Source organism: Microbacterium sp. CR_7, assembly GCF_041954755.1.
GTDB lineage: Bacteria > Actinomycetota > Actinomycetes > Actinomycetales > Microbacteriaceae > Microbacterium.
On record NZ_JAVAYF010000007.1, the window covers coordinates 55,726 to 110,704 of the forward strand.

At 69.6% G+C, this 54,979-nt stretch carries 61 protein-coding genes and 1 tRNA gene (2 of these 62 running past the window's edge); 23 read left to right on the forward strand and 39 right to left on the reverse strand.

Annotation, left to right across the window (positions count from 1 at the left end; genetic code table 11):
• Together RAC81_RS15090 and RAC81_RS15095 are read right to left on the reverse strand one after the other, a co-directional pair.
• Window positions 1–387 carry the start of a motility protein A gene (locus RAC81_RS15090; RefSeq protein WP_375083116.1) on the reverse strand. The gene continues 411 nt to the left of window position 1, outside the view, so only the first 387 of its 798 coding nucleotides appear in the window; the start codon lies at window positions 385–387; its stop codon lies beyond the left edge, outside the window.
• Window positions 388–389: 2 nt separating this feature from the next.
• Window positions 390–620 carry a flagellar FlbD family protein gene (locus RAC81_RS15095; RefSeq protein ID WP_375083117.1) on the reverse strand — a complete coding sequence of 77 codons (231 nt, stop codon included), beginning with the start codon at window positions 618–620 and terminating at the stop codon, window positions 390–392.
• Between the two features lie 297 nt (window positions 621–917).
• Here RAC81_RS15095 and RAC81_RS15100 point away from each other — a divergent pair, with 297 nt between their 5' ends.
• A complete protein-coding gene (locus RAC81_RS15100) occupies window positions 918–1,910 on the forward strand; it encodes a hypothetical protein (RefSeq protein WP_375083118.1) in 993 nt (330 codons plus the stop codon).
• A 160-nt stretch (window positions 1,911–2,070) separates the two neighbouring features.
• On the opposite strand, the gene RAC81_RS15105 is transcribed toward RAC81_RS15100, so the two are convergent.
• The 18 genes from RAC81_RS15105 to RAC81_RS15190 all read right to left on the reverse strand — a co-directional run bounded on the left by RAC81_RS15105 (window position 2,071) and on the right by RAC81_RS15190 (window position 16,807).
• Window positions 2,071–3,237 (reverse strand): flagellar hook protein FlgE, encoded by a 1,167-nt coding sequence (locus RAC81_RS15105; protein WP_375083119.1) that lies wholly within the window; start codon window positions 3,235–3,237, stop codon window positions 2,071–2,073.
• A gap of 30 nt (window positions 3,238–3,267) precedes the next feature.
• Entirely contained in the window at window positions 3,268–3,723 is a 456-nt protein-coding gene (locus RAC81_RS15110) for a flagellar hook capping FlgD N-terminal domain-containing protein (protein ID WP_375083120.1), read from the reverse strand.
• 9 nt (window positions 3,724–3,732) lie between these two features.
• Window positions 3,733–5,034 carry a hypothetical protein gene (locus RAC81_RS15115; RefSeq protein WP_375083121.1) on the reverse strand — a complete coding sequence of 434 codons (1,302 nt, stop codon included), beginning with the start codon at window positions 5,032–5,034 and terminating at the stop codon, window positions 3,733–3,735.
• Complete coding sequence (locus RAC81_RS15120; protein ID WP_375083122.1) at window positions 5,031–5,456, reverse strand: hypothetical protein; 426 nt, start codon at window positions 5,454–5,456, stop codon at window positions 5,031–5,033. The genes RAC81_RS15115 and RAC81_RS15120 overlap by 4 nt, the downstream gene beginning before the upstream one ends.
• Window positions 5,453–6,781: a FliI/YscN family ATPase gene (locus tag RAC81_RS15125; protein WP_375083123.1), complete on the reverse strand. Its 1,329-nt coding sequence runs from the start codon at window positions 6,779–6,781 to the stop codon at window positions 5,453–5,455. The genes RAC81_RS15120 and RAC81_RS15125 overlap by 4 nt, the downstream gene beginning before the upstream one ends.
• Window positions 6,778–7,416 carry a FliH/SctL family protein gene (locus RAC81_RS15130; RefSeq protein WP_375083124.1) on the reverse strand — a complete coding sequence of 213 codons (639 nt, stop codon included), beginning with the start codon at window positions 7,414–7,416 and terminating at the stop codon, window positions 6,778–6,780. Before RAC81_RS15130 ends, RAC81_RS15125 begins: the two co-directional genes overlap by 4 nt.
• A 112-nt stretch (window positions 7,417–7,528) precedes the next feature.
• Window positions 7,529–8,608 carry a flagellar motor switch protein FliG gene (gene fliG / locus RAC81_RS15135; protein ID WP_375083125.1) on the reverse strand — a complete coding sequence of 360 codons (1,080 nt, stop codon included), beginning with the start codon at window positions 8,606–8,608 and terminating at the stop codon, window positions 7,529–7,531.
• Window positions 8,605–10,248 (reverse strand): flagellar basal-body MS-ring/collar protein FliF, encoded by a 1,644-nt coding sequence (gene fliF, locus RAC81_RS15140; RefSeq protein WP_375083126.1) that lies wholly within the window; start codon window positions 10,246–10,248, stop codon window positions 8,605–8,607. The genes fliG and fliF overlap by 4 nt, the downstream gene beginning before the upstream one ends.
• A gap of 1 nt (window position 10,249) precedes the next feature.
• Entirely contained in the window at window positions 10,250–10,570 is a 321-nt protein-coding gene (gene fliE / locus RAC81_RS15145; RefSeq protein ID WP_375083127.1) for a flagellar hook-basal body complex protein FliE, read from the reverse strand.
• Complete coding sequence (gene flgC / locus RAC81_RS15150) at window positions 10,570–10,962, reverse strand: flagellar basal body rod protein FlgC (RefSeq protein ID WP_375083128.1); 393 nt, start codon at window positions 10,960–10,962, stop codon at window positions 10,570–10,572. The genes fliE and flgC overlap by 1 nt, the downstream gene beginning before the upstream one ends.
• Window positions 10,959–11,306 carry a flagellar basal body rod protein FlgB gene (gene flgB / locus RAC81_RS15155; RefSeq protein WP_375083129.1) on the reverse strand — a complete coding sequence of 116 codons (348 nt, stop codon included), beginning with the start codon at window positions 11,304–11,306 and terminating at the stop codon, window positions 10,959–10,961. Before flgB ends, flgC begins: the two co-directional genes overlap by 4 nt.
• A 106-nt stretch (window positions 11,307–11,412) precedes the next feature.
• The gene (locus RAC81_RS15160; RefSeq protein ID WP_375083130.1) at window positions 11,413–11,691 is read right to left on the reverse strand and encodes a hypothetical protein; all 279 of its coding nucleotides are present in this window, start codon (window positions 11,689–11,691) and stop codon (window positions 11,413–11,415) included.
• A 5-nt stretch (window positions 11,692–11,696) separates the two neighbouring features.
• Window positions 11,697–12,110 (reverse strand): flagellar export chaperone FliS, encoded by a 414-nt coding sequence (gene fliS, locus RAC81_RS15165; protein WP_375083131.1) that lies wholly within the window; start codon window positions 12,108–12,110, stop codon window positions 11,697–11,699.
• 35 nt (window positions 12,111–12,145) lie between these two features.
• Window positions 12,146–13,510: a flagellar filament capping protein FliD gene (fliD, locus tag RAC81_RS15170; RefSeq protein WP_375083132.1), complete on the reverse strand. Its 1,365-nt coding sequence runs from the start codon at window positions 13,508–13,510 to the stop codon at window positions 12,146–12,148.
• Between the two features lie 141 nt (window positions 13,511–13,651).
• Window positions 13,652–14,476, reverse strand: a complete 825-nt coding sequence (locus RAC81_RS15175) for a flagellin (RefSeq protein WP_375083133.1) — start codon at window positions 14,474–14,476, stop codon at window positions 13,652–13,654.
• Between the two features lie 117 nt (window positions 14,477–14,593).
• On the reverse strand, window positions 14,594–15,445 hold the full coding sequence (locus RAC81_RS15180; RefSeq protein WP_375083134.1) for a sigma-70 family RNA polymerase sigma factor: 852 nt from the start codon (window positions 15,443–15,445) through the stop codon (window positions 14,594–14,596).
• Window positions 15,446–15,568: 123 nt separating this feature from the next.
• Window positions 15,569–16,690 (reverse strand): VanZ family protein, encoded by a 1,122-nt coding sequence (locus RAC81_RS15185; RefSeq protein ID WP_375083135.1) that lies wholly within the window; start codon window positions 16,688–16,690, stop codon window positions 15,569–15,571.
• A 44-nt stretch (window positions 16,691–16,734) separates the two neighbouring features.
• Window positions 16,735–16,807, reverse strand: a tRNA-Val gene (locus RAC81_RS15190).
• Window positions 16,808–16,959: 152 nt separating this feature from the next.
• Here RAC81_RS15190 and aceE point away from each other — a divergent pair.
• The 6 genes from aceE (at window position 16,960) to RAC81_RS15220 (ending at window position 24,580) form a co-directional block, all read left to right on the forward strand.
• Window positions 16,960–19,686 (forward strand): pyruvate dehydrogenase (acetyl-transferring), homodimeric type, encoded by a 2,727-nt coding sequence (gene aceE / locus RAC81_RS15195; RefSeq protein WP_375083136.1) that lies wholly within the window; start codon window positions 16,960–16,962, stop codon window positions 19,684–19,686.
• Between the two features lie 31 nt (window positions 19,687–19,717).
• Window positions 19,718–20,914 (forward strand): CdaR family transcriptional regulator, encoded by a 1,197-nt coding sequence (locus RAC81_RS15200; protein WP_096715479.1) that lies wholly within the window; start codon window positions 19,718–19,720, stop codon window positions 20,912–20,914.
• Between the two features lie 100 nt (window positions 20,915–21,014).
• Window positions 21,015–21,935, forward strand: coding sequence for an ACP S-malonyltransferase (locus RAC81_RS15205; protein WP_375083137.1), 921 nt, complete (start codon window positions 21,015–21,017; stop codon window positions 21,933–21,935).
• A complete protein-coding gene (locus tag RAC81_RS15210; RefSeq protein WP_375083138.1) occupies window positions 21,932–22,933 on the forward strand; it encodes a beta-ketoacyl-ACP synthase III in 1,002 nt (333 codons plus the stop codon). The genes RAC81_RS15205 and RAC81_RS15210 overlap by 4 nt, the downstream gene beginning before the upstream one ends.
• A gap of 69 nt (window positions 22,934–23,002) precedes the next feature.
• Window positions 23,003–23,251: an acyl carrier protein gene (locus RAC81_RS15215; RefSeq protein ID WP_017202249.1), complete on the forward strand. Its 249-nt coding sequence runs from the start codon at window positions 23,003–23,005 to the stop codon at window positions 23,249–23,251.
• A 90-nt stretch (window positions 23,252–23,341) separates the two neighbouring features.
• Window positions 23,342–24,580, forward strand: coding sequence for a beta-ketoacyl-[acyl-carrier-protein] synthase family protein (locus tag RAC81_RS15220; protein WP_375083139.1), 1,239 nt, complete (start codon window positions 23,342–23,344; stop codon window positions 24,578–24,580).
• A gap of 63 nt (window positions 24,581–24,643) precedes the next feature.
• Here the strand turns inward: RAC81_RS15220 and RAC81_RS15225 are convergent, their stop codons facing one another.
• Window positions 24,644–25,300, reverse strand: coding sequence for a YitT family protein (locus RAC81_RS15225; RefSeq protein WP_375083140.1), 657 nt, complete (start codon window positions 25,298–25,300; stop codon window positions 24,644–24,646).
• Between the two features lie 95 nt (window positions 25,301–25,395).
• Between RAC81_RS15225 and RAC81_RS15230 the strand changes: the two genes are divergently transcribed.
• Window positions 25,396–26,799, forward strand: coding sequence for a PLP-dependent aminotransferase family protein (locus RAC81_RS15230; protein WP_375083141.1), 1,404 nt, complete (start codon window positions 25,396–25,398; stop codon window positions 26,797–26,799).
• 141 nt (window positions 26,800–26,940) lie between these two features.
• On the opposite strand, the gene RAC81_RS15235 is transcribed toward RAC81_RS15230, so the two are convergent.
• Together RAC81_RS15235 and RAC81_RS15240 are read right to left on the reverse strand one after the other, a co-directional pair.
• Window positions 26,941–27,444: a DUF3145 domain-containing protein gene (locus tag RAC81_RS15235; RefSeq protein WP_251588046.1), complete on the reverse strand. Its 504-nt coding sequence runs from the start codon at window positions 27,442–27,444 to the stop codon at window positions 26,941–26,943.
• 187 nt (window positions 27,445–27,631) lie between these two features.
• The gene (locus tag RAC81_RS15240) at window positions 27,632–28,405 is read right to left on the reverse strand and encodes a hypothetical protein (RefSeq protein ID WP_096715745.1); all 774 of its coding nucleotides are present in this window, start codon (window positions 28,403–28,405) and stop codon (window positions 27,632–27,634) included.
• A 176-nt stretch (window positions 28,406–28,581) separates the two neighbouring features.
• Here RAC81_RS15240 and RAC81_RS15245 point away from each other — a divergent pair, with 176 nt between their 5' ends.
• The 3 genes from RAC81_RS15245 to RAC81_RS15255 are packed head-to-tail and all read left to right on the forward strand — an operon-like array spanning window position 28,582 to window position 32,175.
• Window positions 28,582–30,585 carry a DUF262 domain-containing protein gene (locus RAC81_RS15245; RefSeq protein WP_375083142.1) on the forward strand — a complete coding sequence of 668 codons (2,004 nt, stop codon included), beginning with the start codon at window positions 28,582–28,584 and terminating at the stop codon, window positions 30,583–30,585.
• A 1-nt stretch (window position 30,586) separates the two neighbouring features.
• Entirely contained in the window at window positions 30,587–31,840 is a 1,254-nt protein-coding gene (locus RAC81_RS15250) for an alpha/beta fold hydrolase (protein WP_375083143.1), read from the forward strand.
• Window positions 31,841–31,893: 53 nt separating this feature from the next.
• A complete protein-coding gene (locus tag RAC81_RS15255; RefSeq protein WP_341934265.1) occupies window positions 31,894–32,175 on the forward strand; it encodes a hypothetical protein in 282 nt (93 codons plus the stop codon).
• Between the two features lie 86 nt (window positions 32,176–32,261).
• On the opposite strand, the gene RAC81_RS15260 is transcribed toward RAC81_RS15255, so the two are convergent.
• From RAC81_RS15260 to glgA, 3 genes are all read right to left on the reverse strand, one after another.
• Window positions 32,262–32,519: a type B 50S ribosomal protein L31 gene (locus RAC81_RS15260; protein WP_096715489.1), complete on the reverse strand. Its 258-nt coding sequence runs from the start codon at window positions 32,517–32,519 to the stop codon at window positions 32,262–32,264.
• 112 nt (window positions 32,520–32,631) lie between these two features.
• Entirely contained in the window at window positions 32,632–33,417 is a 786-nt protein-coding gene (locus tag RAC81_RS15265) for an ABC transporter ATP-binding protein (protein ID WP_251588051.1), read from the reverse strand.
• 18 nt (window positions 33,418–33,435) lie between these two features.
• Window positions 33,436–34,620 (reverse strand): glycogen synthase, encoded by a 1,185-nt coding sequence (gene glgA / locus RAC81_RS15270; RefSeq protein ID WP_375083144.1) that lies wholly within the window; start codon window positions 34,618–34,620, stop codon window positions 33,436–33,438.
• 69 nt (window positions 34,621–34,689) lie between these two features.
• On the opposite strand from glgA, the gene RAC81_RS15275 reads away from it, so the two are divergent.
• Genes RAC81_RS15275 through RAC81_RS15285 form a run of 3 tightly spaced genes read left to right on the forward strand, consistent with a single transcriptional unit; the run spans window position 34,690 to window position 37,351 of the window.
• On the forward strand, window positions 34,690–35,931 hold the full coding sequence (locus RAC81_RS15275) for a glucose-1-phosphate adenylyltransferase (RefSeq protein WP_375083145.1): 1,242 nt from the start codon (window positions 34,690–34,692) through the stop codon (window positions 35,929–35,931).
• A gap of 53 nt (window positions 35,932–35,984) precedes the next feature.
• Entirely contained in the window at window positions 35,985–36,620 is a 636-nt protein-coding gene (gene serB / locus RAC81_RS15280) for a phosphoserine phosphatase SerB (protein WP_375083146.1), read from the forward strand.
• Between the two features lie 32 nt (window positions 36,621–36,652).
• Window positions 36,653–37,351 carry an alpha/beta fold hydrolase gene (locus RAC81_RS15285; protein ID WP_375083147.1) on the forward strand — a complete coding sequence of 233 codons (699 nt, stop codon included), beginning with the start codon at window positions 36,653–36,655 and terminating at the stop codon, window positions 37,349–37,351.
• A gap of 12 nt (window positions 37,352–37,363) precedes the next feature.
• Here the strand turns inward: RAC81_RS15285 and RAC81_RS15290 are convergent, their stop codons facing one another.
• Window positions 37,364–38,074 carry a beta-ketoacyl-ACP reductase gene (locus RAC81_RS15290; RefSeq protein WP_375083148.1) on the reverse strand — a complete coding sequence of 237 codons (711 nt, stop codon included), beginning with the start codon at window positions 38,072–38,074 and terminating at the stop codon, window positions 37,364–37,366.
• A 139-nt stretch (window positions 38,075–38,213) separates the two neighbouring features.
• Between RAC81_RS15290 and RAC81_RS15295 the strand changes: the two genes are divergently transcribed.
• From RAC81_RS15295 to RAC81_RS15310, 4 genes are all read left to right on the forward strand, one after another.
• Entirely contained in the window at window positions 38,214–38,786 is a 573-nt protein-coding gene (locus RAC81_RS15295) for a DUF4190 domain-containing protein (protein WP_375083149.1), read from the forward strand.
• Between the two features lie 76 nt (window positions 38,787–38,862).
• Window positions 38,863–39,219, forward strand: coding sequence for a DUF3099 domain-containing protein (locus tag RAC81_RS15300; RefSeq protein WP_375083150.1), 357 nt, complete (start codon window positions 38,863–38,865; stop codon window positions 39,217–39,219).
• Window positions 39,216–39,410, forward strand: coding sequence for a hypothetical protein (locus RAC81_RS15305; protein ID WP_341934258.1), 195 nt, complete (start codon window positions 39,216–39,218; stop codon window positions 39,408–39,410). The genes RAC81_RS15300 and RAC81_RS15305 overlap by 4 nt, the downstream gene beginning before the upstream one ends.
• Window positions 39,407–40,225, forward strand: coding sequence for an SURF1 family protein (locus tag RAC81_RS15310; protein ID WP_375083151.1), 819 nt, complete (start codon window positions 39,407–39,409; stop codon window positions 40,223–40,225). Before RAC81_RS15305 ends, RAC81_RS15310 begins: the two co-directional genes overlap by 4 nt.
• A 17-nt stretch (window positions 40,226–40,242) precedes the next feature.
• Here RAC81_RS15310 and RAC81_RS15315 read toward each other — a convergent pair whose 3' ends face one another.
• On the reverse strand, window positions 40,243–40,824 hold the full coding sequence (locus tag RAC81_RS15315; RefSeq protein ID WP_375083152.1) for a pyridoxamine 5'-phosphate oxidase family protein: 582 nt from the start codon (window positions 40,822–40,824) through the stop codon (window positions 40,243–40,245).
• Window positions 40,825–40,866: 42 nt separating this feature from the next.
• Window positions 40,867–42,465: an ABC-F family ATP-binding cassette domain-containing protein gene (locus tag RAC81_RS15320; protein WP_375083153.1), complete on the reverse strand. Its 1,599-nt coding sequence runs from the start codon at window positions 42,463–42,465 to the stop codon at window positions 40,867–40,869.
• Window positions 42,466–42,630: 165 nt separating this feature from the next.
• Here RAC81_RS15320 and RAC81_RS15325 point away from each other — a divergent pair, with 165 nt between their 5' ends.
• The 4 genes from RAC81_RS15325 to RAC81_RS15340 all read left to right on the forward strand — a co-directional run bounded on the left by RAC81_RS15325 (window position 42,631) and on the right by RAC81_RS15340 (window position 46,592).
• On the forward strand, window positions 42,631–43,251 hold the full coding sequence (locus tag RAC81_RS15325; protein ID WP_375083154.1) for a DedA family protein: 621 nt from the start codon (window positions 42,631–42,633) through the stop codon (window positions 43,249–43,251).
• 5 nt (window positions 43,252–43,256) lie between these two features.
• Entirely contained in the window at window positions 43,257–44,510 is a 1,254-nt protein-coding gene (locus tag RAC81_RS15330; protein WP_375083155.1) for a sensor histidine kinase, read from the forward strand.
• Entirely contained in the window at window positions 44,507–45,178 is a 672-nt protein-coding gene (locus tag RAC81_RS15335) for a response regulator (protein WP_375083156.1), read from the forward strand. Before RAC81_RS15330 ends, RAC81_RS15335 begins: the two co-directional genes overlap by 4 nt.
• A gap of 97 nt (window positions 45,179–45,275) precedes the next feature.
• Window positions 45,276–46,592 carry an acyltransferase gene (locus RAC81_RS15340; RefSeq protein ID WP_375083157.1) on the forward strand — a complete coding sequence of 439 codons (1,317 nt, stop codon included), beginning with the start codon at window positions 45,276–45,278 and terminating at the stop codon, window positions 46,590–46,592.
• Here RAC81_RS15340 and RAC81_RS15345 read toward each other — a convergent pair.
• The 3 genes from RAC81_RS15345 to RAC81_RS15355 all read right to left on the reverse strand — a co-directional run bounded on the left by RAC81_RS15345 (window position 46,539) and on the right by RAC81_RS15355 (window position 48,425).
• Entirely contained in the window at window positions 46,539–47,132 is a 594-nt protein-coding gene (locus RAC81_RS15345) for an energy-coupling factor transporter transmembrane component T family protein (RefSeq protein WP_375083158.1), read from the reverse strand. The genes RAC81_RS15340 and RAC81_RS15345 overlap by 54 nt on opposite strands.
• Complete coding sequence (locus RAC81_RS15350; RefSeq protein ID WP_375083159.1) at window positions 47,129–47,740, reverse strand: energy-coupling factor ABC transporter ATP-binding protein; 612 nt, start codon at window positions 47,738–47,740, stop codon at window positions 47,129–47,131. The genes RAC81_RS15345 and RAC81_RS15350 overlap by 4 nt, the downstream gene beginning before the upstream one ends.
• A 100-nt stretch (window positions 47,741–47,840) precedes the next feature.
• A complete protein-coding gene (locus RAC81_RS15355) occupies window positions 47,841–48,425 on the reverse strand; it encodes a biotin transporter BioY (protein WP_375083160.1) in 585 nt (194 codons plus the stop codon).
• Window positions 48,426–48,478: 53 nt separating this feature from the next.
• On the opposite strand from RAC81_RS15355, the gene RAC81_RS15360 reads away from it, so the two are divergent.
• Window positions 48,479–49,048: a TetR family transcriptional regulator gene (locus tag RAC81_RS15360; protein WP_375083161.1), complete on the forward strand. Its 570-nt coding sequence runs from the start codon at window positions 48,479–48,481 to the stop codon at window positions 49,046–49,048.
• Between the two features lies 1 nt (window position 49,049).
• Here the strand turns inward: RAC81_RS15360 and RAC81_RS15365 are convergent, their stop codons facing one another.
• The 7 genes in view from RAC81_RS15365 to sufB are tightly spaced (at most 9 nt apart) and all read right to left on the reverse strand, a layout consistent with a single transcriptional unit that may run on beyond the window.
• On the reverse strand, window positions 49,050–50,441 hold the full coding sequence (locus RAC81_RS15365; protein ID WP_375083162.1) for an MFS transporter: 1,392 nt from the start codon (window positions 50,439–50,441) through the stop codon (window positions 49,050–49,052).
• Window positions 50,438–51,592, reverse strand: a complete 1,155-nt coding sequence (locus tag RAC81_RS15370) for a MalY/PatB family protein (protein ID WP_375083163.1) — start codon at window positions 51,590–51,592, stop codon at window positions 50,438–50,440. The genes RAC81_RS15365 and RAC81_RS15370 overlap by 4 nt, the downstream gene beginning before the upstream one ends.
• Before the next feature lie 2 nt (window positions 51,593–51,594).
• Window positions 51,595–51,927, reverse strand: coding sequence for a metal-sulfur cluster assembly factor (locus RAC81_RS15375; RefSeq protein WP_096715510.1), 333 nt, complete (start codon window positions 51,925–51,927; stop codon window positions 51,595–51,597).
• A gap of 9 nt (window positions 51,928–51,936) precedes the next feature.
• A complete protein-coding gene (sufC, locus tag RAC81_RS15380) occupies window positions 51,937–52,707 on the reverse strand; it encodes a Fe-S cluster assembly ATPase SufC (protein ID WP_375083164.1) in 771 nt (256 codons plus the stop codon).
• A complete protein-coding gene (locus RAC81_RS15385; protein ID WP_251588087.1) occupies window positions 52,708–53,034 on the reverse strand; it encodes a non-heme iron oxygenase ferredoxin subunit in 327 nt (108 codons plus the stop codon).
• Window positions 53,031–54,236 carry a Fe-S cluster assembly protein SufD gene (sufD, locus tag RAC81_RS15390; RefSeq protein ID WP_375083165.1) on the reverse strand — a complete coding sequence of 402 codons (1,206 nt, stop codon included), beginning with the start codon at window positions 54,234–54,236 and terminating at the stop codon, window positions 53,031–53,033. The genes RAC81_RS15385 and sufD overlap by 4 nt, the downstream gene beginning before the upstream one ends.
• 1 nt (window position 54,237) lies before the next feature.
• Window positions 54,238–54,979: the 3' portion of a Fe-S cluster assembly protein SufB gene (sufB, locus tag RAC81_RS15395; protein WP_096715514.1), read on the reverse strand. The gene runs 677 nt beyond the window's last position; the window shows 742 of its 1,419 coding nt (coding positions 678–1,419); its start codon lies beyond the right edge, outside the window — the gene reads right to left on this strand; it ends in the stop codon at window positions 54,238–54,240.

The following is a 54,979-nucleotide window of genomic DNA, read 5'->3' on the forward strand; positions in this document are numbered from 1 at the left end:
GTCCATGACCGTGCGGAGGTCCTCCGCGTCGGTGCCGTCGGCGAGGGCCTGCAGGGCCTGGCGGGTGAAGTCGTCTGGTGCGCCGTCGAGCTCCTGCTCGAGCGCCAGCAGGCCTTCGCCGCGGGCCTTCTCGGCGTAGCCGACGAGGAACGGGATGACGGCCTCCGGAGTCATCCGCGGACCGCGCACCATGCGTCCGAGGCTGGCGGCGGCGAGCTTCGTGTCGCGCAGGGTGTGACTGGCGATGCCGACGCCGATGGTGGAGCCCAGTACGAGGATCATCGGCGCGGGGATCAGGAGCGCCTGGAAGCTCGCTCCCTCCATCGTGATCATCGCCACGAGGGCGCCGAACGCGACGATGACGCCGATGATGAATGCGGGATCCACGATCAGACCTCGGCCCGTCCGTCGGCCGACGCACCGGTCATCGCCTGCGCCGCGCTCAGCACCCGGGCGCGATACGCCACGATCAGGTCGATGACGGCATCCATGCTCTCCGAGATCACGTAGACGTGGCCGTCGATCATGTGCAGGGTCGTGTCCGGCGACTCCTGGATGCGCTCCACGAGGTCGGGGTTGACCGCGAACCTCGTGTGGTCGAGGCGGGTGACGGTGATCATTCGGGGTCTCCGGACGTGGGAAGGAGGGAGTCTGCCCCGACTATCGCGACGAGGCCCGCTCCGGGTAACCGCCGCGTCCCACCCCCCTCCCCCTTCCCCGCCCCGCGAGCCACCCCTTTGCGCGCGAGCCACCCCTGTGATTCGCGTTCGCAACGGGGTGGGTCGCGCGGAAGGGGGTGGTTCGACGGCGGTGCGGACCGGTGTCACCCCTTCTGCACATGGCGACGACCGGTGGCATACGGCGCACATCATCTCGGGAACGGCCCGCTGCGGCGGCGGAGCGGGCACACTCGCCGCATGCGTCATGCCTCCCTCTCAGAACTCCGGCACCTGCTCGTCGATCGCCGGCACCTCGAACGCAGCGGATGGAGTCCGCGCGCGATCCGCGTGGCGGTGGACGGAGGCCGCCTTCATCGCGTGCGCCGAGGATGGTTCATCGACCGCGGAGAGTGGGACGGCCTCTGGCCGGAATCCCGGCACAGAGCCGAAGTCCTCGCTGTCGCCCAGTCGGCGGCGACCACGCGGCCGGTGTTCTCTCATATCTCCGCCGCGGTGCTGTGGGACCTTCCTCTCTACCGGACGGTACCGTCGCGGGTGCATGTCATCTCGGATCGCGCCCACCATCGGCACAGCATTCCCGGCATCATCCGGCATGAGGGCGCCATCCCGGACAGAGACGTCGATGAGATCGACGGCCTCCGTGTCACGACCCTCGATCGCACGGTGTACGACGTGATCCGCACGGTCGCGGGAGACACCGCGCTCGCCGTGGCGGACGCGGCCGCCGCACGGATCGCGGGAGAGCCGTGGGCCTTCGATGCGCTCGCCGCCGATGACTTGATGCACTCCCTCGAGGGGCGGACTCGCGCACCGGGTGCCCGCGGCATACGGCAAGCGAGGGAGATCACAGCGCTGGTGGATGGGCGAGCGCAGCTCCCGCTGGAGAGCGTCACCCGATACCGTCTGCACCAGCTCGGGTTCGCGAGGCCCACACTCCAGATGCCGATCGCCGGGCCGAACGGCGGCCAGTTCTGGATGGACATCGCCGTCGAGAAGGCGCGCACGTTCATCGAGTGCGATGGCATGTCCAAGTACCTCGACCCGGATCTTCGAGGGACCCGCTCGATGGAACAGGTCTTGCTCGACGAGAAGGCGCGCGAAGACTGGGTCCGCGGCGTCACAGGATGGCGGGTGATGCGGGTCGACAGCTCCGATATGCGCAGCATCGATGCGGCCGAGGCCCGTTTCCGCGCGTTCGGCCTGCGCGCGCAGCGTCGCGCCTCCGTCTGACCGCCGACCGCATTGCGCACCCGAACCACCCCTTTGCGCGCGACCCACCCCTTTCGCTGCCCGCTCCACGGGGGTGGCTCGGGCGAAAAGGGGTGGCTCGCGGCGGAGGCGGCGGAGGCGGCAGAGGCGGCGGAGGGGGCGGAGGGGGCGGAGGCGGCGATCAGCGCTTGAGCTGGGTGAGCTCCTGCAGCACCTCGTCGCTCGTGGTGATGATGCGGGCGTTCGCCTGGAACCCGCGCTGGGCCACGATCAGGTTCGTGAACTCCTGCGACAGGTCGACGTTGCTCATCTCGAGGAATCCCGACTGGAGGTTCCCGAACCCCGCCTGGCCGGGCTCGCCCATGCGCACGGCGCCGGAGTTCACGGACGCGCGGTACGAGGAGTTCCCTGCCTTCTCGAGTCCCTCGGGGTTGTCGAAGACGGCCATCGCGATCTTCGCGAGCGTCTGCGTCGCGCCGTTGCTGAAGGTCCCCACGATAGAGCCGTCGCCCGTGATGCTGTAGGACTTCAGCGTGCCGGCTGCCGCGCCGTTCTGCTCGGTGACCGCCACGGTCGACAGGGTGGCGTAACCCGTGACCGTGGTGAGGTCGACCGTCACGGGGCCGGCCGTGAGGGTGAGCCCCGCGCCGGTCTGCTTGCCGTCCGTGAAGGTCAGAGCGCCCGTGGCGCCGCTGACCGGCTCGGTGACGTCCCAGCCCGCTGCGGTGCGCGTGAAGTTCAGGCTCAGCGTCGACGGCGTGCCCTGGGCGTTGTAGACGGTCACGTCCCGCACTAGCACGTCGCCCGTAGCCGCGGTCGACGGCAGGTTGCCCGCGAGGGTCGCCGCAGTCGTGGCCCGTGCGGGCGCGACGGCGTCGAGCGGCAGCACGATGTTGCCCGCTGCGGCGCCGGTGTTGACGACACCGTTCTGCGCGGCCCAGCCCTGCACGACCGAGCCGTCGGCCGTGACCATCTTGCCCGTCGGATCGAACGTGAAGCCGCCCGCGCGGGTGTAGAGGGTCTCGCCGCCGGAGCGCACCGCGAAGAAGCCGTCACCCGAGATCATGAGGTCTCCCCCGCGTCCGGTGGCCTGAGCGGAGCCCTGCGCGAAGTTGGTGCGCACACCGGCGACCTGCACGCCGAGTCCGACCTGCGCGGGGTTGCGTCCGCCGACCTGGTCGTCGGGGATGCCGGGGTTGCCGATCAGCTGCGAGAGCGAGTCCTGGAACAGCACGGACGAGCCCTTGAAACCGGCGGTGTTGACGTTGGCGATGTTGTTGCCGGTGACGTCGAGCATCGTCTGGTGCGAGCGGAGGCCGGAGATCCCGGAGTAGAGCGAGCGAAGCATGGTGTTCTCTCTTCCTGTGTGAGACGGAGGTCAGGCGGCCGGGGCGGCCGGTGCGGTCGTGGAGGTGACGCCGGTGATGGCGTCGAGTGCGATGGTCTTGTCCCCGATGGTCACCTGCGGCACAGCCCCGTCGAACGACACCTTGGTGACGATTCCGGTGACGGCCTTCCCGTCGGCGTCCTTGTACGAGGCCTCCTGACCGATGAGCGCGGTCGCGGCCTGTCGCATGTTCAGAGCGAACGCCTCGGTTCCGTTGTCGGCGAGGGCGGTGAGCTGCTCCATCATGGCCAGCTGGGTGGTCTGGGCGATCATCTCGTTGGTGTCCATGGGGTTGGACGGATCCTGGTGCGTCAGCTGAGTCACGAGCAGCTTGAGGAACACCTCGCCGTCCATGACCTGCTTGCGCGCAGCGGGGTCGGTCGTGCCGCCGGTGTGGATCGAGCTCGTCGCGTCGATCGTCGGGGCTGCGGTGATGGGGATGGTCATGGCGTCCTCTCAGGCCAGGATGTCGAGGCCGGCGGCGGCGGGTTCGCGGTCGTTCGACGCGGATGACGGGGCTGCGGTCGCCGCCGGGCGGTGCGGCGGCTGGGGCGAGGCGTCCGATGCGGTATCGCGACGGCTCGGCGCCTCGCCGCCCGCTTCGCCGCCGCCGAACGAGGGCGCGCCCCGATCGGCGCCCGGGTCGGATGCCGCGCCGTGGGCGATGCTCAGCGACGCGTGCGGCATCGCCGCGGCGAGATCACGACGCAGATCGGTCACGATGGCGCGAAGTGCGTCGCGCCCGGCATCCGTCGCTCCCATGAGCTCCACCCGCACATCGCCCGCCTGGCCGATGTGCGCGCGCACCGTGACGGGACCGAGCGTGTCGGGGTTGACCGTCATGGTGAGCTGGTGGGTGCCCGACGGGCGCTGCGCGATGCTGACGACCACCGGCGACACCTGGGCTGCGACGGCGCGCGGGATCGGCGTCACGGGCGCAGCCGCTTCCGTCGCCGCCGGGCCGACCGGCGAGGTCGGCATCGAGGGGAACGCTGGCGCGGCGATCGTCGGAGAAGCGGATGCTGTGGCGGCGGCGCGATCGCCTGACCCCGTGCGGTCGGGGAGAACCGCGGATGCCGACACCGGTGCCGCAGCCGTCGGACGAGGCTCAGCACCGACGGCACCGACGGCGCCGACACCGTCGGCAGGGATGCGGTGGGCAGGTACGCCGGGCAGCACGGGAACGGGCGCTGCGACGGGGGTCTTCTCCGCGCCGGGCAGCCGACCGGGGTCGAGCGAGAGGGACCCCGCGGCATCCGGTCCATCGGACTCGGCGAGCACGGCGGCATCCGGGGCGACGGATGCCGGGGCTGCCGGCCCGGAGAGCACCGCCGAGGCGGTCTGATCTGCGGCGGGTGCGGGGTTCGGGACCGCCGCGGCGACGTCAGCCGTCGCGACACCGACCGGCGAAGGTTCCCTCGACGCATCATCGGCGTCGATCGATGCGTCGGGCTCCGCCTGGTCCACGGCGGGCGCGCCGCCGTCGATGGTCGGCAGCGCGAGGAGCAGGGCGAGCGCCGCGGACACGATGCCGCCCTCCGGCTCCGTGGCGGTCGACTCCTCGGCTGCGTCGGGCAGCGGTGCGGCATCCTGCATCCGATCGACGAGATCCGAGGAAGCCGAGTCGGAGGGGAACGTCTCGCCCGCCGCGACGAGGGCCGCGCCGAACCGCGATCCCGCGTCGGCCGCGGATAGCGCCGGGGACTCGGAGGTCGCGGAGGCCATGACCAGCGCGTCCGTCAGCGTCACGGCGCTCATGCGGCGCTCCCCTCGGGACGGCGTCCGCGCGCGGTGGCGATCTCATCGAGGGCGGCCTGTTCGGCGGCGAGCTCCCCGCGGCGTTCCTCCACCCGGTGCGCGGTCTCGAGACGCTCGAGACCCTTGAGCTCGCGTCGGGCCTCGACGTGCGCGTTCTTCGCCTCGCTCTCCGCCGTGCGGCTCAGCTCCGCGAGCGTCTGCAGGTCGCCCAGCGCGCTGCGCCCCGCGGCTCGGGCGGCGGCCATCGCCAGCAGGGTGGCCGCGTCATCGACCTGGCTGCTGATCTCTGAGAGGCTCGCGGCACCGGCTCGCACGGCCGTCTCAGCCTTGCGACGCTCGCTGCTGGCGCGTGACAGCTCTTCCGCGGCGATGCGCTCCTGGGCGCCACGCACGCGGAGCAGGCCGGAGAGGGAGAAGGTCATGGGATCAGTCCTCCGAACGCGTCGGTGAGGGCAGCCAGCCGCTGCCAGGAATCGTCGGACGTGCTGAGCTCGTCCATGCTCTGCATGAGGAACGCACCGATCGCGGCCTCGTTCGCGAGCGCGGCGTCGACCAGCGGGTTCGCTCCGGGGCGGTAGGCGCCGATGTCGATGAGGTCGTTCGCGGAGCGCCGCGCGGCGAGGACGCTGCGCAGCGCCACGGCATCCTCCCGCTGCGCTGACGTGGTGATCTTCGAGACGACCCGCGACACCGAGCCCAGCACGTCCACGGCCGGGAAGTGGCCGCGCACCGCGAGCGAACGATCGAGCACGACGTGTCCGTCGAGGATGCCGCGTGCGGCGTCGGCGATCGGCTCGTTGTGGTCGTCCCCGTCGACGAGCACGGTGTACAGCCCGGTGATCGACCCGCTCGTTCCCGCCCCCGCACGCTCCAACAGGCGCGCGAGAACCGAGAACGTCGACGGCGGATAGCCGCGGGTGGCCGGGGGCTCCCCCGCGCTGAGTCCGATCTCTCGCTGCGCCATCGCGACGCGTGTGAGCGAGTCCATCATGAGCACGACGTCGAGTCCGTCGTCGCGGAACTGCTCGGCGATGCGCGTCGCGACGAAGGCGGAGCGCAGACGCGCCATCGCCGGCTGATCCGAGGTCGCGACGACCACGACCGACCGAGCCAGGCCGTCGGATCCGAGGTCGTCCTCGATGAACTCCCGCACCTCGCGACCGCGCTCGCCGACGAGGGCGATCACGTTCACATCGGCGCCCGATCCCCGCGCGATCATCGACATCAGCGACGACTTGCCGACGCCCGAGCCGGCGAACAGTCCGAGACGCTGACCGATGCCGACGGGCGTCATGGTGTCGAGCACCCGCACTCCGAGACCGAGCTGCCGGTCGATCCGCTGCCGGTCGAGGATGCTCGGCGGGGTGTTGTCGAGCGAGACGCGCTCGGCGCGGGCGTCGATCGGACCCTTTCCGTCGATCGGACGGCCGAGTCCGTCGAGCACGCGTCCGAGCAGCGCCCGTCCCGTCGGCACCTGCAGCGGCGCGCCCGCGTGACGCACACGCGCTCTCGCGGTGATGCCGCTCAGCCTGCCGAGCGGCATGCACCGGGAGGCATCGCCGTCGACCGCGACGATCTCGGCATCCACCGCGCTGCCGTCGACCGCGTCGATGCGCACGCGGTCTCCGACCGCTGCCTCGATGCCGAGCACCTCGACGCCGAGTCCGACGACGGCCTTGACCGTGCCTGACCGTTCCGGGCGAGACGCGTCGAGCGTCCGGCGCCAGGATGCCGTGGCGACCGTCACAGCGTCACCTCCGAGGACTCCTCGTCGACCCCGAGCAGAGCTGACCGCGCCCGCGCGAAGGCGGGGGCGATACGCGCGTCGACGCTGCCGTCGCCGACGTCGACGATGACTCCCCCGTCGTCGACCGCGGACGACGAGGCGAGCTCGACGTCACTCATGGTCGCGAGGGCGCCTGCGTCCTGCAGGGCAGCGAGATCGCGCTCGCTGAAGACGACTCGGGTCCAGCGTGTCGACGGCACCTCATCGAGCGCGCGGCGCAGGGCGTGTGCAGCGGACCGAGCGGGATCCGAGAGCTCGACGCCCACGATCGCGACGGCGAGCTCGACCGCCAGCTCCTCGATGCGCGCGGCGTCGAGCGATGCGACCTCCTCGAGGCGCTTCTCCAGCTCCGACCGCGCGCCGTGCACGGCATCCACGGCCGACCGCGCGCGCTCCGCGAACGTCCGCGTCAGGGCGTCCATCCGGGCAGCGTGCTGTTCCTGCTCGACGCGCGCCTGCTCGGCGGCGATGCGTCGCCCCTCGGCGAACCCCTCCGCGTATCCGCGGGTGCGCGCTCGATCGGCCTCCCCGCGGATGTCGATCGGCGTCGCGCCGACCCGCGGCACCGCGAGCGGCGTGAAGACGGAATCGAGCACGGTGCGCACCTCGGAAGTCGAAGAGGGGGCCAGTCCATGGTCCGGAGGTCGAGCTGTCCGTGCTCCCTGCCCACTATCGCGTCGCCCGGACGTCGCGGTAACCACTCCGGACTCACTCGATGAGCTCATCCTCGTCCTCGCGCGAGATCGTGATCTCCTCCGCCGCCTCGAGCTCGCGGATCACCCGGACGATCTCGGCCCGTGCCTCGTCGACCTGGCGCATGCGCACCGGTCCGAGCACACGGGTCTCCTCGGCGAGGTTCTCCTTGTTGCGCTCGGTCATGTTCGTGCTGACCTTCTCGACGATCGGCTCGTCCGCGCCCTTGAGTGCGAGCGCCAGGACCCGGAGGTCGAGGCCGCGCAGCACGCGTTGCGCGTCGCGATCCTCGAGGCGGGCGATGTCGGCGAACGTCACCATGCGACTGCGGATGTCTTCGGCGAGGGCGAGGTCGCGCCCCTCCAGGCTCGCCAGCAGCGACTTCTCCAGCGCCTGATCGGAGCGGTTGATGATCTCGACGAGCGGCTGCACGCCGCCGATCGACTCGTGGTTGTCGCGCATCGCGAAGACGCCGGTTCGCGACCGCAGCGAGTCGGCGACGATCGAGATCGCCTCCTGCGTCGCAGTGCCCATCGTCGCGATGGCCTGCGCCACGTCGGTGCGGAGCGGATCCTGCAGCGCCGCGAGCACGGCGGCGGCGCGGTCCGCCTTGAGGTTGGCGAGCACCACCGCGACGGTCGTCGGCAGCTCTCCCTCGAGCACGGTCGCGAGCTGTGCGGGGTCGGCCGCGTTGAGGAAGTCGAACGACACAGTGCCCTGCGACATGACGCGGCCGACCATGCCGACGGCCTTCTCGCGTCCGAAAGCGGTCTCCAGCAAACCCGTGGCGAGCTCCTGACCGCCTCGGGACGGCACCGACCCGCCGTTCGCGATCCGGCGGAAGTCGCCGAGCGCGCGAGCCGTCGCCGCCACGTCGACCCCGCCCAGCTGGGTCAGCTCGGCGGCCAGCATCTCGGAGCGCTCCTCGCCGAGGTGCCGCAGCACCTCGGCGCTCGCCGCGCGGTCCATGTTCATGAGCACGATCGCGGCCTTCCGCAGCCCCGACATCTCGGGAACGGCCGCGGTCGCCGCCTCGGCCGTCGACATCTCCACCGTGTCGGCCTGCGCGTCGAGCATCTCCGTCAGCAGCGTCATACCTTCGCCTCGTCCATCAGGTCGGCCAGCGCACCGGCGATCGACTCCGGTTCACGCCGCGCGAGGTCGTCGATCTCACGCCGGCGGCGTTCGACGAGCACCTTGTCGGGCTCGGGCTCGTCGTCGAGGTCGACCACGGCCGACGGCAGCAGCTTCGTCGGAGCGGGCAGCGGGATGGCATCCGGATCCTTGAGATCACGCAGCGACCGCAGCTTCTGCTCCTCGTCCTCCGTCACGGTGGCGAAGTACTCGATCGGTCCGTCGTCGGTGTACATCACGCGGCGCTTCATCCTGCGACGCACCGCGAGGAAGACGACGAGAATGATGACGGCGAGCAGGATAGCTCCCCCGATGATCGCCGACCGCAGCAGCTCCTGCTGGAACTCCGCCGCGCGCTCCTCCTCCGCCGCGGCGAGAGCGGTCTGCGCCGCTGTGGCTCCCGAGGTCGCGAAATCGACGAACTCGACGGCGATCTCGTCGCCGCGCTCGACGTCGATACCCGCAGCGGACGCGACGAGAGACTCGATCTGCGCGGCGCTCACGCCCGTGACCTCGCCGCGGTTGACCGCGATACTCACCGTCTGCCTGGTGACCTCGCCCGCCGGGGTGATCGTCTTCTCCGTGGACTTGTTGACCGCGTTGCTGCGCGAGGTCTCCTCGAACTCGTACTCGCCGTCGCCGTTCGCGTTGTTCGGCACCGCGATGTTGTCGGGACCGAGGACCCCGGTGTTCCCGCCAGGACCGCCGCCGGTGTAGGTCTCGGTCTTGGTCTGCTCAGAGGGGCTGAGATCGCCGTCGGGCGCGGAGTAGGTCTCGTCCATCCGCTCGGAGGTCGAGTTCGCCACGTCGGCCGACACGGTCACCGTGGCGTTGCCTGCTCCGACGATGGTCTCGAGCATCCTGCTCACCGACGCCGCGACCTTCGCCTCGTGCTCGGTCGCCTGCTTCGACGAGTCGCCCGTGAGGCCCGCCCCCACCGCCGACAGCACCCGGCCGTTCTGGTCGGTGACCGCGACGTCCTCCGGCGTCATGCCGGGCACCGAGGCGCTCGTCAGGTGCACGATCGCCTCGATCTTCTCATCGCTGAGCGTCGAGCCGTTCCGCGTCTGCACGAAAACCGATGCCGTCGGGTTCTGCTTCTCCGAGACGAAGACGCTCTCCTCCGGGATCGCGAGTTGCACGGATGCCATCGAGATGCCGTCCATCGCGCCGATCGTGCCGGCGAGCTCGCCCTCGATCGCGCGCTTGTACGTCACCGACTGCTGGAACTCGCTCGCCGTGACGCCCATCTTGTCGAGCAGCGTGTACCCCTCGCTCGTGTCGCCGGGAAGACCGGCGGATGCCGCGGCGAGCCGCTGCGCGTACACCTGGTCGTCTGGCACGAGGATCGTCGAGCCGCCCTCCGCGAGCTCGTAGTTCACTCCTGCGGACTTGAGCTGCTCGACGACGGCCGAGGCGTCGCCCGCGCTCAGACCGGTGAACAGCGGACTCATCTGCGGCCGGGTCAGCCAGGCTCCGAGGGCGACGGCTCCCATCACGAGCAGCGCGACGCCGATGACGGCGATCGTGCGCTGAGCGACGGAGAAGCCGGAGACGACCTGCTTCGCGCGGTCGTAGTACGTGGTCAGCACCTTCGGCATGTCAGGCCTGCATCCTCATGATGTCGTTGAACGCGGCGACGCTGCGGTCGCGCACCGCGACGACGAGGTCGAGCGTGACCGATGCTCGCGCCGAGGCGATCATCGCCTGATGGATGTCCTGCAGGTCGCCCGTCACGGCCTGCACGGCGAGCTCGTTCGACGCCGACTGCAGCTGCTGCAGGTTCTCGACGGCCCCGGTCAGCGAGGTCGCGAAGGCGCCGGCCGAGGCGGACCCGGCGGCGTCGGGCGCGGTGGGTTCGAAGCTCAGGGCGCCGAGGGGGCTGACACCGGCGGCGGAGACGGGGGCGATCGGCGTGCTCATCAGCTGCGTCCGATCTGCAGTGCGGCCTCGTACGTCGACTTGGCACGGTCGACGACCGCGGCGTTCGCCTCGTACCCGCGCTGGGCGATGATGAGCATGCTCATCTGGTCGCCGAGGTCGACGTTCGGGTACTGCACGTAGCCGTCCTCGTTCGCGTAGGGGTGCTCGGGGTCGTAGACGAGCTTCGGCGTCGCCTCCGACTCGACGACCGCCGCGACGTAGACACCGGGACTCTCGGTTCCGGCCTGCACGGTCACGAGGCGCTCGCGGAACGCCTCCTGGCCGGGAGGGGTGGCGGTGTTCACGTTGGCGATGTTGTCGCTGACCGCGTCGAGCCACTTGCGGTGCGCGGTCAGACCCGTGCCGGCGATGCCGATCGCGTCGAAGGTCATGCCGACGCCTGCCCGATGGCCTTCGAGATCGACGCGGCCTGCCCGCCGATCGCCTGGCTGGCGAACTGGAACCGCAGCACGGTGTCGATGTTCGACAGCGTCTCGGTGTCGAGGTTGACGTTGTTGCCGTTGAGGCGGGTCGGCTCGAGCGAGCGCTGCACGGTCGGCGAGACGGTGCCGCTGCCGTTCTCGACGGCGGCACGCAGCTCGTCCTCGAAGCGGACGCGCTTGGCGTGGTAGTCGGGGGTGTTGACGTTCGCGATGTTCTCGGCGATCGAGCGCTGTCGCAGCGCCAGCCCGTCGAGCGCGCTGATGAGCGCGGAGGAGGTGACGGATTCGAGCACGGTGGTACTCCGGACGTTCGTGGGGAGAAGCCGATCCCTGGCCAATCGTCGAGCTATCCGTGCTCGAGGCCCACTATCGCGACAGGTGAACCCGGCCGTAACCCGATCAGCCCTGCACGTCGAGGTATGCCGGCGCGTCCGTCGAGACCGTCGGAACGCGCCGCAGTGCGGCGAGCTCCCGTGCCACGTTCGCGCGGGATACGGCGAGGCCGTCGATCATGAGCTTCTGCCGGGCCAGCACGGCTTCCGCGCGGTCGCGCAGTTCCTCCGGCACCGGCCCCTCCGGGGCGTCGAAAGCGCCGTCGTCGAGTTCGCCGTCGGCGGCGTCGAGCGCTCGTTCGAAGCGATCGAGAACCGCGAGCCACGCGCGGAGGTTGTCGCTCACGGCGGTCAGGCCAGCGCGGAGGCGCCCAGGGAGGGGGCAGACGTCAGCTCGTCGGCGGCCTGTCGCCACGCGTCGCGCAACGGCGCGACGATCTCGCGGCATTCGGCCGTGGCCTCGCCGTCGTGCGACAGGTTCGCGGCGATCAGCCGCCCGGTCAGGTAGGTGTACACGGACCGGAGCTGCTCGGCTCCGTCCCACGCGTCGGTGAGGGTCTCGCTGAGCTCGGAGACGATCCACTGCGCGTGCGTGAGGTGAGTGCCCGCGGCGACCCAGTCCTCCGAAGCCTGTGACGCGGCGGCGCGATCGATGTCGACGAGAAGGCGGTCGTACAGCAGGATGAGCAGCCGTTCGGGAGACGCCGAGGCGACCTGCTGCTCGAGGTACTGCTGCTTCGCGCGGTCGAGGTTGGTGATGGGCATCGTGAGGATCTCCAGGAGTGCGGGAAGTCGTCCGGTCAGGACGAGGACTTGGGGACGAGCCCGGCGAGCTGCGACTCGAGCCACGACGACTGCGACTGCATCTTCGACAGCTGCACCTCGAGCTGCGCGTACGTGCGCTCGAGGGTGGCCCGACGCTGTTCGAGCCGGATGTCCCACCGCTCGACCTGCGTCTTGAGCGTCTTGACCTCGGTCTCCTGTCCGGTGATGCGCTGGGTGAGCAGGCCGTCGTACTTGTCGGAGTACTGGTCGGTGACGCCCTCCAGACGAGCGCCGACGGCGGAGAAGACCTTCTGCGTCGCCTGCGGGTCTTCCGCCAGCGCCTTCGCGAACTTGTCGGCGTCGAAGGCGAGCACGCCCTTGTCGTCGATCGAGATGCCGATGGTCGAGGGCGATACGCCGTCGACGGGGTGCTGCACGGCGTTCGCGAGGGCGGTACGCAGGGTCCGCACGGTGCTGTCGCCGGTGAACACGCCGAGGGTCGTCGTCTCCCCCACCTTGCCGACGGTCGCCTTGGATCCGTTGTCGATGCGGGTGATGAGTGCCGCCACCTCCTTGATGAAGGCGGATGCCGTCGCCGACTGCGCCTTCGCGTCGAGGGCGACGGACACGGTGACCGGGTCCGGGCTGACCTTCGACACCGTGACGGAGATGTCCTCGCCGACGGTGATCGCGTTGCTCGCGCTGGTGAGGGTCTGCTCGGCGCTCGTCCCGGCGAAGAGGCGGATGCGGGCGTCGCTGCCCTGGCTGATGACCGCGGCTCCGGGCTGGGTCGACAGGTCGGTCGACGTACCGGCGTCCACTTCGGCTTCCGTGCCGCGGTGCAGCGCGAAACGCGCCATCTCGCCGGTCTCGGTGGAGGTGAGCTGGATGCGCGAGAGGGGCTTGCCGTCGGCATCCACCCCTGCGGGGACCACGGTCGCCGACACTCCGGCGTTCGCGGCGTTGATGGCCTTCGCCAGCTCCTGCGGGCCGGTACCGGTCGGGGTGATCTCCGTCTTCTCGCCGTCCGCGTCGACGAGCGTGAAGGTGCCGCCCCAGGCGGTCGCGCCTCCCGCGGCGGTGACGATCGAGTGCGGTACGGCCACGGCATCCACGACCACTCCGGTGGAGAACGCGCTGGCCTTCGGACCGGCCGTCACGGTGACGGTCTCGCTCGACGACGTCGCCGTGAACGCGGCCAGCGAGCTCGGAGACGCCGCCGTCTTCGCCTTCGCCATGAGGTCCTGCAGCGACTTGTTCAGCGACTGGAGGTTCGTGATGATCGCGTTGCGGTCGGTGATCTTCGCGGTGATCTGCGTCTTCGGGATCGCCGACACCTGCATCAGCGCGTCGATGAGTTCGCCGGTCTTGAGACCGGAGATCAGACCGTCCAGCTTCATCGTGGTTCGCCTTTCGAATGCGGAGCGGAGCGAGAAGGGCGCCCGAGCGGAGGGAAGTCCGCCCGAGCGCCCCGTGCTCGATCACAGCGTGCTCGGTGAGGAGCGCGCTGTGATCAGTGCGTGCGCCAGGAGCGCAGCGGCTCAGCGGAGCAGCTGCAGGACGCCCTGGCCCGACTGGTTCGCCTGCGCGAGCATGGCGGTGCCGGCCTGCTGCAGGATGTTCGCAGCGGTGTACTTGACCATCTCCGCCGCCATGTCGGTGTCGGCGATGCGGCTCTTCGCAGCGGCGAGGTTCTCGGCCGAGACCTGCAGCGAGTTGATCGTCGACTCGAAGCGGTTCTGCACCGCACCGAAGCCGGCACGAGCCGTCGAGACGTTGACGATCTCGGCGTCGACCGCGGCGATCGAGGTGAGAGCGTTCGCGGCGCTGTCGACGGTGAGGGCCTTGATGTCGGCACCCAGACCCGAGAAGTCGGTCAGGGTGACGGCGATCTGGTCCTCCGCGGCGGTCGAGCCCGCGCCGACCTGGAACGTCAGGGTGTCGTCGCTGTTGAGCAGCTTGATGCCGTTGAAGTTCGTGCTGGCGGCCACACGCGTGAGCTCGTCGCCGAGGGCGTCGATCTCGGTCTTGATGGCCGTGCGGGAGTCGGCGTTGTTCGAGTCGCTACCGGCCTGCACCGCGAGGTCGCGGACGCGCTGCAGGATGGAGTGGACCTCGGTCAGGGCGCCTTCCGCGGTCTGGATGACCGAGATGCCGTCCTGAGCGTTGCGGGCCGCGACATTCAGGCCGTTGACCTGCGAGCGCAGACCCTCGGAGATGGCGAGACCGGCGGCGTCGTCAGCAGCACGGTTGATGCGCAGACCGCTCGAGAGCTTCTCGAGCGACTTCGACACGTCGTTCTGGTTGACCGACAGGTTGCGGTACGCGTTGAGTGCACCGACGTTGGTTGCGATCTGAAGACCCATGGTGTTCCTCCGTGGTTGTGGGGTCGGATGCAGGTCCGTCCGTGGCCCTGCACAGTCCACATTCGCGACATGCCCGAGCCGCGTAACCGCGGCAGAGGAGGAATTTCCGGATGCCGGTCAGACGGCGGTCGCCAGGGCCCTGTCGGCGGCCGCGGGGCGGGCCGCGCCGAACAGCGCCTCGAAGAATTCGGCCTTGGCCTTGGTCGACCGGTCACCGGTCGACCCGTCCTCCCACGCCTCCATCGCCTCCCTCATCAGGGCGAGGCCCCGAGTGCGGAGCTTGGAGACGTAGGCGTGACTGACCGCCAACTCCTCCGCGATGTCCTTGACCATCCGGTCGTCGAGGTAGATCCCTCGGATGACCTGCTGCATCGCCGCCGGCAGCGCATCGACGCACCGGGTGATCATGGTGCGCATCTCGGTCTGCTCCGCCGCGTGCTCGGGCAGGATGACGCTGTCGGTGAGATCGACGGCCTGCCGTCCCGATTCCGCGTCGAAGTGCTCTTCGAAGCTGGTCGCCCCGCGCACCATGTCGTCGAGCTGCATCATCTCGACGACGACATCGGGGTCGAGCCCGGATTCCTTCGCGAGCTGGGCGACGCTGGCAGGCCGGCCGGTGCGCGCGAGCACGGCCTCGGCAGCCAGGCGGACGCGGTCGATCTTGTCGCGCCCGCGCTCCCCCGCGGGGTCCGCTCGTCGCATCTCGGAGAGCATCGCCCAGTTGATCTGACTGCTGGCGAACGCTCCGAACGGGATGCCGCGCTCGGGGTCGTACGACATCGCCGCCCTCGCGAGACCGAGGCGCGCGGCTGAGAGCAGGTCGTCGAGATCGACGTGCGCGGCCGACCTCGCCTTCTCCACGGCGAGAAACGTCGCCAGAGGCATGTTCTCCCTGGCGAGCTGCTCGGGAGTCGGGTGCGTCTGAGGGGAGGAGGCGGAATCAGCAGAAAATGCGGATTGGCTCAGCAATGTGACTCCGTGGCTCTATCAACTGGTTTATCAGTGAAAATAGCACGAAGCGCACGTCTGTGAAGAAAAAGTTCGCACGCCGGACATTCCGCTCGGCGAGCGGGATCGCGCCGGCGGTGCCGGTCAGGCGCGCGAGTCGCGCAGCTCTCCCCCGACGAGCACGAGCGAAAGGCCTCGCCGTCCTCGACTGAAGGGGACGGAGATCACCGCGATGACCACCATGACGACGCTGAGAATGCCGACGACGCCGGAGACCGTCTGGACCGCATCCGATACCGGTTCCGACAGTTGACCGAGCGTCGTCGCCGCGGTGTACGGCAAGCCGACGACCGCTGCCCTCGCCACGCGACGCCCGAGCGGGCGACGACCCTCGGCCCACTCCGGTGCGAGCCAGACGAGTCGCTGCCCGATCGATGCCCCCGAGGATGTGACGGCGGGGAGCACGACGACGAGGATCGTAGCGCCGACCCCGATCACCGCCAGCTCCGTGATGTTCGCCGGCACGCCTGGCCCCGATCCACCCGAGACGATGAGCCGGGGCACGAGCACGATCGCCGAGACGAGAGTCACGGCGATCTGCACGGCGACCGCATCGAGGATCATCCCGAACCAGCGACGCCAGACCGTGACGGGTCGGGGCTTCCCGCGCTCGGCGCGCAGGTTCTTCGCGCTCGGCATCCAGCCCAGGACGACCGGTGCGATCAGCACGCCTATCGCGGCGCCGACGGTGTTCGCGATCAGGTCGTCGACGTCGGCCACGCGGTAGGAGCACTCGAAGAGGCCCCAGACGCCCGTCAGCTGGGTCGACTCGATCGCCAGGGACAGCGCCGCGCCGAGCAGGATCGAGACGACAGGTCCGCGATTCCAGTAGCGACGCGCGATGATCCCGAACGGCACGAAGAGTGCGACGTTGAGCACCACCTGCAGCGTGGCGCGACTCGTCAGGGTGCGCAGCAGGGAAAGACCCTCGGTCTCGCGCAGGATGTCGCCGATCGAGTGCCCCGGAACGACCTCGAGTCCGCCTCCTCCCGCGCCGCAGTTGGCGCGGACCTCGGGGATGGGCAGCAGGGTGTAGGCGACCAGGGCGACGGCGTAGACGCTCACCGCGGCTGCTCCGAGCAGACGCGGGAACGAGAGGGCACCGTAGCGCCGCACCTGAACGACCAGGATCGGCACGAGCACCGCGGCGAAGAGCAGACCCCCGCCGACGAGCCCGAACCACGCCTGCCACGTCCACCCCGCCATTCGCACCATCCTAGGCGCGGGCTGACGGCGGGGAGATCTGACGGTGGGCCCTGCCGGGATCGAACCGACGACATCCACGGTGTAAACGTGGCGCTCTACCAGCTGAGCTAAAGGCCCTGGTGTCCTCAGTGTATCGGCAGACCGATGCGCACCGATGTCGTGGAAGAGGGATAGGCTGAGGGCGGCACGCGTTGTGAACAGCCGACAAGGCTGCCCGCGTCGCTTCCCGTTTCCTTGGCATGACCTGCCAGCATGACGAAAGGCTCCCCGTGACTGTGCACGACCAGGATCCGTACTCCCAGGGCAACCTCGACAGCGATCCGGAAGAGACGGGCGAGTGGCAGCAGTCTCTCGACGAGCTCGTCGAGGCCAAGGGCCACGGCCGCGGGCGCGAGATCATGCTCAGCCTGCTCAAGCGCTCCAAGGAGCTGCACCTGAGCGTGCCGATGGTCCCGACCACGGACTACATCAACACGATCGCGGCCGAGAACGAGCCGGAGTTCCCCGGCGACGAGGAGATCGAGCGCCGCTACCGCGCGTGGATCCGCTGGAACGCCGCGGTCACGGTGCACCGTGCACAGCGCCCCGGCATCGGCGTCGGCGGTCACATCTCCACCTACGCGTCCTCGGCGGCCCTGTACGAGGTCGGCTTCAACCACTTCTTCCGCGGTGCGGACAACCCCGGCGGCGCCGACCAGATCTTCATCCAGGGCCACGCCTCCCCCGGCATCTACGCCCGCTCCTTCCTCGAGGGTCGCCTCACCGAGCAGCACCTCGACGGCTTCCGCCAGGAGCAGTCGCAGGCTCCCTTCGGCATCCCCTCGTACCCGCACCCGCGTCAGATGCAGGACTACTGGCAGTTCCCGACCGTGTCGATGGGCCTCGGTCCGATCAACGCGATCTACCAGGCCATGTCGAACAAGTACCTCGAGAACCGTGGCATCAAGGACACCTCGTCCTCGCAGGTGTGGGCCTTCCTCGGCGACGGCGAGATGGACGAGATCGAGAGCCGCGGCCAGCTGCAAGTGGCGGCCAACGAGGGCCTCGACAACCTCAACTTCGTGATCAACTGCAACCTGCAGCGCCTCGACGGCCCGGTCCGCGGCAACGGCAAGATCATCCAGGAGCTGGAGTCGTACTTCCGCGGCGCCGGCTGGAACGTCATCAAGGTGGTCTGGGGGCGTGAGTGGGACGACCTGCTCGCCCGCGACACCGAGGGCGCGCTGCTCAACATCATGAACCAGACGCCCGACGGCGACTACCAGACGTACAAGGCCGAGTCCGGCGCGTACGTCCGTGAGCACTTCTTCGGCAAGGACGAGCGCGCTGCAGCCCTGGTCTCCGACTACTCCGACGAGCAGATTTGGCACCTGAAGCGCGGTGGCCACGACTACCGCAAGGTGTACGCGGCGTTCAAGGCCGCGGCCGAGCACAAGGGCCAGCCGACGGTCATCCTGGCGAAGACGGTCAAGGGTTACGGCCTCGGTCCGCACTTCGAGGGCCGCAACGCGACCCACCAGATGAAGAAGATGACGCTGGACAACCTCAAGACGTTCCGCGACACGATGCACATCCCGATCACGGATGCGCAGCTCGAGGAGAACCCGTACCTGCCCCCGTACTACAACCCTGGGCCCCAGGACGAGACGATCCAGTACATGCTCGAGCGCCGCAAGGCCCTCGGCGGCTTCCTGCCGGAGCGCCGCTCGACGCACGTCGGCCTCTCGCTCCCCGACGACTCGGCGTACGCGCTGCCCAAGAAGGGCTCCGGCACGCAGGAGATCGCGACGACCATGGCGTTCGTCCGTCTGCTGAAGGACCTGCTGCGCACCAAGGAGTTCGGCCACCGCATCGTGCCGATCATCCCCGACGAGGCGCGCACGTTCGGCATGGACGCGTACTTCCCGACGGCCAAGATCTACAACCCGAACGGCCAGCACTACACCTCGGTCGACCGTGAGCTGCTCCTCGCCTACAAGGAGAGCCCGCAGGGTCAGATCGTGCACGTCGGCATCAACGAGGCCGGAGCACTGGCCGCGTTCACCGCGGCGGGCACCTCGTACGCCACGCACGGCGAGCCGCTGATCCCGATCTACATCTTCTACTCGATGTTCGGCTTCCAGCGCACGGGCGACGCCCAGTGGGCGGCCGGCGACCAGATGGCGCGCGGCTTCATCATCGGAGCCACCGCGGGCCGCACCACCCTCACGGGTGAGGGCCTGCAGCACGCCGACGGCCACTCGCACCTGCTCGCGTCGACGAACCCGGCCACGGTGTCGTACGACCCGGCCTACGGCTACGAGATCGCGCACATCGTGCGCGACGGTCTCGAGCGCATGTACGGCGGCAACCACCCCGACCCGAACGTCATGTACTACATGACGGTCTACAACGAGCCGCTCGTGCAGCCCAAGGAGCCGGAGGACGTGGATGTCGACGGCATCGTGCGCGGCATCCACCGCGTCTCCGTCGGCGAGGGCGACGGGCCCCGCGCCCAGCTGTTCGCGTCGGGCGTCGGCCTGCCCTGGGCCCTCGAGGCGCAGGAGCTGCTGAAGAACGACTGGAACGTGATCGCCGATGTCTGGTCGGTCACGTCCTGGACCGAGCTGCGCCGCGACGGCCTCGCCGCCGACGAGCACAACTTCCTGCACCCCGAGGAGGAGCCCCGCACGGCCTACCTCACGCAGAAGCTGCAGGGCGCCGAGGGTCCCGTCGTCGCGGTGAGCGACTTCATGCACGCCGTGCAGGACCAGATCCGCCCGTGGGTGCCGAACCGCTACGCCACGCTCGGCGCCGACGACTTCGGGTTCTCCGACACGCGCGCGGCGGCTCGTCGCTACTTCAAGATCGACGGACCCTCGATGGTGGTGCGCACGCTGCAGGCGCTCGCTGAAGAGGGCACCGTGGACCGCTCGCTCGCCGCGCAGGCCATCGAGAAGTACCGCCTGCACGATGTGAACGCCGGCACCAGCGGCAACGCGGGCGGCGAAAGCTGAGCCATCGGTGACAGGATCGTCTCCTCGCGGTATGGACAAGGCCGCGACACTCACCTGGCTGCGACGGATCTCCGGTGACATCGCCTCGGTGACGATCAAGCGCCTGGAGGACACACTCCCCTGGTACGCCGACATGCCACCGGCCCGACGCTCCGCGGTCGGGCTGGTGGCCCAGGCGGGCATCACGTCGTTCATCCAGTGGTACGACGACCCGACGTCGACGCCGTGGATCGCCGCCGACATCTTCGCCGCGGCTCCGCGCGAGCTGCTGCGGAGTGTCAGCCTGCAGCAGACCCTGCAGCTGATCCGCGTGACGGTCGAGGTGACCGAGGAGCGCGTGGCCGGCAAGGGTGAGGATCTCCGCGAGGCGATCCTGCTCTACTCGCGCGACGTGGCCTTCGCGGCCGCCGACGTGTACGCGCGCGCCGCCGAGGCGCGAGGCCTGTGGGATGCCCGGCTCGAGGCCCTCGTCGTCGACTCGATCCTGACGGGCGAGGCCGACGAGGAGCTGCCCAGTCGCATCGCGGCTCTCGGCTGGCACGGTCACGGGGAGGTCGCGGTGCTCGTCGGCACGACGCCCCCGCAGTTCGACGTCGACCTCGTGCGCCGCACGGCCCGCAAGCTCGCCGTGGACGTCCTGATCGGCGTACAGGGGTCTCGCCTCGTGCTGGTGATCGGCCGCGCGCGGGTACCCGGTCAGGAGACCGAGGAGGAGGAACTGGGCTTCGAGGAGATCGCCTCGCGCCTCGAACCCTCGTTCGGACCCGGCTACGTCGTGCTCGGACCGGCGGTGGCCGCGCTCGTCGACGCCAGCCAGAGCGCGAGGGCCGCCCTCGCCGGTTTCGCCGTCGCCCGTGCCTGGCGCAGCGCGCCCCGCCCCGTCGAGGCCGACGACCTGCTCCCCGAACGCGCCCTCGCGGGCGATCCGCTTGCGAAGCAGACTCTCATCGAGCGGATCTACCGCCCGCTGCAGGCGCACTCGACCGATCTCGTCACGACACTGTGGAGCTACCTCGACAACGGGCGCTCCCTCGAGGCGACCGCCCGCGAGCTGTTCGTGCACCCCAACACCGTGCGCTACCGCCTCAAGCGCGTGAGCGAGGTCATCGGATGGGACGCCACGGGTCCGCGCGAGGCGCTGATCCTGCAGACAGCTCTCATCCTCGGCTCGATCGGGGCGGCTGACCAGGGCCGTCGCCGGGCGCCGCTGCGTCGTCCGACGCGCTGACCCGTTTTACGGCTCCATCTGTTCGCCACACACAAGGGTTCTTCGAAATCTTGTGATGGTTCATCCACCGTTTCGCGTGGATCGTTGGCAGACTTGGCTTGTGATTGTCGTCGTATGCCCAGGACAGGGCTCGCAGACCCCCGGTTTCCTCTCACCCTGGCTCGAGCTGGACGGCGTTGCTGACACCGTCGCCGCGTTCTCCGAGGCGGCAGAGGTCGACCTCCGTCTCCACGGCACCGAGTCGGATGCCGACACGATCCGCGACACGCGCATAGCGCAGCCGCTCATCGTCGCCGCGTCGCTCGTCGCGGCGGCGGCGCTGGAGTCGCGCGCGGGCCGCCGCGCCGACGGGGTCGCCGGCCACTCGGTCGGCGAGATCGCCGCTCTCGTCGACAGCGGCGTGATCGACGCCGAAACGGGCATGCGTCTGGTCGGCATCCGCGGTCGCGCGATGGCGGATGCCGCGGCGCAGACCCCGACGGGCATGAGCGCCGTCCTCGGCGGCGACGAGGACGCGGTTCTCTCGCGTCTCGCCGAGCTCGACCTCTCCCCCGCGAACTACAACGGCGGCGGACAGCTCGTCGTCGCGGGCTCGCTCGACGCCCTCGCGTCGCTTGCCGCCGAGCCGGTCAAGGGCACCCGCGTGATCCCGCTGCAGGTCGCCGGCGCCTTCCACACGTCGTTCATGGCCTCGGCGGTGGATGCGCTGCGCGACGCCGTCTCCACCGTGGCCCCCGCCGACCCGTCGATCACCCTGTGGACCAACCGCGACGGATCGGTCGTCTCCGAGGGCCAGCAGGCGCTCGACTACCTCGTCGACCAGGTGTCGTCACCGGTGCGCTGGGACCTCTGCATGGCGTCCTTCGCCGAGCACGGAATCACCGGACTCATCGAGCTCGCCCCGGCCGGTGCCCTCACGGGGCTCGCCAAGCGCGGGCTCCGCGGCGTGCCGACCGTCGCCGTCAAGACCCCCGAAGACCTCGACGCGGCCGTCGCGCTGCTGAACGGAGAAGCCGCATGACCGCTACGCTGACCCAGCTCACCGGTCCCGCGTACACGCGCATCTACTCGTACGGCGCCGCCCGTGGCGAGAACTCGGTTCCGAACGACGACCTCGTGGGTCCGATCGACTCCAGCGACGCGTGGATCCGTCAGCGCACCGGGATCGTGACCCGCACCCGTGCCGGCAAGGACACCGACGCGATCGATCTCGCCACCACCGCTGCCGCCGAGGCGATAGAGAAGTCCGGTGTACCGGCCGACCAGGTCGATCTCGTGATCGTCGCGACCATCAGCAATCCGAAGCAGACGCCCTCCGTCTCGGCGATCGTGGCCGACCGCGTCGGTGCGAACCCCGCCGCCGCGTACGACGTCAACGCCGCGTGCGCAGGATACGCGTACGCCGTGACCCAGGCCGACGCCCTCATCAGGGCCGGCGCTGCGCGCTACGCCCTCGTGATCGGCACCGAGAAGCTCTCGGACATCGTCGACCCGACCGACCGCAGCATCTCGTTCCTGCTCGGCGACGGTGCAGGCGCGGCGCTCATCGGTCCGAGCGACACGCCCGGCATCGCTCCGGCGGTGTGGGGCTCGGACGGCTCGAAGGCCGACGCCGTCGGCATGAACAACACCCTCACCGACTTCCGTGACGGAGCGGCGGCGTGGCCGACGCTCCGCCAGGAAGGCCAGACGGTCTTCCGCTGGGCCGTGTGGGAGATGGCGAAGGTCGCCCGCGAAGCCCTCGACAAGGCGGGTGTGGGTCCCGACGACATCGCGGCCTTCATCCCGCACCAGGCCAACATGCGCATCATCGACGAGTTCGCGAAGCAGCTGAAGCTGCCCGAGACGACGGTGATCGCCCGCGACATCGAGACGACGGGCAACACGTCAGCGGCATCCATCCCGCTGGCGAGCCACCGGCTCATGGCCGAGCACCCCGAGCTGTCGGGCGGACTCGCGCTCCAGATCGGCTTCGGCGCGGGGCTCGTCTTCGCGGCCCAGGTCGTCGTCCTCCCCTGAGAACGCGTCGACCTTCCCTAGACTGTTCCACGGTTCCGAAATCAACCCCGTAAGAGAAGGAAGACCACCATGGCTTTCACCAACGATGAGGTCCTCGCAGGCCTCGCCGAGCTCATCACCGACGAGACCGGCATCAACGCCTCCGAGGTCGCCCTCGAGAAGTCGTTCACGGACGACCTCGACATCGACTCGATCTCGATGATGACGATCGTCGTCAACGCCGAGGAGAAGTTCGGCGTCACCATCCCCGACGACGAGGTCAAGAACCTCAAGACCGTCGGCGACGCCGTCAACTTCATCGTCGCAGGCCAGGAGTAATCCGCTCAGGATGCCACCCCCGCACTCGCGGGGCGTGGCATCCTCTGCCCTGCCCATCTTCTGTTCGATCCGCCTGACAAGGAACCACACATGACCAAGCGCATCGTCGTCACCGGCATCGGTGCCACGTCCGCCATCGGCGGCACCGCCCCCGAGAACTGGACCAATCTGTTGGCCGGCGTCTCGGGCGCCCGCACGCTCGAGCACGACTGGGTCGAGCAGTACGACCTTCCCGTGACCTTCGCCGCCGAAGCATCCGTGCGCCCCGAGGAGGTGCTGCCCCGCCACGAGGCGAAGCGCCTCGACCCCTCCTCGCAGTTCGCACTCATCGCGGCGCGCGAGGCCTGGGCCGATGCCGGGTCTCCCGAGGTCGCTCCCGAGCGCCTCGGCGTCGACTTCGCGACGGGCATCGGAGGCCTCTGGACGCTCCTCGACGCGTGGGACACCCTTCGCGAGAAGGGTCCGCGACGCGTGATGCCGCTCACGGTGCCGATGCTGATGCCGAACGCTGCCGCCGGAAACCTGTCGCTGCAGTTCGAAGCACGTGCCTACGCCCAGACCGTCGTCAGCGCCTGCGCCTCCAGCACCGAGTCGCTCATCCACGCGTACGACCACCTGCAGGAGGGACTCGCCGACGTCGTCATCGCCGGTGGTACCGAGTCGGCGATCCACCCGATCACCATGGCGGCCTTCGCCTCGGCTCAGGCCCTGTCGCGACGGAACGACGACCCCTCCACGGCCTCGCGTCCCGGCGCTGTCGACCGCGACGGCTTCGTCATGGGTGAGGGCGCTGCGGCGCTCATCCTCGAGACCGAGGAGCACGCGAAGGCTCGCGGCGCGAAGATCTACGGGTACGTCCTCGGCGGTGCGGTCACGGCCGACGCCTACCACATCACCGGCAACGACCCCGAGGGCAACGGGGCGGCTCGCGCCGTCACGCAGGCACTCGAGGGCGCCGGCATCAGCGCCGATCAGGTCACCCACATCAACGCCCATGCGACGTCGACCCCGGTCGGAGACCCGAACGAGTATGTCGCACTGAGGAAGGTCTTCGGCGATCGGATCGATGAGATCCCCGTCTCCGCGACCAAGGCCTCGACGGGCCACCTGCTCGGCGGGACCGGCGCGCTGGAGGCGATCTTCTCGATCCTCGCGCTGCGTGATCGCGTCGCACCGCCGACGATCAACATGACGGAGCCCGATCCCGCGGTGCCGTTCCGGCTCTCGGGCGAGGCTCAGCCTCTCGGCGACGGTCCGCAGATCGCGATCAGCAACTCGTTCGGCTTCGGCGGCCACAACGCCGTCGCGGTGTTCGCCAGCGCCGACTGACCTCGGACCACGCGAAAGCGCCGTGCTGCTCTGCAGCACGGCGCTTTTTCCGTGTGGTCTTCTCTAGAGCGTGGCGAGCTGTCGGGAGCGGGCCTCGCGCAGGCGCGTCGCCCAGGGCAGGAACAGGCCTACGAGCGGGCCGATGCCGAAGGCGAACAGCACCGTCCCTACGCCGACGGGACCCCCGAGAAGAAAGCCGATCAGCAGCACGCTTCCTTCGATGAGGGTTCGCACGATCCACACGCGCCATCCGGTGCGGCGGACGAGCCCCGTCATGAGCCCGTCGCGCGGGCCGGGGCCGAAGTCGGCGGCGATGTACAGGCCGGTCGCGAAGGCGAGCAGCACGAGCCCCGCCACGAACATCGGGGCACCGATCCAGACCGTCGTGGGCGCGGGCAGCACCGCGAGCGTGAGATCGGCCGCCGGTCCGATGAGCAGGGCGTTCAGCACGGTGCCGATGCCCACGCGCTGGCGTAGCGGGATCCACAGCAGTAGCACGACGACCGAGACGAGGACGGTCACCACCCCGTATCCCAGGCCGAACTGCTCCGACACTCCGAGGGCGAGCACGTCCCACGGTGCGACACCGATGCCACCGCGCACCATCAGACCCAGCGCCACGCCATAGAGGAACAGGCCGACGAGGAGCTGGACGAGACGCTCGACGAGGTCGCGACGGCTGGTCGCGGCGATCGGGAGGAACACGGAACGAAGCTGCATCCCTCCATCGTGACGGCACCGCGCGCAGCGAAGGCGAGTCCACTCCTCCAAAAGTGGCATGCAGAAACCAGGCCACTTTCGGGCATCATGGGGACATGACCTCCCGCCTCGTCGAACAGCTCGGCGCGCGCCACGTCGCCGGTGCCACCGCCGTCGAGCTCGCCGATCGCATCCGCGCCCTCATCCTCGACGGGCGCATCACCGTCGGCGAACGACTGCCCAGCGAACGAGCACTCGCGATCGAGCTGCGTCGGTCGCGTTCGACGACCACGCGCGTCTACGGCCTCCTCGAGGCCGACGGCTTCGTCTCACGCGTGCACGGCGGCGGCACCCGAGCGGCGCTTCCCCATTCCGACACCGTGATCCCGACCGTCGACGACGAGACGATGATCGATCTGTCGATCGCGTCGATGGACTCGACACCGGGGCTGTACGACGCCACGGTCCGCTCTCTCCCCCGCCTGGCGACCCTGCGCGGGACCAGCGGGTACTCGCTGCAGGGGCTGCCCGAGCTGCGGGATGCCGTAGCGCAGCGCTTCTCCGCCCGCGGTGTGCCGACCACCACCGAGCAGATCATCATCACCTCCGGCGCCCTGAACGCGCTGAACCTCGTCCTCGCGACCCTGAACCGCCGCGGCGACCGCGCACTCGTCGAGCAGCCGACCTTCCCGCACGCCCTGGAAGCCATCCATCGCCACGGCTATCGGATGCTCCCCACACCGGTCGATCACGACGGCTGGGACGAGCGTCACGTCACCGACACACTCCTGCAGGGCCGCCCGCACATCGCGTACCTCATCCCCGACTTCCACAACCCGACCGCGGCGACACTGCCCGAGTCCGCCCGCGCTCGGATCGCGACGACCGCGCGCAACGTCGGCACGCACGTCATCGTCGACGAGACGACGGCGGAGCTCGACATCGACCGGGAATGGACTCCGACACCTCTGGCGGCCTTCAGCCCCGAGGTCATCACGGTCGGATCGATGTCGAAGATCGCGTGGGGAGGCCTGCGAATCGGATGGATCCGCGCGGAGCGCTCCCTCGTGACGCGTCTGCTCGCCGTGCGGCCCTCGTTCGAACTGGGCACAGCTCTCCTCGAACAGTGCATCGCGTTCGAACTGTTGCAGGACATGCCCGCCCTGACCGCGCACATCCGCTCCCGCCTGCGCGACGGACGCAGTGCCGTGGCCCGAGGTGTCGCCGACCTGGACGGCGTCGACATGCCTCCCACACCGGGCGGCCTCTCCGCCTGGCTCGATCTCGGCGCGCCCGTCTCGACAGCCCTGTCGCTGGCGGCACGCGCCCGCGGACTCGTCGTGCCGCCGGGACCGCGATTCGCCATGGGCGGCGTGTTGGAGCGGCGGCTGCGGATCCCCATCACGCTCCCGCCGGAACGCACGGCGCTCGCGATGGAGCGACTCCGTGCGGCCTGGAACGACGTCTACGCCGGCCACACGCCGCGCGCGGCTGACGTCCCGCATTCCGCGGTGATCTGACGCAGACGAGGACCCCGTCCCTGGTGGGGCGGGGTCCTCGTCATCCGGAGCAGGATACGCCTTCTCAGCGTCCGGGAGAGATCACCGGCATCCAATACTCGCGCCTCCCCGCTCCACGTCTCTGCGCCTGACCGACTCTGCCTAGCCGACCTTGTGCAGCCAGACGACGCGTGCGTCGTCGCTGGCGTGACGGAAGGGCTCGAGCTCCTCGTCCCACGCCGAACCGAGCGCGATGTCGAGCTCGCGCTGCAGTTCCGAGGCGCTCCCCGCGGCGATCTCCATCGCGTAGCGGATGCGGTCCTCCCCGATGACGATGTTGCCCGCGGCATCCGTCTGGGCGTAGTGGATGCCGAGGTCCGGGGTGTGCAGCCAGCGTCCGCCGTCGCTGCGGGGCGTCGGATCCTCCGTGACCTCGAAGCGCAGGTGCTCCCAACCGCGGATCGCGGTCGCGAGGGCAGCACCGGTGCCGACCGGTCCGTCCCAGTAGAACTCGGCACGACGTGCGCCGTCGAGCACAGGCTGATCCGACCAGTCGAAGTTCACCGCACGACCGATAGCGCGTCCCACCGCCCATTCGAGGTGCGGGCAGAGCGCGCGAGGAGCGGAGTGGATGAACACCACTCCGCGTGCGTACGTCGTCGCCATGATCTCTCCGTTTCATCAGGTGCGTCTTCCCCAACGACCTGACCACCGAGAGAGCGGCGGTTCTATGCGGTTATGCGCCCATTCTCGCCCAGAGACGAGGAAATCACAAGCGTGTCATTCGCACGACGAAGGCCCCGGTCTCACGACCGGGGCCTTCCGACCCGTTCGGGGCCCGTTCAGACGAGGATCACGCCTCGCTCATGGCCTGCTTGACCTGCTGGCCCTTGGCCGCATAGTAGGCGGCGCGGGCGGCGTCGCGGCGAGCCTGCTCGGCGTAGCCGGCCTCGAGCACGTCCTGCGGCACCTCGACGTTCGGGACGTCCTGCGTGCCGTGGTACTTCTCGATGTACGCGTCGAGCTCGGGGCCAGAGGTCCACGACGTGATGAGGCAGTAGCGCGGCTCGGTGCCGACGTGCGTGGCGGCGTGCCACAGGCGCTGCGTGTCGACGATCAGCTGAGCGCCGGCCGGCAGAGCGATGCGGTACTCGATGCTCGGGTCGGTGCGGTTCTCACGCAGGACGAAGAAGCTGTCCTTGTCGTCGGTGAGGTTGAAGAATCCGCGCACGACCCAGCCGGTGCCGTCGGGGTTCAGACGGTTGTTGTCGTCCTGGTGGAGGTTGTAGAGGCACTCGCCGTACGGCGTGGGCTGCAGCTCGATGACGCGGCAGCGGCCGACGTTGGCACCGGGCTCCTGAGCGCGACGGGTCAGGTTCGGCGCCTTGGCGGTCTGCGAGTCGATCCAGACGCCGTCCTTGTCGGTGCGCGGCGGCTTGTGGTTCCAGAAGCCGTTGCACTCGATCTCACCCTTGGCGCTCGCGAGCGGTGCGAAGCGGGTGTCGCCGGACGACTTCCAGTCGTTGTACTCGATGTCGAGCCACTCCTTGGGGTCGAGCTCCTGGTTGTAGCTGTCGAGAACGACGAAGCCCTTGTCTTCGAGCGCCTTGGACTTGATGTATCCCATGATCTGAGTCATGTCCTTTCATCGGGGGCCAGCACGTTTTAACAGGCCCTGATAAGGCAAGCCTAACAGCGGGTCGCGGAGCGCCAGCCGAGGGCCGCCGTGAATAAGCGAATAGACTGAATCGGGCGCCTGGCGACTCCACGGCGACCGGCGTCATGGGAGGGCGAGACATCAGCATGAGCACTGCGACCAACGTCGAGGCGACAGCTGTCAACACGATCGAATGGCTCGCAGCGGACTCCACCACGATCGTCGTGCCGGTGTACCAGAGGCAGTACCGATGGGACATCGGCGGCTGCGAGCAGCTCCTCGCCGACGTCCGCGCGGTCGCCGCCGAGGACGACTCGCACCGGCACTTCATCGGCTCGATCCTCTCGGCCGCGGACGACTCGGATGCCGACACCGACCTCGTCCTGATCGACGGGCAGCAGCGCATCACCACTCTGATGCTGCTCGTCGCCGCCCTGCAGCACGCGGTGCGCGACACCGACCCCTCGCTCGCAACGGAGCTCTCCCGTGTGCTCGTGCGGCCCGACGATGCCGACCGTACGAAGCTGCGGCCGCACGACGCCTGGGCCGACCTGTACGAGTCGGTCGTGCTGGAGCGCGGCGACAGCACCGAGCGCGAGTCGAGGTTCGACGACAACTACGCATTCTTCCGCAGCCAGGTCCACGCCGACGAGGCGGCGGCGATCTGGCGCGGCCTGCGGCGGCTCGAGCATGTGTCGATCACACTGGGCTCGGGCGCGAACGCGCAGCAGATCTTCGAGAGCCTGAACTCGACGGGTGAGCCGCTCCGCGACCACGAGCTCATCCACAACTACATCCTGATGGGACTCACCCACTCGGAGCAGCTCGACGTCGAGGAGCGTTTCTGGCTCCCCATCGAGCGGCACACGGGCGAGACGATCGGCGCCTTCTGGCGCCACTACCTCGTCATGACGACCGGGCGGGAGGTCGCGGCGAACGGGGAGCACGGGGTCTACAGCGCGTTCCGGCACTCCTTCCCGCGCGTCGACGTGGAGCACCTGCAGGCGGATGCCGAGGTGTGGCGCCACTACGCCGAGATCTACGGCATCCTGCTCGACCCCTCTCTCGAGAGCGATCCCGAGATCGCGCGGCAGCTCGGTTTCGTCAACACGTTCGGGCGCGCGGCGTACCCGCTCGTGCTGAGCGCCTACAGCGACCACGCGCGAGGTCTGATCCCGCGCGACGAGCTCATCCTCACCCTGGAGCGGATCCAGGCGATGTACCTGCGGCGCACCCTCGTGAACCTGCCGAACGAGCGCCTGGTCGCCCGACTCTGCCGTGCCCGCCTCTCCGGCCCGGACGCGCTGGAGCGGGCCTTCGCGCGCATCACGCCATCGGACGAGCGGGTGAGCGCGGTCCTGAAGTACAGCGAGCTCCCCCACCCCGCGTACGTGCTCGGGCGACTCGAAGGCGTCGACGACACCTCCGACTTCGACGTCGAGCACATCGTCCCTACCGTTCCGAGCGACAGCTGGTCGGGCGACGGCGCACGCGAGTGGATCGACTACTCCGACGACGAGCGGAACGCGCACCGGGCACTCGCTCCGACGCTCGGCAACCTCACCCTGCTGGAGCAGTCGCTGTCCGAGCGGTTCTTCGGCGAGTCCTACCCCGTGAAGCGCGCCTCGGCGTACGCGAGGAGCGCTGTGCCCGAGACGGCCGCGCTGCAGGCGACCGAGACCTGGGGGACGGCGGCCATCTCGCAGCGCACGGTCCGGCTGACGGCCGATCTGCTCCGTATCTGGGCGCGCCCCGCCCTGCCCGAGATCGACGACGACGGCCTGACCCCGATCCTCGACGCTGTGCGCCGACGCGGCTGGCCCGCCGGGTGGGAGCGCGAGTTCGAGTACGTCGAGTACCGAGGCGAGCGCTGGGAGGTGTACGACGTCAAGCACCTCTTCAACCGGGTCTTCCGTCGGGCCTGGACCGACACGCGCGATGCCGCGGTCGCGTACTGCGCGGCTCACGGCGGACCGATCTACGATCAGACCGCATGGAAGGGTCAGTGGGACCAGCTCGACGACACCCACCACCTCTACATGGGCTGGGACTCGAATTACATGATGAGCGCCGTCCAGGGCGTGCTCCAGGAGGCGGGCATCGCCTCGGAGGTCTTCGTGAAGTACTCCTACATCGGGAACGTGATGTGACATGACCGGCACGACCACCATCCACCGCCTGCTCGACCTCGCGATCGAGGAGCACACGCTCACCGTCCCGCTCGTGTGGGGCGATCCGACCGACACCCGCACGATCGACATCTTCGCGCGCGTGGTGACCAGGGACGGAGGGGATTCGCTCCCCTATCTCGTCTACCTCCAGGGCGGACCGGGGCACGAGGCTCCGCGCCCGTTCCACTCGTCGACCGCGCCCGCCTGGCTCGACGAGGCGCTCGCCCACTACCGCGTCGTGATGCTGGATCAGCGCGGAACAGGACTGTCGACGCCCGTCGGCGACGACGATCTGAGCCGCGGCGCCTCCGCCGTCGCGGAGTACCTCACCCACCTCCGCGCCGATTCGATCGTCCGCGACTGCGAGGCGATGCGCGAGCACCTGGGCGCCATCACCTGGAGTGTGCTCGGGCAGTCGTTCGGCGGGTTCACGACGCTCGCCTACCTCTCGACCGATGCGAGCTCGCTCGCCGACGTGTTCATCACCGGCGGGCTCAGCGCGGTCGGACGCCACCCCGACGACGTCTACGCGCTCTGCTACGACAAGATGCGCGACGCCTCGGAGCGCTACTACCGGCGGTTCCCCGAGCACCGTGACCGCATGCGTCGCCTGGTCGATCATGCCGACGCGGGAGACATCGTCCTTCCCGATGGCGAGGTCGTGTCGCGTTCGCGGCTGCGGTCGGTCGGGTCGGCACTCGGCATGAACGAGGGGTGGCAGACGCTCTGGTCGCTGCTCGAACGCGATCACCGGTCCAACGCCTTCCGCTACGACCTCATGAACGCGATGCCGTACGGAGGCCGCAACCCGCTCTACTTCGTCTTCCACGAGTCGAGCTACGCCGACGGGCACGCGACGCGGTGGTCGGCGGAGCGCACCGAGCCGGACGACTTCCGCGACGACGTCACCCTCTTCACCGGCGAGCACATCCGCCGCGAGTGGACGGAGACCGTCCCGGCGTTCCAGCCGTGGCGCGAGGTGGCGCTGGAGCTCGCCGAGTTCGAGTGGCCGCGCCTCTACGACCGTGTGGCGATCGAGACCTCAGCAGCCACGGGTGCCGCCGCCGTCTACGCGAACGACGTGTACGTGCCCCTGGAGTTCTCGCTGGAGACGGGTCGGCTGCTTCCGGGCGTCGAGCTCTGGGTGACGAGCGAGCACGAGCACAACGGCCTGCGCTCCGGTCCGGTGCTCACGCACTTGATCGATCTCGCCCACGGTCGGCGCATCCGCTGAGGATCATCCCGTGGGCGGATGCTGCTGACGGCGGGGTCGCCTAGCCTGGTTCCATGGCCGAGACGGTAGGGATGCTTCTGACGATCGCGATCGTGCTGCTGGTCGTGATCGCGATCGTCGTCGTGATCGTGGCCGTCTACTCGCGGATGCCTCTCGAGCGGAAGTACGAGGGCCCGGGCGGAGGGCTCGGCGGTTCCTTCGACGCCGTCTGGATGCCGTCCGCGCACGACGCCGGCGTCGAGAGGGATCGTCAGACGAAGCGCACGGCACCGGCTCCCGTGGCGGGCGATCCGCCCGACGGCATCCGCGGCGATCGCATCACGCTCGATCTCTGACGGGGCGACTGCCGATTCGGCGCTCGCCCCGAACACGACGAAGGCCCCGGTTCCGAGGAACCGGGGCCTTCGTCGTGGCGATGTCGTTACTTGGACGAGCCGCCGAAGCCCTTGAAGCGCTGGTTGAACTTCTCGACGCGACCGGCCGAGTCCATGATGCGCTGCTTGCCCGTGTAGAACGGGTGCGAGGCCGAGGAGATCTCGACGTCGATCACCGGGTACTCCACGCCGTCCAGCTCGACGGTCTTGTCGCTGGTCACGGTCGAACGGGTGAGGAAGGTCTCGCCCGATCCGAGGTCGCGGAAAACGACGGCCTTGTACTCGGGGTGAATGTCAGTCTTCATGGGATTCCTTAGCTACTGCCCTGGATTGTGCCAGGGACGAGGGAAGTCTGCGGTGCCGAACGCACCAAGGATCGATTCTAACAGGAGTTGAGCGCAGTGAGTAACCCGGCGATCAGGATGCCGCGCGGGCCGCGTAGCGCCCGTCTTCACTGCTCAGCGTGATCGGCATGCCGAAGGTCTCGCCGAGCGCCTCAGCGGTCAGCGTCTCGGCGATCGGCCCCGCTGCCACGACCGAGCCGTCGCGGATCAGCAGCACGTGCGTGAACCCGACGGGGATCTCCTCGACGTGGTGGGTGACCATGAGCATCGCCGGCGTGGTGGGCGACGAGGCGTACCCGCTGAGAAGCGCGAGCAGCTCCTCGCGGGAGCCGAGGTCGAGCGAGGCGGTCGGCTCGTCGAGCAGCAGCAGCTCGGGGTCGGTCATGACGGCGCGCGCGATCTGGACGCGCTTCTGCTCTCCGTCGCTGAGGGTTCCGAACGTGCGGTCGGCGAGGTGATCGAGCCGCCAGTCCCCGAGCACGCGCAGGGCGCGGCGCTCGTCGATGTCCTCATAGCTCTCGTTCCAGCGGCCGAGCACCGAGTACGCGGCCGTGAGGACGGTGTTCAGCACGGTCTCGTCGCGCGGCACGCGCTTCGCCATCGCCGACGACGCGAAGCCGATGCGCGGACGCACCTCGAACACGTCCGTGCGACCGAGGGTCTCCCCCAGCACGGTGACGGTCCCCGAGGTAGGGTGCATGAGCGTGTCGGCCAGCTGCAGCAGCGTGGTCTTGCCCGCGCCGTTGGGTCCCAGGATCACCCACCGCTGATCGTCGGCGACCTGCCAGGTCACGTGATCGATGATGTTGCGCCCCTCGCGGCGCACGACGACGTCGGTGAATTCCAGAGCGCTCGACATGCCCTCCAGCCTATCGGCTCAGGCGGTCAGCTCCGCGTAGAGCGCGCGCGTGGTGTCGGCGATCGCGGCCCAGCTGAAGTCGCTGCGTGCGCGCTCCCGCCCGGCGTCGCCGTACTCGCGTGCGCGCGCCGGATCCGTCGCGACCTCCGTGAGCACCGCGGCCAGGTCGGAGACGAAGCGGTCGGGGTCGACGGGCGTGCCCGTGCCGTCCTGCACCTGGTCGATCGGGACGAGTCGCCCCGTCACCCGGTCGGCGACGACCTCGGGGATGCCGCCGGTCGCGGTGCCGACGACGGCCGCGCCGCACGCCATGGCCTCGAGGTTGACGATGCCGAGGGGCTCGTACACGGAGGGGCAGACGAAGGTCGTCGCGGCGGTCAGAATGGCCGAGAGCTCCTCGCGCGGCAGCATCCGCTCGATCCACACCACGCCCTCGCGCGTCTGCTGGAGCAGACGCACGCCCTCCTGCACCTCGGCCATGATCTCCGGGGTGTCCGGCGCGCCGGCGCACAGGATCAACTGGACCTCGGGCGGGAGCATCGCGGCTGCGCGCAGCAGGTACGGCAGACCCTTCTGGCGGGTGATGCGTCCGACGAAGACGACCGAAGGACGGCTCGGATCCATCCCGATGGACTGCAGGAACGCGTCGTTCTGCACGGGGTGCCACTTGTCGACGTCGATGCCGTTGTGGATCACCCGCACACGGGTGGGGTCGACAGCCGGGTAGCTGCGCAGGATGTCGGCGCGCATTCCCGCGCTGACCGCGATGACGGCGGCGGCGTTCTCGTAGGCGAGCTTCTCGATGCCGCTCGACACCGCATAGCCGCCCCCGAGCTGCTCCGCCTTCCAGGGGCGCAGCGGCTCGAGACTGTGCGCAGTGAGCACGTGCGGGATGCCGTGCAGCTGCGACGCGAGGTGTCCGGCGAAGTTCGCGTACCAGGTGTGGCTGTGCACGACGTCGGCGTCGGAGATGGCGGCGACGATCTCGAGGTCGGTGCCGAGCGTCTGCAGGGCCGGGTTCGCCGAAGACAGGCCCGACGGGGTCCGGTAGGCGAAGGTCCCCGGCTCGTCGCGCTCCCCGCCGAACGCGCGCACACGCACGTCGACGTCGCGCCGCAGTGCCGTCACGAGCTCCGCGACGTGCACGCCGGCACCTCCGTAGATCTCCGGCGGGTATTCCTTCGTGATCATTTCGACGCGCATGCCTAGACGCTAGTGACTCACTTGTCCAGATGCTAGTTCCGCGAGGCGCGCGGCATCTATGGTGGGTGCATGTCAGCACCAAAGAAGGTCTTCGGGATCATCCTCGCCGGCGGCGAAGGCAAGCGACTCATGCCGCTCACGGCCGATCGCGCGAAACCCGCCGTCCCCTTCGGCGGACAGTACCGCCTGATCGACTTCGCGATCTCCAATCTCATCAACTCGGGGCTGCGGCAGATCGTGGTGCTGACGCAGTACAAGTCGCACAGCCTCGATCGACACATCTCGCAGACCTGGCGCATGTCGGCTCTCCTCGACTCCTACGTCGCCTCGGTGCCCGCGCAGCAGCGTCTCGGCAAGCGCTGGTTCTCTGGATCGGCCGACGCGATCCTGCAGAGCATGAACCTCCTCAACGACGAGAAGCCCGACATCGTCGTCGTGATCGGCGCCGACCACGTCTACCGGATGGACTTCCGGCAGATGCTCGATGCGCACATCGAGTCCGGCGCGAAGGCGACCGTGGCCGGTATCCGCCAGCCGCTCGCGATGGCGTCGCAGTTCGGCGTGATCGACGCCGACACCGAGACCGGGCGCATCAAGCAGTTCCTCGAGAAGCCGACCGACGCGACCGGTCTCGAGGACTCGCCTCACGAGGTGCTGGCGTCGATGGGCAACTACATCTTCGACGCCGACGCGCTGATCGCCGCCGTCGAGGCGGACGGCGAGTCCCCCACCTCCGGGCACGACATGGGCGGCGACATCGTCCCCTACTTCGTCGACCGGGGCGAGGCCGGCTACTACGACATGAAGCAGAACGACGTGCCGGGCTCGTCGCCGCGCGACCGCTCGTACTGGCGCGACGTGGGGACGATCGACTCCTTCTTCGACGCGCACCGCGACCTCATCGCGACGCTGCCGATCTTCAACCTGTACAACATGGAGTGGCCGATCCACTCGCAGGCGGTGAACTCCCCGCCCGCGAAGTTCGTGCGCGACTCGGTGGGGCGCATCGGCAATGCGATCGACTCGATCGTGTCGCTCGGATCCGTCCTGTCCGGCACGCACCTGGAGCGCAGCGTCGTCGGGCCGTGGACCCTCGCCGGCGGCGGATCGACGATCACCGACTCGGTGGTCTTCGACCACGTGCAGGTGGGCGCGGGCTCCCGGGTGCATCGCGCGATCCTCGACAAGAACGTCGTCCTCGCCGACGGCGCGACGGTGGGCGTGGACCGCGAACGCGACCTCGCCCGCGGCTTCACGGTCACCGACTCCGGCATCACCGTGGTGGGGAAGGGCGTCTTCATCGATCGGTGACGCCGGGCGACGCTCGGTGCGGAGCGCGCTGCCGCGCTCGGTAGGCTCGTCGGGTGACCGCCGCGCGCTTCCTCGTCGTCCTCGATGCCGATTCCACTCTCATCCGCAACGAGGTGATCGAGCTGATCGCCGACGAGGCGGGGCGACGTGCCGAGGTGCAGGCTGCGACCGAGGCCGCGATGCGCGGCGAGGTCGACTTCGCAGCAAGTCTGCGCTCCCGGGTCGCGGCGCTCGAGGGCGTCCCTCTGGCACGACTCGAGCGGGTGCGTGCGCGGGTCGAGCCGACGCCGGGCGTGCACGAGCTGACAGCGGCCGTACATGAGCGCGGCGGCGTCGTCGGCGTCGTGTCGGGTGGATTCCACGAGATCCTCGACCACATCGCCCCGCAGCTGGGTGTCGACCGCTGGCGGGCGAACCGCCTCGCCGTGGCCGACGACGCCCTTGCGGGTGTCGTGGACGGTGAGATCGTGGATGCCGCAGCCAAGGCCTCCTCGCTGCAGGAGTGGGCCGACGAGCTCGGCGTCCCCCGTCACGCCACGATCGCGATCGGCGACGGCGCGAACGACCTGCTGATGATGGGCGTCGCCGGGCTCGGTCTCGCCTTCAACGCGAAGCCCGCAGTGAGAGCCGCGGCGAGCCTCGTGATCGGGCCGCAGGACCTCTCCGAGGTCATCCCGCTGCTGCCGTAGCGGATGTCGGAGGCCCGGTCTATCGTCGGGCCATGGACATCATCCTCATCCCCGGGCTGTGGCTCGACGCCTCCAGCTGGAACGACGTGACCGCCGAGCTCGAACGCGCCGGGCACCGTGTGCACGCGCTCACCATGCCGGGGGTCGGAGCCGCGGCATCCGAATCCGCCGACATCGGCATCGCCGACTGGGTCGCCGCGGGCGTCGCCGCCGTCGACGACGTCGCCGGACCCGTCGTGGTGGTCGGGCACAGCGGCGGAGGAAACGTCGCGTGGGGTGTCGCAGACGCTCGGCCGGATGCCGTGTCGCGCGTGATCTTCGTCGACACCGTTCCGCCGCCGTCGGGTTTCGGCATCAGCGAGTTCGAGGTCGTCGACGGGGTCGTGCCCTTCCCCGGGTGGGACAGCTTCGACGCCGACGACGTGGCGGACCTCGACGACGAGACGCGAGCCCGCACCGCTCCGCTGACGAAGAGCGTCCCCGCGCGGGCGCCGACGGACGACATCGTCCTGGCGGGCGGTCGGCACCGCGTGCCGGCGACGCTGCTGATGGGCGGCCTCGATCAGGCGTCGCTGGAGGCGCAGCTGGAGAACTGGGGTCCGTACGCCGAGGAGTTCCGAGCGATCACCGACGTCGAGGTCGTGAAGATCGGCTCGGGCCACTGGCCGCAGTTCTCCGTGCCGAGCCGGCTCGCGGAACTCATCGACGCGGCGGTCACGCGCAACCGGTGATGCCCCGCGGCGTCAGTGACCCATCCCGAGTCCGCCGTCGACCGGGATGACGGCGCCGGAGATGTATCCCGCGTCGTCGCCGGCGAGCCAGGTGACGACGCCGGCCACCTCGTCGGGCGTCGCGAAGCGCCCGGCCGGAATGCTCGCCTTGTACTGCTTCTGCGTGTCCTCGGGCAGTTCCGCGGTCATGTCGGTCTCGATGAAACCGGGGGCCACGACATTCGCGGTGATCCCGCGCGCGCCGAGCTCGCGGGTGAGGGAACGCGCGAACCCGACCAGCGCGCTCTTCGACGCCGAGTAATTGACCTGCCCGGCCGAGCCGAGCAGTCCGACCACGCTGGAGATCAGGATGACGCGACCGAATCGCGCGCGCAGCATGCCCTTCGACGCACGCTTGACCACGCGGAAGGTACCGCCGAGGTTGGTGGCGACGACGCTGTCGAAGTCGTCCTCGCTCATGCGCAGCAGGAGGGTGTCCTTCGTGATCCCGGCGTTCGCCACGACGATCTCGACCGGGCCGAGCTGCTGCTCGACCTCGGTGAACGCGGCGTCGAGGGCCGCGGCATCCGTCACGTCCGCGCGCACGGTGAGCGTGCCCGCCGGGCCCTCGCCGCTGCGGGCGGTGACGGCGACGCGATAGCCGTCACGGACGAACCTCTCGGCGATGGCGCGGCCGATGCCGCGGTTTCCGCCGGTGACGAGGACGACGCGGTCAGTGCTCATTTCCCACTCCAGATCTGGCCGCGCAGGGTCGACGGCCGGGTCGTCATCGATCCTATCCGCCGCTCCTCGTCGGGCATGTCCGCATGTTTGACAGAACCTCGGTGCGACTGGAACGCTGAACCCGACGAAAGGCATGCCCGTGAGCGACGACGACAACCCCTCCGGCGTACAGCCGACTCCCCCGCCGCCCCCGGCGGCTCCGCCGGTGCACTCCTACCAACCGCCGCAGCCCTACGGCGCAGCGCCCTCGTATCCGCCGGCTCCCCCGTACTCCCAGGCCCCGTCGTATCCGTCGGCGACTCCTCCTCCGGCGCAGGCGTACCCTGGCGCCGTTCCGACGGTGGGCGCTGTCCAGCCCTACGGCGCTCCGCCGCAGCAGCAGCCGTACGCAGCCGCGTATCCGGCGTCGATCTACCCGGCGTCGCGTCCGACGAGCGGCCTCGCGATCACGTCGCTCATCTGCGGCATCGCCGGCGTCGTGCTGTTCTGGGCCGTCGTCCCGCTGATCGCCTCGATCGTCGCCGTCATCACCGGTCACATGGCGCTCCGTCAGACGAAGGCCGACCCGTCCGTCGGCGGTCGCGGCATGGCGTTCGCCGGCCTCATCATGGGGTACGTCATGGTCGCCGTCCTGGCGGTCGGTATCGTCACGACCATCATCAGCTTCCTGTTCCTCGGGGCGTTCACGATCCCGTTCATCTTCTCGTCCTGAGCGACCGCGTAGCGGGGCCGGAGGGTGGCCTGTGAAGTGAGCCCTCGGCCCCGTAGCGGCGTAGGCTGGACTCATCGTGAAGAACAAGCGACTGGTCCCCGCTGTCACCTCCCTGCCGCAAGCGCCGCAGGTCGAGGCGGACCACCGCGTGCGCCGCTACGCGATCACGATGACCATCCGCATCGTCTGCTTCGCGCTGATGATGTTCGTGCAGCCGTACGGCTGGTACACCTGGGTCTTCGCGCTCGCGGCAGCGGTACTCCCGTACATCGCGGTCGTGTTCGCCAACGCCGGCAGCGACAGCACCGAGACCACGGCGGAGTCGCCCGTGCAGGAGCTGGAGGCACCGGCTCCCCCGCCGACCGTGGTCGAGGAGGCCGGTTCGGACCCGTTCGTGATCACGATCCACGAGAGCCGCAAGGGCGACGCGTGAGCGAACTGCAGTGCTCGCGTGCCGGCTGCCGGGACGCGGCGGTCGCTCAGGTGGTGTGGCGCAATCCGCGCATCCACGCCGCCGATCGCGAGAAGATCTGGCTGGCGTGCGCCGAGCACGTGGAATTCCTGCGCGACTATCTCGCCGCCCGCGACTTCCCTGTGACCGTGCGAGACGGAGTGCCCTCATGAGCGCGCGGATGCTGCGATGGACCGTGTACGTGCTGATCGCGATCGGGTTCGCGATCGCCTGCGCGTTCCTGTCGAACTGGCAGTTCGACAGGAACGAGTCCCGCGCTGAGCAGATCGCACTCGTCGAGAAGAACTACGACGCCGAACCCGTCCCGCTGGCCGACCTCATCGGCACCGACGGCGAGCTCGACCGCGGTGACGAGTGGCATCCGGTGATCCTCCGCGGAGAGTACCTGGCCGATGAGCAGCTCCTGGCTCGCAACCGGCCTCATGGCGGCACGAGCGCCTACGAGGTGCTCGTCCCGTTCCGCGATGTCGACGGCCGCGTGTTCATCGTCGACCGGGGGTGGGTGCCGCCGGGCGAGGGCGACTCGCCCGACGCGGTCCCGGCGCCACCCGAGGGCCAGGTCGAGGTCGTGGTGCGTCTGCGGCCGAGCGAGCAGTTGCCGGCATCCGGCCGCGGGGCTCCCGAGGGCCAGGTGCCCACCATCCACGTCCCCTCCATCGCGGACATCGTGGGCGGCGGCGACGTGATCACGACCGCCTACGGCCAGATCGTGAGCGAGGATCCTGCGGGCCGAGGAACGCTCGGCGGGTTCGAGTCCCCCACCGACGATCCCGGTCCCCATCTCTCGTACGCGATCCAGTGGATCCTGTTCGCCCTCATGGGCTTCATCTTCATCGGCTACATCATCCGCACCGAGATCGTGAAGCACCGCGAAGAGGTCGAGGGGAAACCGACACCCGAGAAGAAGTCCCGTCGCCGCGATGCGGACGCCGACATCGAGGACGAGCTCCTCGACGCGAACGCCTGAGCGGTCGATACCTCCGTTCAGTCGACGGTGACGGTGTGCGACCAGCCGGACCCGTCCGGCTCGTACACCGCGCGGGTGTGACGACGGTCTCGTGATCCCTGCCAGAATTCGATGCGCTCGGGGACGATACGCCAGAGCACCCAATCCCCCTCGTCGACGAGTGCCCGCGCGGCCGGTGACCGGGCGGCGAGATCGGCGGCGCTCTCCTGCGCCGTCGCTTCCTCGACGCGACCCCGCACCCGCACGGCGCGCACCTGCGGCTGCCACCAGAAGCTCAGCGCCGCGGCCGGAGCGGCGTCGAGCTGCGCTCCCTTCCGCGACGACCGCGTGCTCGCGATCGCCCATCCGCGCTCGTCGACGCGCTTGAGGATGAGGGTGCGCGCATCGGGCATCCCCTCGGCATCCACCGTGGCGAGCGTCGCGGTGTGCGGCTCGGGAACCGCCGCGGCATCCGCCGCCGCCAGCCACTCGGCGAAGAGCACCGCCGGGTCCTCCGGCAGCGCGTCGAGATCCCACGCGGGCGCATCGCCGGTGAGGGCGTGCCTGCCGCGTAACCCGTCGTTGAGGGCCGTGTCGAGAGTCGAGTCGTCGTGGGTCACGTCTCGAGCCTAAGACACCCGGACATACGACCGTCGGGCAGATCAGGCCAGCTCGATGAGCTCCTGGTACTCCTGGTTCCAGATGTCCTCGACGCCGTCGGGCAGGATGAGCACCCGCTCGGGGTTGAGCGACTGCACGGCACCAGGGTCGTGGGAGACGAGCACCACCGCGCCCTCGTAGTGCGCCAGCGCCCCGAGGATCTCCTCGCGAGACGCGGGGTCGAGGTTGTTCGTCGGCTCGTCCAGCAGCAGCAGGTTCGCAGACGACACGACGAGCGTCGCGAGCGAGAGTCGTGTCTTCTCGCCACCCGAGAGAACGCCGGCGGGCTTGAGCACGTCGTCGCCGGTGAAGAGGAACGAGCCGAGCACCTTTCGCGCCTCGGTCTCGGTGATGTGCGGCGCCGCCGAGACCATGTTCTCGAGAACCGACCGGTTCACGTCGAGGTTCTCGTGCTCCTGCGCGTAGTAGCCGACCTTGAGGCCGTGACCCGGCTCGAGCTGGCCCGTGTCGGGCTGGTCGACGCCGGCGAGCATGCGCAGCAGCGTGGTCTTGCCGGCACCGTTGAGGCCGAGCACGACGACCTTCGAGCCGCGGTCGATCGCGAGGTCGACGTCGGTGAAGATCTCGAGCGAGCCGTACGACTTCGACAGTCCGGAGGCCATGAGCGGCGTCTTGCCGCAGGGCGCCGGCTTCGGGAAGCGCAGCTTCGCGACGCGGTCCTCCTGCCGCACGTCGTCGAGTCCCGCGAGAAGCTTCTCTGCGCGCGCGATCATCTGGTGCGCGGCAGCGGCCTTCGACGCCTTCGCGCCGAACCGCGCGGCCTGCTGCTGCAGGGTCGTCGCCTTCTTCTCCGCGTTGGCGCGCTCCTTCTTGCGGCGCTCCTCGTCGGCGGCGCGCTGACGGAGGTAGTTCTTCCAGTTCATGTTGTACGCGTCGATGACCTGGCGGTTCGCATCGAGGTAGAACACCCGATTGACGGTCTCGCCGACGAGCTCGACGTCGTGGCTGATGACGATCAGTCCGCCCTTGTAGTTCTTCAGGAACTCGCGCAGCCAGACGACGCTGTCGGCGTCGAGGTGGTTGGTCGGCTCGTCGAGGATCATGGTCTCGGCATCCGAGAAGAGGATGCGAGCCAGCTCGATGCGACGACGCTGACCACCGGAGAGGGTCTTCAGCGGCTGGTCGAGGATGCGGTCGGGCAGCGAGAGGTTGTTGGCGATCGATGCCGCTTCGGCCTCGGCGGCGTATCCGCCCTGGCCCTCGAACTGCTCGGTCAGCCGCGCATAGCGCTTCATGGCCTTGTCGGCCACGGCGGGGTCGTCCGATCCCATCGCGACCGTCGCCTCCGCCATGCCGAGCGCGAGACTGCCGAGCCCGCGGGCGTCGAGGATGCGGGTGCGCGCGAGCATCTCCGGGTCGCCGGAGCGCGGGTCCTGCGGCAGGTAGCCCAGTTCGCCCGCGCGCGTCACGTTCCCGCCCGACGGCAGCACGTCTCCGGCCAGCACCTTGGTGAGCGTCGTCTTGCCGGCTCCGTTGCGGCCGACGAGTCCGATCTTGTCGCCGTCGCTGACGCGGAACGACACGTTCTCCATGAGGAGACGTGCGCCCACGCGGATCTCGAGGTCGTGCACGGCGAGCACAGCGGATGTCCGTTCGTCAGAGGGGAAGGCGGCCGATCGGCCAGCCTCCCAGTATAGGTCGCCGCGCTGGGAGCAGCCGCCGCGTCGCGATCTCACTCTCCGGGGTGATGCGGACGATACCGCGGAGTGATGACCGCGCCCCGCTCGGCTTCCTAACCTTCTCGGGTGGACGTCATCAACGAGCTCATCCTGCAGACCGTGGCCTCTCCCTGGCTGTACGTCGTGCTGTTCGCCGTCACCGTGATCGACGGGTTCTTCCCACCCGTGCCGAGCGAGACGGTGCTGGTCGCCGCGGCTGCGGTCGCGGCATCAACCGGAGAGTGGTGGATGCTGGTGCCACTCGGTCTCATCGCGGCGATCGGCGCCGCGATCGGCGACAACATCGCGTTCGCGATCGGTCGCTCGATGGGGACGACGCGGTGGGCGTGGATGCGGCGGCCTCGAGTGGCCGCCGCCTTCGCCCACGCCGAGAGGGCGCTCGATCGGCGCAGCGCTTCGCTGATCCTCGGCGCGCGGTACATCCCGGTGGGTCGCGTGGCCGTGAACATGTCGGCCGGTGCGCTCGGTTTCGCGTGGCGGCGCTTCCTGCCGCTGAGTCTGATCGCCGGCGTGAGCTGGAGCGCACTCAGTCTCGTCATCGGTCTCATCGCGGGCAGCTGGGTGAAGGACCAGCCGTTGGCGAGCGCGGGCATCGGAATCGTGACCGCCCTCGCCCTCGGTCTCGTGATCGACCGGGTCACGGCCGCCCGTCGTCGGCGCGTGCCGGTCGCGCACCTGGCAGGATGACTGTCATGGCACGGGATCGGCAGCGCACGGAGCGCCCGCGTGTCTCCCGCAGCGTGGTGCTCCTGTCGCTGCTCTGCGCCGCGTCGATCACCCTGTACGCGACGCTCGTGCCGCTCGCGGCCGTCCTCTACGGCACTTCCCTGCCACTGTCCTTCATCCTGGCCGCCGCTGTCTGCGGCGCACCGCTGCTCGCCATCACCCGGCCGCGGTGGGCGATCGTCGTGTCCACGGCGGCGTCGTTCATCCTGCCGCTGCTCGTGCCGGCGGAGCTCGCGACCGAAGCGCCGTGGCCCTGGTCGGTCCCGACGCTCCTCGCATTCGTGCTCACCGTCGGCGTGGTCACGTTCCGCCACGGCGCGCGACTCGGCGCGTTCCCGCTCGTGATCGGCGCGCTCGCCTCGCTCACCGCCCCGATGCTGCGGTCCGACGTGGTCGCGAGCTCTTCCGTGGCGGCCAACATCACCGCGAACCTCATCGTCACGGCATCCCTCGCCACCGCCGCCTATCTCATCTCCGCCCTCGTCGCCGGCCGGCTGCGCGTCGCGGCGGAGCTCACCAGGGAGCGCGAGCACTCGGCCCTCGAGGAGTCGCGGCGAGCCCTCGTCGAGGAGCGCACGCGCATCGCGCGCGAGCTGCACGACGTGATCGCCCACAGCATGTCAGTGATCCAGGTGCAGGCGTCGACCGCGCGCTATCGTCTGCCCGAGCTCGACGAGGCGGCGGTCGCGGAGTTCGAGAGCATCGCGGCCACCGCGCGCTCGTCGCTGACGGAGATGCGGCGGATGCTGGGAGTGCTGCGCACCGAGGACCAGACCGTCGAGCTCGCGCCTCAGCAGCGCATCGACGACATCCCGGCTCTCGTCGACACGATACGCCGCGCCGGCGTGGCCGTCGGCCTCGAGATCACGGGCTCCGTCGCCGATGCACCGCAGGCGGTGCAGATCGCGGCGTATCGGATCACCCAGGAGGCTCTGAGCAATGCCGTCCGCCACGCGCACGGGGCGGCGGTGACGGTGCGCCTCCAGGCGGACGCGGCCGCCATCAGCATCCGGGTCCGCAACTCGCCGCCCGAGGAGGTCACGGATTCCCGAGGTTCGGGTCACGGCCTGCGCGGCATGCGGGAGCGCGTCGAGCTGCTGGGCGGGACCTTCATCGCCTCCCCGACCGCAGATGGAGGCTGGGAGGTCACGGCATCCCTGCCCTTCTCGACCGCCGTGCCCCGGCATCCTTCTGCCACTGACCCCGAGGAGACCTCGTGACCGTATCCGTCCTGATCGCCGACGACCAGGCGATGGTCCGCGCGGGCTTCGCCGCCCTGCTGGATGCGCACGAGGGGATCCGTGTCGCAGGGCAGGCCGCGACGGGCGCGGAGGCCGTGACGATGGCGGCCCGGCTCGACCCGGACGTGATCCTCATGGACGTGCGGATGCCGGAGGTCGACGGCATCGAGGCGACCCGCCGCATCCTCGGGCCGAGCTACCCCGCCGCGCACGTGCCCCGCATCCTGATGCTGACGACCTTCGACATCGACGACTACGTGTACGACGCGCTGGAGGCGGGAGCGAGCGGGTTCCTGCTCAAGGACGCCCTGCCCGAGGAGCTCGTGCACGCGGTCCGGGTGGTCGCGGCCGGCGATGCACTGCTGGCTCCGAGCGTGACCCGTCGCATGATCGAGCAGTTCGCCGGGCGCCGTCCGCGCACGCCGCGCGCATCCACAGTCCTCGCGGAGCTCACCGAACGCGAGCGCGAGGTCCTCGTGCTCATCGGCAGGGGCCGGTCGAACTCCGAGATCGCCTCCGACCTGTTCATCGCCGAGCAGACGGTGAAGACCCACGTCGGCAAGGTGCTGTCGAAGCTGGGACTGCGCGATCGCGTGCACGCCGTGATCCTCGCCTACGACACGGGTCTCGTCGAACCCGCCTCCTGACTCCCACTCCGGTAGGGGGTGGAACGACCCTCCGGGGTGATGCGGGCGGTCTCACCGGCTTCATACGCTCCTCGGACAGCTGATCCGAGGAGGACTCATGGCCATCGTCGAGGTACCCCGTCTCACCGCTCCGCCCGCGTCGGAGCCGCGAGGACGGGACACCGGGATAGACCTGCTCCGCGCCCTCTGCGTGCTCGGTGTCGTCGTGCTCCACGGCGTCATGGTCGGCGTCACCGTGACCGAATCCGGACCCGTCTTCGCGAACGCGAGCGAGGGTGCATGGTGGATCGTTCCGATCAGCTGGGCCCTGCAGGTGATGCCGGTGTTCTTCGTCATCGGCGGGTTCGCCGGGTATCTCGCCTACCGCCGCGCCGCGGAGAGGGGAGGAACCGCGGCATCGTTCGTGGCGGGCCGTGTGCACCGGCTGCTGCGTCCGGCGGCTCTCACGGTCGGGGTGGTCGGCGCCCTGCTCGCCGTACTGAGCCTGAGCAGCGTCTCGGACGACATCGTCGCCACCGCCGGCTTCCGGTTCGGACAGCCGCTGTGGTTCCTCGGCGTGTTCCTGCTGTGCCAGGCTCTGCTGCCCGCTCTGGCCGCAGCGCATCGCCGGGCGCCGGTGTCGACGCTCGCGGTGCTCGTGCTGGCGTCGATCGCCGTCGACGTCGCGCGCGCCATGACCGGGATCGACGGCATCGGCTTCCTCAACCTCGCGTTCGTGTGGCTGACGCTCCAGCAGCTGGGGTTCTTCCTCGCCGACGGCACGATCGGTCGTCTGCGCCGCCGCACGGTCGCTGCCGCCGGCGGTGCCGCGCTCATCGCGCTGATCGTGACCTTCGTCTCGGGCGTCTACTCCCCCGATCTCGTCGCGAACATCAATCCGCCGACCGGCGCACTGCTCCTCGTGGGCGTCGTGCACCTCAGCGCCGTCTCGCTGCTGCGGGAGCGCATCGCCCGTGTCAGCCGTCGTCGGACCCCCGCCGCGTTCTCGGCGTTCGTCAACCGCCGCACCATGACGATCTATCTCTGGCACATGCCCGTCCTGTTGACGATGGCGGGGCTGACGGCCCTCGTGGCTCTGACGACGGGAGTCATGCCCTCGGAACCCGGCAGCCCGACCTGGTGGACCGAGCGTCCGCTGTGGCTCGCGACCGCGCTCGTCGCCACCGCGTTCGTCGCCGTGCTGCTCGGGCGATTCGAGAACCGTGCAGCACCGGTCGCGACGACGTCGCATCGACGGCTGCGGTGGGCCGTCGTCGTCGGCATCGGCGCGGTCGTGCTGCTGCTGGTCACCGGCACCTCGGTCCTGACAGCCGCCGTCGCCGTGCTCGCGTTCGCCGCCGCGCTGCGGCTCGCTCGCCGCTCAGACGAGCCCGCGCGCCGCGAGGGCGTCGCCGACGTCGTCCGCGTGGCGTAGCGTGCGCACCAGCAACGGGACGATGCCGCGGATGCCGACCCGCACGTTCCGCGCCCGCTGCGCATCACGCAGCTCGCCCGCGAAATTCGCGACGACGGGGATCAGCGTGATCACGAGGGAGATCGTCATCGCGACCGCGTCCACGTCGACGCCCCAGCGCCCGAGCGGCCGGAGGGCGCGGCGCAGAGTCGCGAGCAGGTCGCCCATCCGGGTGGTGAGGGTGAGCAGGCCCGCGAGGAGGATGAGGGCGACGACACGGGTCGTGCTCACCCAGGCGGCGATCGGCGACACGAAGACCCAGAGGAACGCTCCGAGCACGAGCACCAGCCACCGGAGACGCCAGGCCTCCGCTGCGAGGACTCGCCCCGGCATCCGGGCCAGTGCGTAGAGGGAGCACACACCCGCGAGCACACCCGACGACGCCCACACGTCATGCGCGAACGCCGAGACGGCGATAGCGACGACCGCGAGCCCCACGAGCTTCGGTCCGGCCGGCAGCCGGTGCAGGATGCTGGTGCCCGGGCGATAGAGCTGGATCACGCGCAGCTCCGGCGGTAGTCGTCGATCACGGCGCCGGGCTCGCCGGATGCCGCGACGCCCCCGTCGTCGAACAGCACCGCGTGGTCGCACCGCGCCGCGAGGTCGAGGTCGTGCGTGACGATGATCACCCGGGCGTCCTGAGCGAGCAGGAGGTCGCCGATGCGCCGCGCGTTGCGGAGGTCGAGCAGGGTGGTCGGCTCGTCCGCCACGATCAGCGATGGCCCGGTGGCGAGTACGGAGGCCAGGGCGAGCAGCTGTCGTTGGCCTCCCGAGAGCGTCGACACCGGGGCGTCGGCATGACCGGCGAGACCGTGCTCATCGAGGATCGCCGCGATACGGTCCCGCGCCTCGGAACGAGGGAGATCGCGCAGGGACAACGAGAGATCCTCCGCGGGAGTCGGCATGAGGATCTGCGCCTGCGGATCGGTGAAGACGAATCCGACCTCGCGGCGCACGGCTCTGAGGTCCCGCTGCACGTCGAGTCCGTGAACGAGGACCCTGCCGCTGGTCGGCGCGACCAGTCCGTTCAACAGGCGTGCGAACGTCGACTTCCCCGAGCCGTTCGCGCCGATCACCGCCGTCCGCCGAGCGGAGAGGTCCAGCGTCACGTCACACAGGATCGTCCGCCCCTCACGGTCCACGGAGACCCCGTCCACCCGGACGCGGTCGACGGCAGCCCCATCGACCGTGTCCGCGGCGACGGCAGCTTCAGACCGCACGGGCAGGAGCGGTTGTCGCCGACCGTGCTCCGAACGCCGGCGGATACGCGCGGCGCAGAGCCACCACGAGCGCGGTGGCGGCAGCCGCTTTGAGCAGGTCGCCGGGCAGGAAGGCGAGGCTCGAGAGCGCCGTGGGGGCGAGATCGATACCGAGCACGAAAGCCTGGACCGGGATGCCGAAGGCGTAGACGACGGCGATCCCGCCGACCACGACACCCAGCGCCGTGCGCCACCACGTGATCCGACCCGCGTGGACGATGAGGCCGATCACGACGGCCCCGAAGACCCAGCCGATCAGATATCCGGCCGTCGGTCCGACGAACACCCCGAGTCCGCCGCGACCGCCGGCGAGGACCGGGAGCCCCACAGCGGCGAGAACGAGGACGAGCACGACCGCGAGTGGTGCACGCCGAGGGCCGAGCACGGCGCCGGCGAGCATCACGCCGAGGGTCTGCGCCGTGATCGGCACGCCCCCGGGGATCGGGATCGTGACGGAGCCGAGCACCACGATCAGTGCGGCGAAGACGGCGATGCGGGCGAGATCGCGGCCGATCTCGGTGCGGTGCGGGGTCACGGAATCTCCTCCTGAACGGTGTTCACCTGAACGGTGTTCACTATACTGAGGCCATGACCCCGGAGCACAACTCGGCTCGACACGACCGCGACAGCGTCGCCGACGTCGCTCTGGCCCTGCTCGACGAGGTCGGTCTGGCCGATCTCTCGATGCGGCGGATCGCCGCCCGCCTCGACGTGCAGCCCAGCGCGCTCTACTGGCACTTCTCGAGCAAGCAGGAGCTGCTCGCCGAGCTCAGCGATCGGATCACGGCCTCCCTCCGCGCTGCCGACGGCGAGGTGCTCGCCCTCGCCCGCCGCATCCGTGACGCACTGTTCACCTATCGCGACGGCGCCGAACTGGTGCTCAGCACTTCGGCACTCGGACTCGGGTCATCGCACGCGCAGTCCGCTCTCGAAGACGCGCTGAGACGAGCGGATGCCGACGATCCCCCGACCCGCGCCGTCGCACTGATGCACTTCATCCTGGGCCACGCGACCCTCGTCCAGCAGCGCATGCACGCCGACAGCTACGGGGCGGCGTCGCCGACCGCGGGCGACGACGCGACCGCGGGTCTCGACCGTGTCTTCGACCTGGGGATCGCGGCCCTCGCCGGCTCCGCGCGTTCCCGATCCGTGTCCTGAATCAGGGGCCCGAGGTCGTGGCCGGCTCTGCGGCGGACTCCCCGGCGTGACCGAGCCGCAGGCCCGGGATGAGCGCGACGACGGTCAGCCCGATGCACAGCGCGAAGACCACGGGGAAGGCGTCGACCCCTCCGCCGAGTGTGGCCACCGATAGGCCGGCCACGGCGATCACGATGGCCGCGCCGGTGGAGTCCGAGATCGACAGCGCCGACGAGTTGAACCCCTGGTTGCCCGGCTCCGAATAGGCCAGGGTGAGCACGGTGAGCCTCGGATAGAGCAGCCCCATGCCTCCCCCGGCGAAGCCCCAGCCGATCACGACGAGCACCGGAGAGACAGCGCCGAGAGCCGCCAGGAGAACCAGGATCATGGCGACGAACAGCAGGGCGAGGCTGAGCAGCGTGATGCGCAGGTTTCCGAGCCGTTCGCCGTACCGGCCCTGCAGTTGCGAGGCCCCGGCCCAGGCGAAGGCGGCGAACATGAGCGCGAGCCCCGCCCACGTCGCGGTGAAGCCGTACCGCTCGATGAGGAGGTAGGGGATGTAGGCCTCTGCGGCGAAGAACGTGCCGGCGACGATCCCCCGCATGAGCACGACGCTCGGCAGACCGCGGCCGGCGCGCAGGGTTCGACGTGGCAGCAGTGGCAGCACGGCGAGGGCGATCACGGCGATCGCGCCCACCGCCACCGGCCAGCCGATCGCGGCATCCATGTCGGCGCTGAACCCGACGACGACGGCGAACACCGCGACCACGACCGCCAGCGCCATCCGCACGACGAGGGCACGCCGGTCCTGCGGCTCTCCCCGCCCGAGATCGAGTCCGCGGAGACGCACGGCGATCATCACGAACGCGACGGCCGTGAGAACGGCCACCCCGAGGAACGCCCAGCGCCAGTCGAGATACTCGGCGACCGCTCCCGCGAGGAACGGTCCGATCATCGACGGCACCACCCACGCCGCTGCGAACGCCGCGAAGATCCGCCCGTGCAGGTGCGGCGGATAGAGCCGGGCCACGACCACGTACAGGGCCACGGTCTGTCCGCCGGTGCCGAGCCCCTGCACGAGGCGGCCGACGAGGAACTGGTGCATCGTCGTGGCGAGCCCCGACAGCAGCAGCCCGACGATGAACAGCGTGACGGCGACGTACAGCGCTCCGCGCGGCCCGCGCGCGTCCGACCAGGCTCCGGCCGCGACCATCCCGATCACGCTGGTCGCCAGCGTACCCGCGAACGCGACAGCGTACAGCGCCTGCCCGTCGAGGGCGTCGCTCACGATGGGCATGACCGTGGTGACGGCCAGCGCCTCGATGGCCGCCAGGAAGATGAGGGCGACCGAGCCGGCGGTGACCCAGATCCGCTCGCGGTCCCAGATGGAGACGACGGCGGCGGAGTCGCTCATCGACCGACGAGCACGGCGATGCGCTCGATGGCCTCGGTGATGATCTCGGGACTCGTGCCGAAGTTGAGTCGCACGTATCCCGCGCCCTCCGCGCCGAACGCGGGACCGAAGTGCAGAGCGACCTTCGCCTCGCGCAGGATGCGACGAGACGGATTGTCACCCCACCCGAGTCCCGACAGGTCGATCCAGGCGAGGTAGCCCGCATCCGGTATGCGATACCGCGCTTGCGGGAGACGAGCCGCGAGCAGGTCTTCCAGCAGCACGCGGTTCTCATCCAGCGTGCGCAGCAGGCCGTCCAACCACGGGTCGCTCTCCTCGGAGAAGGCCGCGGTCGCCGCGAGCAGACCGAGCTGTCCCGTGCGCCACTCTACCTCGATCGGCAGGCCGCGCACGACGGCGCTCGTCACGTCGGATGCGGTGACCATGAGCGCGCACTTGAGCCCGGCGAGGTTGAACGCCTTGCTGGCGCTGACCACCGCGTACCCCACACGCTCGGCGGCCTCTCCCGTGTCGAGGAACGGGGTGAACCCGGTCCCGGGCTGCGCGAGCGGAGCGTGGATCTCATCGGAGACGACGGAGGCGCCGAACTCGTCGGCGAGCTCGGCGAGGGCTCGGAGCGACTCACGATCGTGTGCGGTCCCGGTCGGATTGTGCGGGTTGCAGAGCAGGATCGCCGTCGCGCCGTCTTCGAAGGCAGAGCGGATGCCGTCGAGATCGAGCTCCCGCGCCGTGCCGGTGTCGCGCAGCGGCACGCGCACGACCTCGGCGCCCGCCTCCGCGACGAGCTCGTAGAAGGGCGGGTACACCGGAGGCGTCACGACGACGCGCTCCCCCGGCTGCGTCACCCGGCGGAGGATCTCCACGATGCCCATGCTGACGTCCGCCGTGCTGCGCATGCGGGCCGGGTCCGGAGTCCAGCCGAACCGGCGCTCGGCGAACGCCGCGTACGTCGCGGGGAGCGGCGTGCGGGACGCGATGTAGCCCGTGTCGCCGATCTCGATGGCGTGGTGCAGGGTCGCCGAAATCGCCGGAGCGAGCGGGAAGTCCGTCTCGGCGACGAACAGCGGCAGGACGTCCTCGGGGTACTCCCGCCACTTCTCGCTCGTGCGCTGTCGCAACTCCGCGAGCGGAAGCGCGGTGACCTCGAGCATCCTCAGATCGCGAAGCCGAGGGCGCGCATCATGTCGCGGCCGTCGTCGGTGATCCGTTCGGGGCCCCACGGCGGCATCCACACCCAGTTGATGCGGAAGCGCTCGACGACGTTGTCCAGGGCCTGAGCCGTCTGGTCCTCGAGCACGTCGGTGAGCGGGCAGCCGGCACTGGTGAGCGTCATGTGGATGACGAGAGCGTCGTTCTCGTCATCCCACGCGAGGTCGTAGATGAGGCCGAGGTCGACGACGTTGATCCCGAGCTCCGGGTCCATGACGTCCTTGAGAGCCTCGGTGACCTCGTCGTACTTCTCGTCGGTGAGGGTGGCGGCTGTCATGCGATCAGCCTACGCCTCGAGAGGAGCCGCGGGGTCGAGGAAACGGTCGTATCCCTCGTCCTCGAGACGGTCGGCGAGCTCGGGGCCGCCCTCCTCGACGATCTTGCCCGCGACGACGACGTGCACGTAGTCAGGACGGATGTAGCGGAGGATGCGGGTGTAGTGCGTGATGAGCAGCACGCCGAGGCCGGTGGCCTCCTTGGCGCGGTTCACGCCCTCGGAAACGATCTTCAGCGCGTCGACGTCGAGGCCCGAGTCGGTCTCGTCGAGCACGGCGAACTTCGGCTTCAGCACCTCGAGCTGCAGTATCTCGTGGCGCTTCTTCTCGCCGCCGGAGAATCCCTCGTTGACGTTGCGCTGCGCGAACTTCGGGTCCATGCGCAGGTTGGCCATCGACGCCTTGACGTCCTTCGTCCACTGGCGGATCGAGGGCGCTTCGCCGTCGAGAGCCGTCTTCGCGGTGCGGAGGAAGTTCGTGACGGTGACGCCGGGGATCTCGACGGGGTACTGCATCGCGAGGAACAGGCCGGCGCGCGCACGCTCGTCGACGCTCATCTCGAGCACGTCCTCGCCGTCGAAGGTGATCGAACCGGAGGTCACGGTGTACTTCGGGTGACCGGCGATCGTGTAGGCGAGGGTGGACTTGCCGGAGCCGTTGGGGCCCATGATGGCGTGGGTCTCACCCGTGTTCATCGTGAGGGTGATCCCGTTGAGGATCGGGGTGGTCCCCGCCTCGGTCTCGACCGTCACGTGCAGGTCGCGGATTTCGAGAACAGACATTCAGACTTCCTTCGTCACAGTCGGGTCGATGAGCACGTCGTCGCCGTCGATCTCGACGACGTAGACCGGGACGGGCTCATAAGCGGGGAGGTTCTGGGGCTTGCCGGTGATCAGGGAGAACGCGGAGCCGTGGGCCCAGCACTCGACCGTGTCACCCTCGACGAAGCCCTCGGAGAGCGAGATGTCGCCGTGGGTGCAGGTGTCGCCGATCGCGTGGATCACGCCCTCGGAGTCCTTGATCACGGTGATCGGGACGCCGTTCGGCTCGACACGCAGAGGGGTGTCGAGTTCGAGCTCGTCGACGCCGCAGACGCGCTGCGCGGTCATGCGTTCACCTCGGCGAGCTCGGTCTCGATGGCTGCCAGCAGCTCCTCCTCGAGGGAGGGGATGCCGAGGCGCTGCACGATGTCGCTGAGGAAGCCGAGCACGACCAGGCGGCGCGCCTCTTCCTCGGTGATGCCGCGGGCCTGCAGGTAGAACAGCTGCTCGTCGTCGAAGCGACCGGTCGCGCTGGCGTGGCCTGCGCCGACGATGTCGCCGGTCTCGATCTCGAGGTTCGGGATCGAGTCCGCGCGGGCGCCCTCGGTGAGCACCAGGTTGCGGTTCGCCTCGTACGAGTCGGTGCCCGTGGCATCCGGGCCGATCAGCACATCGCCGATCCACACCGAGTGGGCGCTCTCGCCCTGCAGGGCACCCTTGTAGAGCACGTCGCCCTTCGTGTGCGGGCCCTTGTGGTGCAGGTAGACCTGGCTCTCGAGGTGCTGGCCGGCATCCGCGTAGGAGAGGCCGTAGAGGTACCCCTCGGAGCCTGCACCCGCGAGCTCGACGCTCGGGTTCACGCGCACGACGCCGCCGCCGAAGCTGATGACGAAGTGCTTGAGCGTGGCGTCCGCCCCGACGCGGGCCTGGTGGGCCGACGCGTGCACCGCGTCGTCCTGCCACTGCTGCAGGCTGATGACGCTGAGCTTCGCGCCGTCGCGCACGATGATCTCGACGTTCTGCGCGTACTGGGCCGAGCCGGTGTGCTGCAGCACGACTGTCGCTGCGCTGTGCTCGAGCGCCTCGATCACGATGTGCGCGTCGGCGCGCTGATCGGCGCCCCGACCCTCGATGGCGAGGAAGATCGGCTCGGCGACCTCTTCCTCGCGCGGGATGCGGACGTGCAGCGCTTCGGTCGCACCCTGCCAGGCGACCGCCGACGTGACGTCCTCCGCGAGGAAGACCTCACCGCGCGGAGCCGCATCGGCGGCGAGCGGGGCGGCGAGGTACTGCTCCCCCGCGCCGAACGAGTAGGTCACACCGTCGGTCGAGCCGGCGACCGCGAACAGCGGCGCGAGCTTCGCGACGGGAGTGTGCTTCCAGTTGACCTCGCGCCCCGAGGGGGTGCCGAAGTCGGTCGGCTCGAACGAGTGCGGTCGCTCGGAGCGGGTCTGGACCGGCACGAAGCCGGCATCGGCCACCTGGGCGGCGGGGTCCACGTGCGCGCTGGAGGAGCGCGACGCGGTGGGCGTCGTCGTAGGGGTCGTCATCTCAGCCGACCGATCCTTCCATGCCCATCTCGATGAGCTTGTTCAGTTCCATCGCGTACTCCATCGGCAGCTCGCGCGCGATCGGCTCGATGAAGCCGCGCACGATCATCGCCATCGCCTCGTCCTCGGGCATGCCGCGGGACTGCAGGTAGAAGAGCTGCTCCTCGCTGACCTTCGAGACCGTGGCCTCGTGGCCGAGCTGCACGTCGTCGACGCGGATGTCGATGGCCGGGTAGGTGTCGGAGCGCGACTTGGTGTCGACGAGCAGCGCGTCGCACCGCACCGTGTTCGCCGAGTGATGGGCGTTCGCGTCGACGCGGACCTCGCCGCGGTATCCGGCGCGACCGCCGCCGCGGGCGATCGACTTCGAGACGATCGACGACTGCGTGTACGGCGCCATGTGGATCATCTTCGCGCCGGCGTCCTGGTGCTGGCCGGGACCGGCGAAGGCGACGGAGAGCGTCTCTCCCTTGGCGTGTTCGCCCATCAGGTAGATCGACGGGTACTTCATGGTCACCTTGGAGCCGATGTTGCCGTCGACCCACTCCATGGTCGCGCCCTCGTGGGCGACAGCGCGCTTGGTGACGAGGTTGTAGACGTTGTTCGACCAGTTCTGGATCGTCGTGTAGCGCACGCGGGCGTTCTTCTTGACGATGATCTCGACGACGGCCGAGTGGAGCGAGTCCGACTTGTAGATCGGAGCCGTGCAGCCCTCGATGTAGTGGACGTAGCTGCCCTCGTCG

Excerpts from the sequence above, each read along its gene's own strand:
- RAC81_RS15095 (WP_375083117.1), bottom strand. The coding sequence starts at position 620 with ATGATCACCGTCACCCGCCTCGACCACACGAGGTTCGCGGTCAACCCC.
- RAC81_RS15100 (WP_375083118.1), top strand. The coding sequence starts at position 918 with ATGCGTCATGCCTCCCTCTCAGAACTCCGGCACCTGCTCGTCGATCGC.
- RAC81_RS15105 (WP_375083119.1), bottom strand. The coding sequence starts at position 3,237 with ATGCTTCGCTCGCTCTACTCCGGGATCTCCGGCCTCCGCTCGCACCAG.
- RAC81_RS15110 (WP_375083120.1), bottom strand. The coding sequence starts at position 3,723 with ATGACCATCCCCATCACCGCAGCCCCGACGATCGACGCGACGAGCTCG.
- RAC81_RS15115 (WP_375083121.1), bottom strand. The coding sequence starts at position 5,034 with ATGAGCGCCGTGACGCTGACGGACGCGCTGGTCATGGCCTCCGCGACC.
- RAC81_RS15120 (WP_375083122.1), bottom strand. The coding sequence starts at position 5,456 with ATGACCTTCTCCCTCTCCGGCCTGCTCCGCGTGCGTGGCGCCCAGGAG.
- fliG (WP_375083125.1), bottom strand. The coding sequence starts at position 8,608 with ATGACGCTGCTGACGGAGATGCTCGACGCGCAGGCCGACACGGTGGAG.
- fliF (WP_375083126.1), bottom strand. The coding sequence starts at position 10,248 with ATGCCGAAGGTGCTGACCACGTACTACGACCGCGCGAAGCAGGTCGTC.
- fliE (WP_375083127.1), bottom strand. The coding sequence starts at position 10,570 with ATGAGCACGCCGATCGCCCCCGTCTCCGCCGCCGGTGTCAGCCCCCTC.
- flgC (WP_375083128.1), bottom strand. The coding sequence starts at position 10,962 with ATGACCTTCGACGCGATCGGCATCGCCGGCACGGGTCTGACCGCGCAC.
- fliS (WP_375083131.1), bottom strand. The coding sequence starts at position 12,110 with ATGCCCATCACCAACCTCGACCGCGCGAAGCAGCAGTACCTCGAGCAG.
- fliD (WP_375083132.1), bottom strand. The coding sequence starts at position 13,510 with ATGAAGCTGGACGGTCTGATCTCCGGTCTCAAGACCGGCGAACTCATC.
- RAC81_RS15175 (WP_375083133.1), bottom strand. The coding sequence starts at position 14,476 with ATGGGTCTTCAGATCGCAACCAACGTCGGTGCACTCAACGCGTACCGC.
- RAC81_RS15185 (WP_375083135.1), bottom strand. The coding sequence starts at position 16,690 with ATGGCGGGGTGGACGTGGCAGGCGTGGTTCGGGCTCGTCGGCGGGGGT.
- RAC81_RS15200 (WP_096715479.1), top strand. The coding sequence starts at position 19,718 with ATGGACAAGGCCGCGACACTCACCTGGCTGCGACGGATCTCCGGTGAC.
- RAC81_RS15210 (WP_375083138.1), top strand. The coding sequence starts at position 21,932 with ATGACCGCTACGCTGACCCAGCTCACCGGTCCCGCGTACACGCGCATC.
- RAC81_RS15215 (WP_017202249.1), top strand. The coding sequence starts at position 23,003 with ATGGCTTTCACCAACGATGAGGTCCTCGCAGGCCTCGCCGAGCTCATC.
- RAC81_RS15220 (WP_375083139.1), top strand. The coding sequence starts at position 23,342 with ATGACCAAGCGCATCGTCGTCACCGGCATCGGTGCCACGTCCGCCATC.
- RAC81_RS15225 (WP_375083140.1), bottom strand. The coding sequence starts at position 25,300 with ATGCAGCTTCGTTCCGTGTTCCTCCCGATCGCCGCGACCAGCCGTCGC.
- RAC81_RS15230 (WP_375083141.1), top strand. The coding sequence starts at position 25,396 with ATGACCTCCCGCCTCGTCGAACAGCTCGGCGCGCGCCACGTCGCCGGT.
- RAC81_RS15235 (WP_251588046.1), bottom strand. The coding sequence starts at position 27,444 with ATGGCGACGACGTACGCACGCGGAGTGGTGTTCATCCACTCCGCTCCT.
- RAC81_RS15240 (WP_096715745.1), bottom strand. The coding sequence starts at position 28,405 with ATGGGATACATCAAGTCCAAGGCGCTCGAAGACAAGGGCTTCGTCGTT.
- RAC81_RS15245 (WP_375083142.1), top strand. The coding sequence starts at position 28,582 with ATGAGCACTGCGACCAACGTCGAGGCGACAGCTGTCAACACGATCGAA.
- RAC81_RS15250 (WP_375083143.1), top strand. The coding sequence starts at position 30,587 with ATGACCGGCACGACCACCATCCACCGCCTGCTCGACCTCGCGATCGAG.
- RAC81_RS15255 (WP_341934265.1), top strand. The coding sequence starts at position 31,894 with ATGGCCGAGACGGTAGGGATGCTTCTGACGATCGCGATCGTGCTGCTG.
- RAC81_RS15260 (WP_096715489.1), bottom strand. The coding sequence starts at position 32,519 with ATGAAGACTGACATTCACCCCGAGTACAAGGCCGTCGTTTTCCGCGAC.
- RAC81_RS15265 (WP_251588051.1), bottom strand. The coding sequence starts at position 33,417 with ATGTCGAGCGCTCTGGAATTCACCGACGTCGTCGTGCGCCGCGAGGGG.
- glgA (WP_375083144.1), bottom strand. The coding sequence starts at position 34,620 with ATGCGCGTCGAAATGATCACGAAGGAATACCCGCCGGAGATCTACGGA.
- RAC81_RS15275 (WP_375083145.1), top strand. The coding sequence starts at position 34,690 with ATGTCAGCACCAAAGAAGGTCTTCGGGATCATCCTCGCCGGCGGCGAA.
- RAC81_RS15285 (WP_375083147.1), top strand. The coding sequence starts at position 36,653 with ATGGACATCATCCTCATCCCCGGGCTGTGGCTCGACGCCTCCAGCTGG.
- RAC81_RS15290 (WP_375083148.1), bottom strand. The coding sequence starts at position 38,074 with ATGAGCACTGACCGCGTCGTCCTCGTCACCGGCGGAAACCGCGGCATC.
- RAC81_RS15310 (WP_375083151.1), top strand. The coding sequence starts at position 39,407 with ATGAGCGCGCGGATGCTGCGATGGACCGTGTACGTGCTGATCGCGATC.
- RAC81_RS15330 (WP_375083155.1), top strand. The coding sequence starts at position 43,257 with ATGGCACGGGATCGGCAGCGCACGGAGCGCCCGCGTGTCTCCCGCAGC.
- RAC81_RS15340 (WP_375083157.1), top strand. The coding sequence starts at position 45,276 with ATGGCCATCGTCGAGGTACCCCGTCTCACCGCTCCGCCCGCGTCGGAG.
- RAC81_RS15360 (WP_375083161.1), top strand. The coding sequence starts at position 48,479 with ATGACCCCGGAGCACAACTCGGCTCGACACGACCGCGACAGCGTCGCC.
- RAC81_RS15365 (WP_375083162.1), bottom strand. The coding sequence starts at position 50,441 with ATGAGCGACTCCGCCGCCGTCGTCTCCATCTGGGACCGCGAGCGGATC.
- RAC81_RS15370 (WP_375083163.1), bottom strand. The coding sequence starts at position 51,592 with ATGCTCGAGGTCACCGCGCTTCCGCTCGCGGAGTTGCGACAGCGCACG.
- RAC81_RS15375 (WP_096715510.1), bottom strand. The coding sequence starts at position 51,927 with ATGACAGCCGCCACCCTCACCGACGAGAAGTACGACGAGGTCACCGAG.
- sufC (WP_375083164.1), bottom strand. The coding sequence starts at position 52,707 with ATGTCTGTTCTCGAAATCCGCGACCTGCACGTGACGGTCGAGACCGAG.
- RAC81_RS15385 (WP_251588087.1), bottom strand. The coding sequence starts at position 53,034 with ATGACCGCGCAGCGCGTCTGCGGCGTCGACGAGCTCGAACTCGACACC.
- sufD (WP_375083165.1), bottom strand. The coding sequence starts at position 54,236 with ATGACGACCCCTACGACGACGCCCACCGCGTCGCGCTCCTCCAGCGCG.